The 57,671-nt window shown below is 36.4% G+C and carries 61 protein-coding genes, 1 pseudogene and 1 riboswitch (1 of these 63 running past the window's edge); of the genes and pseudogenes, 53 read left to right on the top strand and 9 right to left on the bottom strand.

Annotated features, from left to right (window positions below):
* Nucleotides 1-569 carry the 3' portion of an MBL fold metallo-hydrolase gene (locus ACE1TG_RS00310; protein WP_375050366.1) on the top strand. The gene continues 394 nt to the left of window position 1, outside the view, so the window shows 569 of its 963 coding nt (coding positions 395-963); the start codon falls outside the window, past its left edge; the stop codon is at nt 567-569.
* The gene (locus ACE1TG_RS00305; RefSeq protein ID WP_375050365.1) at nt 559-1,353 is read left to right on the top strand and encodes an SDR family NAD(P)-dependent oxidoreductase; all 795 of its coding nucleotides are present in this window, start codon (nt 559-561) and stop codon (nt 1,351-1,353) included. The genes ACE1TG_RS00310 and ACE1TG_RS00305 overlap by 11 nt, the downstream gene beginning before the upstream one ends.
* 310 nt (nt 1,354-1,663) lie before the next feature.
* Here ACE1TG_RS00305 and ACE1TG_RS00300 read toward each other — a convergent pair whose 3' ends face one another.
* Nucleotides 1,664-2,914 carry a DNA polymerase IV gene (locus ACE1TG_RS00300; RefSeq protein WP_375050728.1) on the bottom strand — a complete coding sequence of 417 codons (1,251 nt, stop codon included), beginning with the start codon at nt 2,912-2,914 and terminating at the stop codon, nt 1,664-1,666.
* A 525-nt stretch (nt 2,915-3,439) separates the two neighbouring features.
* Nucleotides 3,440-4,360, bottom strand: a complete 921-nt coding sequence (locus tag ACE1TG_RS00295) for an aldo/keto reductase (RefSeq protein WP_375050364.1) — start codon at nt 4,358-4,360, stop codon at nt 3,440-3,442.
* 211 nt (nt 4,361-4,571) lie between these two features.
* On the opposite strand from ACE1TG_RS00295, the gene ACE1TG_RS00290 reads away from it, so the two are divergent.
* The 20 genes from ACE1TG_RS00290 to ACE1TG_RS00195 all read left to right on the top strand — a co-directional run bounded on the left by ACE1TG_RS00290 (nt 4,572) and on the right by ACE1TG_RS00195 (nt 22,759).
* Nucleotides 4,572-5,117: an NUDIX hydrolase gene (locus ACE1TG_RS00290; RefSeq protein WP_375050363.1), complete on the top strand. Its 546-nt coding sequence runs from the start codon at nt 4,572-4,574 to the stop codon at nt 5,115-5,117.
* Between the two features lie 3 nt (nt 5,118-5,120).
* Nucleotides 5,121-6,296, top strand: coding sequence for an endonuclease Q family protein (locus tag ACE1TG_RS00285; RefSeq protein ID WP_375050362.1), 1,176 nt, complete (start codon nt 5,121-5,123; stop codon nt 6,294-6,296).
* Between the two features lie 92 nt (nt 6,297-6,388).
* A complete protein-coding gene (spoIIM, locus tag ACE1TG_RS00280; RefSeq protein WP_375050361.1) occupies nt 6,389-7,030 on the top strand; it encodes a stage II sporulation protein M in 642 nt (213 codons plus the stop codon).
* A 110-nt stretch (nt 7,031-7,140) separates the two neighbouring features.
* Nucleotides 7,141-7,602 carry a ferric iron uptake transcriptional regulator gene (fur, locus tag ACE1TG_RS00275; RefSeq protein WP_375050360.1) on the top strand — a complete coding sequence of 154 codons (462 nt, stop codon included), beginning with the start codon at nt 7,141-7,143 and terminating at the stop codon, nt 7,600-7,602.
* Nucleotides 7,603-7,990: 388 nt separating this feature from the next.
* Nucleotides 7,991-8,197, top strand: a complete 207-nt coding sequence (locus ACE1TG_RS00270) for a DUF4227 family protein (RefSeq protein WP_375050359.1) — start codon at nt 7,991-7,993, stop codon at nt 8,195-8,197.
* A gap of 5 nt (nt 8,198-8,202) precedes the next feature.
* Complete coding sequence (gene xerD / locus ACE1TG_RS00265; RefSeq protein ID WP_375050358.1) at nt 8,203-9,096, top strand: site-specific tyrosine recombinase XerD; 894 nt, start codon at nt 8,203-8,205, stop codon at nt 9,094-9,096.
* A gap of 93 nt (nt 9,097-9,189) precedes the next feature.
* Nucleotides 9,190-10,368 (top strand): phosphopentomutase, encoded by a 1,179-nt coding sequence (deoB, locus tag ACE1TG_RS00260; protein ID WP_375050357.1) that lies wholly within the window; start codon nt 9,190-9,192, stop codon nt 10,366-10,368.
* A gap of 15 nt (nt 10,369-10,383) precedes the next feature.
* Nucleotides 10,384-11,205, top strand: coding sequence for a purine-nucleoside phosphorylase (locus ACE1TG_RS00255; protein ID WP_375050356.1), 822 nt, complete (start codon nt 10,384-10,386; stop codon nt 11,203-11,205).
* A 17-nt stretch (nt 11,206-11,222) separates the two neighbouring features.
* Nucleotides 11,223-12,527 carry a pyrimidine-nucleoside phosphorylase gene (locus ACE1TG_RS00250; protein WP_375050727.1) on the top strand — a complete coding sequence of 435 codons (1,305 nt, stop codon included), beginning with the start codon at nt 11,223-11,225 and terminating at the stop codon, nt 12,525-12,527.
* Between the two features lie 849 nt (nt 12,528-13,376).
* The gene (locus ACE1TG_RS00245) at nt 13,377-14,546 is read left to right on the top strand and encodes a D-alanyl-D-alanine carboxypeptidase family protein (RefSeq protein WP_375050355.1); all 1,170 of its coding nucleotides are present in this window, start codon (nt 13,377-13,379) and stop codon (nt 14,544-14,546) included.
* Between the two features lie 112 nt (nt 14,547-14,658).
* Nucleotides 14,659-15,012, top strand: a complete 354-nt coding sequence (gene spoIIAA, locus ACE1TG_RS00240; protein ID WP_375050354.1) for an anti-sigma F factor antagonist — start codon at nt 14,659-14,661, stop codon at nt 15,010-15,012.
* Entirely contained in the window at nt 15,009-15,449 is a 441-nt protein-coding gene (gene spoIIAB / locus ACE1TG_RS00235; RefSeq protein ID WP_375050353.1) for an anti-sigma F factor, read from the top strand. The genes spoIIAA and spoIIAB overlap by 4 nt, the downstream gene beginning before the upstream one ends.
* Nucleotides 15,450-15,457: 8 nt before the next feature.
* Entirely contained in the window at nt 15,458-16,210 is a 753-nt protein-coding gene (gene sigF, locus ACE1TG_RS00230; RefSeq protein WP_375050352.1) for an RNA polymerase sporulation sigma factor SigF, read from the top strand.
* Nucleotides 16,211-17,165: 955 nt separating this feature from the next.
* The gene (locus ACE1TG_RS00225) at nt 17,166-17,783 is read left to right on the top strand and encodes a stage V sporulation protein AA (RefSeq protein WP_375050351.1); all 618 of its coding nucleotides are present in this window, start codon (nt 17,166-17,168) and stop codon (nt 17,781-17,783) included.
* Nucleotides 17,761-18,189: a stage V sporulation protein AB gene (locus tag ACE1TG_RS00220; RefSeq protein ID WP_375050350.1), complete on the top strand. Its 429-nt coding sequence runs from the start codon at nt 17,761-17,763 to the stop codon at nt 18,187-18,189. Before ACE1TG_RS00225 ends, ACE1TG_RS00220 begins: the two co-directional genes overlap by 23 nt.
* A gap of 25 nt (nt 18,190-18,214) precedes the next feature.
* On the top strand, nt 18,215-19,705 hold the full coding sequence (locus ACE1TG_RS00215; protein ID WP_375050349.1) for a spore germination protein: 1,491 nt from the start codon (nt 18,215-18,217) through the stop codon (nt 19,703-19,705).
* Between the two features lie 88 nt (nt 19,706-19,793).
* Nucleotides 19,794-21,101, top strand: a complete 1,308-nt coding sequence (lysA, locus tag ACE1TG_RS00210) for a diaminopimelate decarboxylase (protein WP_375050348.1) — start codon at nt 19,794-19,796, stop codon at nt 21,099-21,101.
* 90 nt (nt 21,102-21,191) lie between these two features.
* Nucleotides 21,192-21,632, top strand: coding sequence for a peptidylprolyl isomerase (locus tag ACE1TG_RS00205; RefSeq protein WP_375050347.1), 441 nt, complete (start codon nt 21,192-21,194; stop codon nt 21,630-21,632).
* Nucleotides 21,633-21,637: 5 nt separating this feature from the next.
* Complete coding sequence (locus ACE1TG_RS00200; protein WP_375050346.1) at nt 21,638-22,087, top strand: site-2 protease family protein; 450 nt, start codon at nt 21,638-21,640, stop codon at nt 22,085-22,087.
* Between the two features lie 303 nt (nt 22,088-22,390).
* Nucleotides 22,391-22,759, top strand: a complete 369-nt coding sequence (locus tag ACE1TG_RS00195; protein WP_375050345.1) for a GNAT family N-acetyltransferase — start codon at nt 22,391-22,393, stop codon at nt 22,757-22,759.
* Nucleotides 22,760-22,868: 109 nt separating this feature from the next.
* On the opposite strand, the gene ACE1TG_RS00190 is transcribed toward ACE1TG_RS00195, so the two are convergent.
* A complete protein-coding gene (locus ACE1TG_RS00190) occupies nt 22,869-22,952 on the bottom strand; it encodes a YjcZ family sporulation protein (RefSeq protein WP_099158412.1) in 84 nt (27 codons plus the stop codon).
* A 168-nt stretch (nt 22,953-23,120) separates the two neighbouring features.
* Here ACE1TG_RS00190 and ACE1TG_RS00185 point away from each other — a divergent pair, with 168 nt between their 5' ends.
* From ACE1TG_RS00185 to ACE1TG_RS00110, 16 genes and pseudogenes are all read left to right on the top strand, one after another.
* A complete protein-coding gene (locus ACE1TG_RS00185) occupies nt 23,121-23,852 on the top strand; it encodes a segregation/condensation protein A (RefSeq protein WP_375050344.1) in 732 nt (243 codons plus the stop codon).
* A 2-nt stretch (nt 23,853-23,854) separates the two neighbouring features.
* A complete protein-coding gene (gene scpB / locus ACE1TG_RS00180) occupies nt 23,855-24,418 on the top strand; it encodes an SMC-Scp complex subunit ScpB (protein ID WP_375050343.1) in 564 nt (187 codons plus the stop codon).
* 256 nt (nt 24,419-24,674) lie between these two features.
* Nucleotides 24,675-25,766: a D-alanyl-D-alanine carboxypeptidase family protein gene (locus tag ACE1TG_RS00175; protein WP_375050342.1), complete on the top strand. Its 1,092-nt coding sequence runs from the start codon at nt 24,675-24,677 to the stop codon at nt 25,764-25,766.
* Between the two features lie 2 nt (nt 25,767-25,768).
* The gene (locus tag ACE1TG_RS00170) at nt 25,769-26,353 is read left to right on the top strand and encodes a nucleoside recognition domain-containing protein (RefSeq protein ID WP_375050341.1); all 585 of its coding nucleotides are present in this window, start codon (nt 25,769-25,771) and stop codon (nt 26,351-26,353) included.
* Between the two features lie 2 nt (nt 26,354-26,355).
* On the top strand, nt 26,356-26,886 hold the full coding sequence (locus ACE1TG_RS00165) for a spore maturation protein (protein WP_375050340.1): 531 nt from the start codon (nt 26,356-26,358) through the stop codon (nt 26,884-26,886).
* Between the two features lie 286 nt (nt 26,887-27,172).
* Nucleotides 27,173-27,904: a pseudouridine synthase gene (locus tag ACE1TG_RS00160; protein ID WP_375050339.1), complete on the top strand. Its 732-nt coding sequence runs from the start codon at nt 27,173-27,175 to the stop codon at nt 27,902-27,904.
* Nucleotides 27,905-28,005: 101 nt separating this feature from the next.
* Nucleotides 28,006-28,578, top strand: coding sequence for a thiol-disulfide oxidoreductase ResA (resA, locus tag ACE1TG_RS00155; RefSeq protein ID WP_375050338.1), 573 nt, complete (start codon nt 28,006-28,008; stop codon nt 28,576-28,578).
* A 27-nt stretch (nt 28,579-28,605) separates the two neighbouring features.
* On the top strand, nt 28,606-30,243 hold the full coding sequence (gene resB, locus ACE1TG_RS00150; protein ID WP_375050337.1) for a cytochrome c biogenesis protein ResB: 1,638 nt from the start codon (nt 28,606-28,608) through the stop codon (nt 30,241-30,243).
* Nucleotides 30,244-30,273: 30 nt separating this feature from the next.
* On the top strand, nt 30,274-31,461 hold the full coding sequence (gene ccsB / locus ACE1TG_RS00145; RefSeq protein ID WP_375050336.1) for a c-type cytochrome biogenesis protein CcsB: 1,188 nt from the start codon (nt 30,274-30,276) through the stop codon (nt 31,459-31,461).
* A gap of 64 nt (nt 31,462-31,525) precedes the next feature.
* Entirely contained in the window at nt 31,526-32,242 is a 717-nt protein-coding gene (locus ACE1TG_RS00140) for a response regulator transcription factor (protein WP_375050335.1), read from the top strand.
* Nucleotides 32,242-34,005 (top strand): ATP-binding protein, encoded by a 1,764-nt coding sequence (locus ACE1TG_RS00135; protein ID WP_375050334.1) that lies wholly within the window; start codon nt 32,242-32,244, stop codon nt 34,003-34,005. The genes ACE1TG_RS00140 and ACE1TG_RS00135 overlap by 1 nt, the downstream gene beginning before the upstream one ends.
* Nucleotides 34,006-34,029: 24 nt before the next feature.
* Nucleotides 34,030-34,212: riboswitch (cobalamin riboswitch) on the top strand.
* 308 nt (nt 34,213-34,520) lie between these two features.
* A complete protein-coding gene (locus tag ACE1TG_RS00130; protein WP_375050333.1) occupies nt 34,521-34,952 on the top strand; it encodes a DUF4430 domain-containing protein in 432 nt (143 codons plus the stop codon).
* Nucleotides 34,953-34,957: 5 nt separating this feature from the next.
* Nucleotides 34,958-35,473 carry an ECF transporter S component gene (locus ACE1TG_RS00125; protein ID WP_375050332.1) on the top strand — a complete coding sequence of 172 codons (516 nt, stop codon included), beginning with the start codon at nt 34,958-34,960 and terminating at the stop codon, nt 35,471-35,473.
* Nucleotides 35,474-35,569: 96 nt separating this feature from the next.
* Nucleotides 35,570-36,094: an RNA polymerase sigma factor SigX gene (sigX, locus tag ACE1TG_RS00120; protein WP_375050331.1), complete on the top strand. Its 525-nt coding sequence runs from the start codon at nt 35,570-35,572 to the stop codon at nt 36,092-36,094.
* Nucleotides 36,091-37,278: a hypothetical protein gene (locus tag ACE1TG_RS00115; RefSeq protein ID WP_375050330.1), complete on the top strand. Its 1,188-nt coding sequence runs from the start codon at nt 36,091-36,093 to the stop codon at nt 37,276-37,278. Before sigX ends, ACE1TG_RS00115 begins: the two co-directional genes overlap by 4 nt.
* A 180-nt stretch (nt 37,279-37,458) precedes the next feature.
* Nucleotides 37,459-37,713: pseudogene (locus ACE1TG_RS00110) on the top strand (helix-turn-helix transcriptional regulator); the annotation flags it as partial.
* Nucleotides 37,714-37,752: 39 nt separating this feature from the next.
* Here the strand turns inward: ACE1TG_RS00110 and ACE1TG_RS00105 are convergent.
* A complete protein-coding gene (locus tag ACE1TG_RS00105; protein WP_375050329.1) occupies nt 37,753-38,007 on the bottom strand; it encodes a ferredoxin in 255 nt (84 codons plus the stop codon).
* 153 nt (nt 38,008-38,160) lie between these two features.
* Between ACE1TG_RS00105 and ACE1TG_RS00100 the strand changes: the two genes are divergently transcribed.
* Genes ACE1TG_RS00100 through ACE1TG_RS00085 form a run of 4 tightly spaced genes read left to right on the top strand, consistent with a single transcriptional unit; the run spans nt 38,161 to nt 41,661 of the window.
* The gene (locus tag ACE1TG_RS00100) at nt 38,161-39,204 is read left to right on the top strand and encodes a YpbB family protein (protein WP_375050328.1); all 1,044 of its coding nucleotides are present in this window, start codon (nt 38,161-38,163) and stop codon (nt 39,202-39,204) included.
* Nucleotides 39,188-40,762 carry a RecQ family ATP-dependent DNA helicase gene (locus ACE1TG_RS00095; RefSeq protein ID WP_375050327.1) on the top strand — a complete coding sequence of 525 codons (1,575 nt, stop codon included), beginning with the start codon at nt 39,188-39,190 and terminating at the stop codon, nt 40,760-40,762. Before ACE1TG_RS00100 ends, ACE1TG_RS00095 begins: the two co-directional genes overlap by 17 nt.
* The gene (locus ACE1TG_RS00090; RefSeq protein ID WP_375050326.1) at nt 40,746-41,333 is read left to right on the top strand and encodes a CPBP family intramembrane glutamic endopeptidase; all 588 of its coding nucleotides are present in this window, start codon (nt 40,746-40,748) and stop codon (nt 41,331-41,333) included. The genes ACE1TG_RS00095 and ACE1TG_RS00090 overlap by 17 nt, the downstream gene beginning before the upstream one ends.
* Nucleotides 41,326-41,661, top strand: a complete 336-nt coding sequence (locus ACE1TG_RS00085; protein WP_375050325.1) for a hypothetical protein — start codon at nt 41,326-41,328, stop codon at nt 41,659-41,661. The genes ACE1TG_RS00090 and ACE1TG_RS00085 overlap by 8 nt, the downstream gene beginning before the upstream one ends.
* A gap of 37 nt (nt 41,662-41,698) precedes the next feature.
* Here the strand turns inward: ACE1TG_RS00085 and ACE1TG_RS00080 are convergent, their stop codons facing one another.
* The 3 genes from ACE1TG_RS00080 to ACE1TG_RS00070 are packed head-to-tail and all read right to left on the bottom strand — an operon-like array spanning nt 41,699 to nt 42,785.
* Nucleotides 41,699-42,268: a manganese catalase family protein gene (locus tag ACE1TG_RS00080; protein ID WP_375050324.1), complete on the bottom strand. Its 570-nt coding sequence runs from the start codon at nt 42,266-42,268 to the stop codon at nt 41,699-41,701.
* 36 nt (nt 42,269-42,304) lie between these two features.
* Nucleotides 42,305-42,568, bottom strand: a complete 264-nt coding sequence (locus tag ACE1TG_RS00075) for a spore coat protein CotJB (protein WP_375050323.1) — start codon at nt 42,566-42,568, stop codon at nt 42,305-42,307.
* A complete protein-coding gene (locus ACE1TG_RS00070) occupies nt 42,561-42,785 on the bottom strand; it encodes a spore coat associated protein CotJA (RefSeq protein WP_375050322.1) in 225 nt (74 codons plus the stop codon). Before ACE1TG_RS00070 ends, ACE1TG_RS00075 begins: the two co-directional genes overlap by 8 nt.
* A gap of 157 nt (nt 42,786-42,942) precedes the next feature.
* Between ACE1TG_RS00070 and ACE1TG_RS00065 the strand changes: the two genes are divergently transcribed.
* The 4 genes from ACE1TG_RS00065 to ACE1TG_RS00050 all read left to right on the top strand — a co-directional run bounded on the left by ACE1TG_RS00065 (nt 42,943) and on the right by ACE1TG_RS00050 (nt 47,413).
* Nucleotides 42,943-43,701 (top strand): metallophosphoesterase, encoded by a 759-nt coding sequence (locus ACE1TG_RS00065; protein WP_375050321.1) that lies wholly within the window; start codon nt 42,943-42,945, stop codon nt 43,699-43,701.
* 250 nt (nt 43,702-43,951) lie between these two features.
* Entirely contained in the window at nt 43,952-44,536 is a 585-nt protein-coding gene (locus ACE1TG_RS00060; protein ID WP_375050320.1) for a genetic competence negative regulator, read from the top strand.
* 152 nt (nt 44,537-44,688) lie between these two features.
* The gene (locus ACE1TG_RS00055; protein ID WP_375050319.1) at nt 44,689-45,969 is read left to right on the top strand and encodes a Glu/Leu/Phe/Val family dehydrogenase; all 1,281 of its coding nucleotides are present in this window, start codon (nt 44,689-44,691) and stop codon (nt 45,967-45,969) included.
* A gap of 469 nt (nt 45,970-46,438) precedes the next feature.
* Complete coding sequence (locus tag ACE1TG_RS00050) at nt 46,439-47,413, top strand: YpdA family putative bacillithiol disulfide reductase (RefSeq protein WP_375050318.1); 975 nt, start codon at nt 46,439-46,441, stop codon at nt 47,411-47,413.
* A 285-nt stretch (nt 47,414-47,698) separates the two neighbouring features.
* Here ACE1TG_RS00050 and ACE1TG_RS00045 read toward each other — a convergent pair whose 3' ends face one another.
* Nucleotides 47,699-48,670 (bottom strand): asparaginase, encoded by a 972-nt coding sequence (locus ACE1TG_RS00045; protein WP_375050317.1) that lies wholly within the window; start codon nt 48,668-48,670, stop codon nt 47,699-47,701.
* An 84-nt stretch (nt 48,671-48,754) separates the two neighbouring features.
* On the opposite strand from ACE1TG_RS00045, the gene prsW reads away from it, so the two are divergent.
* From prsW to rpsA, 7 genes are all read left to right on the top strand, one after another.
* The gene (gene prsW, locus ACE1TG_RS00040) at nt 48,755-49,432 is read left to right on the top strand and encodes a glutamic-type intramembrane protease PrsW (protein ID WP_375050316.1); all 678 of its coding nucleotides are present in this window, start codon (nt 48,755-48,757) and stop codon (nt 49,430-49,432) included.
* A 120-nt stretch (nt 49,433-49,552) separates the two neighbouring features.
* Nucleotides 49,553-50,434, top strand: a complete 882-nt coding sequence (sleB, locus tag ACE1TG_RS00035) for a spore cortex-lytic enzyme (protein WP_375050315.1) — start codon at nt 49,553-49,555, stop codon at nt 50,432-50,434.
* A gap of 15 nt (nt 50,435-50,449) precedes the next feature.
* Nucleotides 50,450-51,811, top strand: a complete 1,362-nt coding sequence (ypeB, locus tag ACE1TG_RS00030) for a germination protein YpeB (protein WP_375050314.1) — start codon at nt 50,450-50,452, stop codon at nt 51,809-51,811.
* 285 nt (nt 51,812-52,096) lie between these two features.
* Complete coding sequence (locus tag ACE1TG_RS00025; RefSeq protein WP_375050313.1) at nt 52,097-52,747, top strand: flagellar brake protein; 651 nt, start codon at nt 52,097-52,099, stop codon at nt 52,745-52,747.
* 239 nt (nt 52,748-52,986) lie between these two features.
* The gene (gene cmk / locus ACE1TG_RS00020; RefSeq protein ID WP_375050312.1) at nt 52,987-53,667 is read left to right on the top strand and encodes a (d)CMP kinase; all 681 of its coding nucleotides are present in this window, start codon (nt 52,987-52,989) and stop codon (nt 53,665-53,667) included.
* A 12-nt stretch (nt 53,668-53,679) separates the two neighbouring features.
* Nucleotides 53,680-54,285, top strand: coding sequence for a lysophospholipid acyltransferase family protein (locus tag ACE1TG_RS00015; RefSeq protein ID WP_375050311.1), 606 nt, complete (start codon nt 53,680-53,682; stop codon nt 54,283-54,285).
* Between the two features lie 74 nt (nt 54,286-54,359).
* Nucleotides 54,360-55,490: a 30S ribosomal protein S1 gene (gene rpsA / locus ACE1TG_RS00010; RefSeq protein ID WP_375050310.1), complete on the top strand. Its 1,131-nt coding sequence runs from the start codon at nt 54,360-54,362 to the stop codon at nt 55,488-55,490.
* A 714-nt stretch (nt 55,491-56,204) separates the two neighbouring features.
* Here the strand turns inward: rpsA and ACE1TG_RS00005 are convergent.
* The gene (locus tag ACE1TG_RS00005; RefSeq protein ID WP_375050309.1) at nt 56,205-57,338 is read right to left on the bottom strand and encodes an IS110 family RNA-guided transposase; all 1,134 of its coding nucleotides are present in this window, start codon (nt 57,336-57,338) and stop codon (nt 56,205-56,207) included.
* Nucleotides 57,339-57,671: the final 333 nt, after the last annotated feature.

Genomic DNA, 57,671 nt, shown 5'->3' with positions numbered 1-57,671 from the left:
GTGCACCGTTGAACTATGCTGGCCGAGGACAAGTAACCAAGGTAATTGACGAAGGAGATGTCCTGCCTGGTCATGAGGATTGGCAGGTCATTGAAACAAAGGGCCATGCCCAAAGTCATTTATCATTTTTTAGGGAAAGTGATGGAGCGTTTATTGGTGGTGATCATCTTTTACATCATATTACACCAAACCCGCTTCTTGAACCATCACAACAGGTTACGCAAGATCGACCTCGGCCAATGCTTCAGTATCGAACAAACCTAAATAAATGTCTGTCACTGGGGATTAAAACGGTATTCCCTGGACATGGAGATGTTTTTTCAAATGTGGATTCGCATTTACCTGTTCAAATGGAAAAACAGGAAAAACGTGCAACTAAAGTATATGCGCTTGTAACAGAGAAAGCACAAACGCCATTTGAACTTTGCAAGCAGATTTTTCCAAAACAATATGAAAAACAATTGGATCTGACTATCTCGGAAACGATTGGTCAGCTAGATTACCTGGAAAATGAGGGTGTTGTGGGAAAAACGCTAAAAGATGGTGTCTATTATTATCATGCAGAATAAAGTATCAAATAAAAAAATTATCGTTACTGGTGCATCAAGCGGTATCGGAGAACGAATGTGCTGGCATATTGCGAAGCATGGTGGTACCCCCATCATGCTTGCTCGTTCAATTGATAAGTTGCAAAATCAGCAAAAGCTGATTAACCAGACTTTTGATAGTTCCAGTGATGTGTACCAAGTAGATTTGCTCCATGCAGATGAATTGGAAAGAGTAATCAAACAGGTTTTATCAGAACATACGCAAATACACGGACTAATCAATAACGCTGGAGCAGGTGTCTTTGATTATGTCAGGGATATGCAATGGCCGGATGTGGACCACATGTTCCAATTGAATGTGTTTGCGTTAATGCGCGGAACCAAGCTTCTTTTGCCACATTTTTCACAGAATCAGGAAGGGCATTTTGTAAATATAGCGTCACAGGCTGGAAAGATTGCTACACCAAAATCAGCTATATATGCATCAACCAAACATGCGGTACTTGGGTTTACTAATGCGCTTCGTCTGGAAATCATCAGTAAAAATATCCATGTTACTGCAGTCAACCTGGGTCCTGTTCGCACAAATTTCTTCACAACAGCAGACCCAAGCGGGAATTACCAAAAGAGTGTTGAGCGTTATATGCTTGACCCGGATAAGGTTGCCGACAATATTGTGAAGCATCTATTTACGAAAAAACGGGAAATAAATTTACCCTGGTGGATGGAGATGGGAAGTAAATTTTATCAGCTATTCCCGCGCGCACTGGAAAAGGTTTTGAAAAAACAATTTAATCAAAAATAGAAGTAACCAAGAAAGCAACATCGCTGCCGAATTCGTAATCGAGCTAGAGACTTATTCCATATAGTAAATTTGAGTTTTTGCGGTCACGAGGGACCTTATTTAGCAGAAATCCACGAAAATTGCGGTGTTGCGGACACGAGAGGCCTTATTAAGTACAAATGCGTCTATTAGGCCATGATATATGTTAAATAAGGGCTTCTGTGTCCGGATAACTTCGAAAAGGTCATTTTTATACAGAAATAGCGTCTCTGGTGTCTGCTAATCGCAATTAAAGAAACCCCGTGCTTCCGCAACATGCAACTGCCAACTATTATGCTTGGTGCCCGCCAATTTTCTTGCTTCTTCCAATGGTAATTCCAGCATCAGTATAGCTGGTTGCTCGCAGTATTGCGGTTGATCCGTATTTATCTCGGATTGAATCCATTACATAGCCAATATCCTTTTTCTTAGGCTTGTCATCAAATAAATCCAGCTGTGTTTCAGCATTGTCATAAAGCTTATCCAGGGTCACATATACATGCCTGATATCACTGTGTCCATCATAGAATTCGTTATATAACTGCATGCAGATATCATAAATGTCCATTGTGGTATTTGTCGGAAGCGTAACAGATCTTGAACGGCTAAAACCACCACCTGTTACCTTGGAATAGGAAACGCCAAGGTGAATGGTTCTCCCGGCTTTACCTGCAGTTCTTGCTCTACGGCACACTTCTTCGCAAAGGTCGAGAATACAAATTGCAACTTCTTCTCCGGAGTAATCACGTAATAAAGAGATGCCATGACCAAATCCTTTTTGTTCGGTTTTTGTGAAATTACCAAAAACGGGGCTCAGATCAACACCCCAGGCATGCCAATAAAGCTGTTCTCCCATAATTCCAAAACGCTTCTTCAGATACTTTAACTCGGCATTAGCAAGCTGCCCAAGGTTGACAATTCCCATCCTATTAAGGTTCCGCTTCATTCTGCTGCCAATGCCCCATATCTTTTCTATAGGAAAAGGCCATAGTTTTTCTGTTACATCCTCGTATTTACATTCAGCAATCCCAACTTGTTTAGCATGTAAATCCATAACTACTTTTGCCAGAAATTTATTATCACCTATCCCAATTGAACAAGTGATACCGAAATTTTCCAAGATATCCTGTTTTATTAACCGTGCTACTTGCCACCGATCTCCAAATAGCTTTTCAAGCCCATTGACAGTAACCCAGACTTCATCAACAGAGTATTGATGGATAGCTTCTTTAGGTACATATTGATTAATTAGTTTAGTGATTTCCATGGAAACTTGAAGATAATCAGCCATATGTGCGGGAACGATGACAATTTTCGGATCTTTAGGCAGTTCAAAAAATCGACTGACATTGCTAACACCATGCTTTTTCTTTAATGCTGGGGAGGCGGCTAAGACAATACTCCCCGGTCTATTTGGATCACCGACTACAGCAAGCTGAACCGTCATTGGATCCAGCCCTAACTTTATGGCTTCAACACTTGCATAAAATGAGCGCATATCGATGCACAGGACATCGTTTCGCGGGTAATTAGAATAATCCATCGCATTTTCACCTCCAACAATAAGAACGTTTGTTCTCATTATATGCCACATGATCTAATATTATCAATGGGAATTTATTCTTCCGTGCTTATTTCTAAGCTCTTTTCATAATGATTGTTGATAATTGACGGTTGCAATTGATATAAACTGAAAAGATACTCACCCGGGTCTCATAACCTCTATGAGTGACCGTTTCTGGCTATTTGGATAGAATTCGCGATCTCATCACACTGATGAAGACGCGTTTCACGGAATTTAAACAGCATTAGTGTTCTCATAATCTTGAAAAGTGAGCCCCATGGCTAGTATCTTGAGCAGATGTTGCATTGGTACTGGAGTGGTGCAAAAGACAATTTTCACTGCGTCGCATTTTATATCTTTTGTGTCAAAACAATAAACTTCTAGAAAACAGCCTATTACTATAACTATAATCGTTTAAGGATAATAAAAAGTGCCATCAAAAAATAATTTTTTCTGATGACACTTTTTCTACTTCAAAATCGATTGTTATAGTGAAAGAACTGCTTATCGATGCTTAGCATATTCAATTGGTTTTGTGATCTGCCTTAATCCTTCATATGTTTTATCGGTAAGTGTTTTAGATGGGTTAAAATTTGTGTTATCTGTTACTTGGCTTAGTGAACTTGCTCCAAATACGGCCGTTGCAACAGCCGGATGTTTTAATACGTATTTAAGAGCTAGCGCATTGAAGGAAGGCTCATTATTAAATTGTTCAGCAATAGTTTGCTGAATTAATTTCAGTTCATCAAACGAATAATCCAAAAAGCCGTTCTGTCCTTTTTTCTCAATCTGTTTTGCTGCGCTGTTACTAAGCATTCCTTTTGCCAATGGACCTCTGGCTAGTACGCTAATATTGTTTTCGTGCAACAAATCCAATACTTCTTCTTCCGGCCGGCGGTCCAGCATATTGTACTGCATCATAACACCATCGATAGTAGAACGGCTTACGTACTCACGAATAACATTGGGCCGGATGGATGATATCCCATAAGCACGAATTACGCCTTCTGTTTTAAGCGATTCAAATGCTTCAATTGATTCATCAATAGGATCATCAATTGTGCCTCCATGGAGCATATAAAAATCGATATAGTCTGTTTTTAAACGACGCAAGCTTTCTTTTACACCCTCTTTGATATGTTCTTTGGAAGGGTCCCAAAACCAATCTTTCTTAGCCTTATTAAAGTTATTTCCAACTTTTGTCGTTAAAATGACTTGGTCACGTTTACCTTTTAAGGCATCACCAACTATTTCTTCATTCATACCAAAATCGTATAAGTCAGCAGTATCCAGATGGTTAATGCCAGCGTCTAATGCCTGGTTAATAATTTCGCTTGCTTTTTGAGTGTCTGTCCCTAGTGACATACAGCCAAGTGTTAATTCAGATACATGCAAATCCGATTGTCCTAATTGATTCTTTTTCATATTTTTGACCTCCTGTTAATCAGAATATGTCTATATTTATTGTAAGGACATCCATCTGTTAAATACAACTATTTCGCGTATGATAAAATAGATAGTAGTATTTTAAGAAAGGTTATTTTCCAAAAGTTTGTTATTATGGCTTTGAAAATTAGAGTCACCAAGACTATGTTGAAACTTACGAAAAGAGCTTTAAGAAAAAGGATGATAATAAGTGAAGAAATTTGAAGAGAAAACAATTCATACTGAAAAAATATATGATGGTTCAGTAGTTAAGCTGCAAGTTGACGATGTCATGTTGCCAAACGGGAAAAACTCAAAAAGAGAACTGATAAAACATCCCGGTGCTGTTGGGATTATCCCTATTACAAAGGATAACAAAATAGTGTTTGTGGAGCAGTATCGTAAACCTTTGGAAAAATCCTTAGTTGAGATCCCTGCCGGAAAACTGGAAGATGGTGAGAATCCGGAAATAACTGCAATTCGGGAGTTAGAAGAAGAGACAGGGTATACGACAAATTCGTTACAGTTTGTGACATCGTTTTATACATCGCCAGGATTTGCAGATGAGATTATGCATTTGTACATAACGGATGATATTATCCCATTGGAGCATGAAGTAGCAGGTGATGACGATGAATTTGTTGAGCTAATTGAATTAACGCTGGAAGAAGCAATCCACTATGTAAAAGAACAACGAATACACGACGCTAAAACGAATTATGCAGTACTGTATTTACAGGCTTTAGAAAGGATGTAGAAAATGTTAAATTCTTTTTTCGCTGATATGCATATTCACATTGGGCGGGATATGTATAATAAGCCGGTAAAAATAACCGGATCGAAAACACTAACCCTGACAAACATTTTGAAAGAAGCAAGCCGGAACAAAGGAATTCATATGGTAGGGGTAATTGATAGTCATGCTCCAGCAGTCCAGCAGGAAATAAAACAGCTTATCGAGGCAAACAAAGCATATGAACTATCTGATGGTGGAATACGGTTTGAGAACGTTACCTTGCTGCTCGGTTCTGAAATTGAAGTCTATGACGAAAATTGCCGTGGACAGATTCATGTACTCTGTTACTTCCCGACACTTGCAAAGATTGAGGAATTTTCAGAGTGGCTGACAACAAAAATGAAAAATATAACATTAAGTTCTCAGCGTTATTATGGAACAGCCAAAGAACTGCAATATAAAGTCAAAGAACTTTCAGGATTATTTATTCCTGCACATGTGTTTACACCATTTAAGAGTATGTACGGAAAAGGTGTTCAAAAATCGCTGAAAGAAGTGTTTGATCCGGATTTAATTGACGGAATTGAATTAGGACTAAGTTCTGACACTGCAATGGCCGATCAGATACAGGAACTGCATGATTACACGTTTCTAACTAATTCCGACGCGCACTCATTAGCAAAAATTGCTAGGGAATATCAGGAAATTTATATGGAAGAACCATCATTTCAAGAATTCAATTGGGCGCTGCACAATGTTCAGGATCGTAGGATAAAACAAAACTTTGGAATGAATCCACACTTGGGGAAATACTATACAACGGTTTGCAGTCAGTGTTTAGAACCATTGACACCTGAGGCTGAACATTGCCATAGGTGTGAATCTACAAAGATTGTGAAAGGTGTATTTGATCGTATTCAGGAGTTGACGGATGCAAAAGAGGTGAAAGAACGTCCGCCTTATTTGTATCAAGTGCCACTGGAATATTTACCTGCGCTTGGACCAAAAACGTTTAAAAAACTACTAACGCACTTTCAAACTGAAATGAACGTAATCCATCATGTAAACCAGGATGAGTTGAAAGAGGTTGTACCTCAGAAACTAGCAACTGCGATAGTAAATATGAGAGAGGGTAACTTAGCAATCAAAGCTGGTGGTGGCGGGAAATACGGCAATATTATTACGTCTCCTGAAAAATAATGAATAAGAAAACATCTTAAATTTGGTATTTTTATCTGGAATTCTTCATAGTTTTTAACTAGAGAGAAAATTACGAGCAATGGAGGATTCCAATGTATAATAAACGAACTCTAGCAGTAAATCATGTAAAAGAACATGCGACAATCTATATTTTTATGATTATACTATTTTTAACAGGAGTTATTTTTGGTGCGATCATTGTAAATAGCATGAATTGGGCTCAAAAAGAGGATTTATTCTTTTATCTAGAGCGCTTTTTTGGTGAAATTGCTGATAACCAACAAATAGAAAACATTGAAATACTTAAAAGTAGTTTCTTTTATCATGCTAAATACCTGTTTTTATTGTTTATTTTGGGATTATCCGTTATCGGTTTGCCAATCGTGTGGGTGTTGTTATTTTTAAAAGGTCTTGTAGTCGGGTTTTCAGTTGGTTTTATTGTAAATCAAATTGGAATGAAGGGCCTGCTATTAGCTTCTCTATCAATTGCTCCGCAAAATATTATAATTATACCAATATATATAATAGCTGGCAGTCTTTCGATGATTTTTTCAATAACGCTCTTAGGTAAGCTTTTTTCACGAAAAATATCCCAGCCTGTTCTGCAGCCATTTGGAAAGTATGTAATGTTTTTCACTTTATTATTGGCCGCATCAGTAGTTGCGTCGGCATTAGAGGCATTTGTTGCAAATGAAGCAATGGAGGTAATAATTAAATCCTTTTATAACCAATAGTTAATGTTATATAATAATTATTATTGATTACAGTTTATAATAATTATACTTTGACACGCTTTACAAGTGTGCCTATAATAAAGATGGGGATATTAGGGAGGGGACTTGCCATGGAACATCGTATAGAGCGAATTAAAAAACAGCTCCATGCACAAAGTTATAAGCTAACTCCACAACGAGAGGCAACTGTTAGGGTTTTATTAGAGCGCGAAGAAGATCATTTGAGTGCTGAAGATGTTTATTTACTAGTAAAAGAGAAAGCACCTGAAATTGGTTTGGCTACTGTTTATCGTACATTGGAATTATTATCAGAATTAAAAGTTGTTGATAAAATAAACTTTGGTGACGGTGTTTCACGTTATGACCTGCGTAAAGAAGGTGCAGAACATTTCCATCATCATTTGGTTTGTATAGAATGCGGTTCGGTTGAGGAAATAGTGAATGACTTACTTGGAGATGTCGAGAAGATAGTTGAAAATGATTGGGGCTTTCAGGTGAAAGACCATCGTTTAACTTTTCATGGGGTATGTAAGCAATGTCAGAATACCGCAGTTCAATCTAAAACATCATAATAGTAACGGGAAGCCTTTTTCTTATGCGAAAAGGCTTTTATTTTTGTATAAGAAATAAGTGCTGAGGATAATTGGACATCAGAATCAGCGACGTCCAGCTCCGACGTACAGGACATACTAGTGCCGGTGACGCCACAGGACGTGACGTTCTCAACGGGCAGCGCCTAGTGGACTTCCTTCCCTGTGTCTACGATAAGTCAACATCGAATCGCTTACGCTTTTGTTCTTTTGAAATAATATTCAATATTAATTTACAAATATACGGAAATAGGTTACTTTTATGTGGGAATGTATTATAATAGCCCTAGTTTCATAGATGTATGTATAATGTGATCCATTTTTGGCATATCTTCTAATAGTAGATACTTTATTAGAGGGGACATGCCAGATGAAACATGTGATATGGGATACAATAAAAGTTTTTGTGATCTTCATAGCTTGTACGTTTCTATTTTACGTTGGATTAAGAGTAATGCATGACGAGTATGAACAAAATCACCGGTACGATCCGCCTGAGGGGGATTCTGTTAAAGTTTTTAATCTTAATGAAGATTTCATTGATCGGTTAAACTTATTTTTTCGATTAGGGGAGTAATGACTATGCTCAAGTCTGGTTTTGAAGATTTCGTTCACTATTTGCAGGTGGAAAGAGGGTTATCTGACAATACGTTAAAATCGTATAAAAGAGACTTGAAGCAATATATTCTATATATTGAAAAAGTACTTCAAAAAACACAATGGGACGACATTGGACGTACAGATATTATAGGTTTTTTATATAAGCTAAAAGATGATGGTAAGTCGGCTGCAACTATTGCACGTACAATTGCATCTATTCGTTCACTTCACCAATTTTTAATTCGGGAACAGCTGGTGATTCAAGATCCAAGCATACATATTGAAACACCGAAAAAAGAGAGAAAGCTTCCTGATGTATTATCAACACAGGATGTAGAAGCATTATTAAGGATACAAGGAAGCTCATCATTAAAGATTAGGAATAAAGCAATGCTGGAATTGTTATATGCGACAGGGTTGCGGGTAACAGAACTGATATCATTAAAAGTTAGTGATCTTCATTTAACAATGGGGTTTGTCCGGTGTCTTGGAAAAGGGTCAAAAGAAAGAATAGTTCCTCTTGGTGAAATTGCAAAAGACGCTGTGAATGACTATTTACAGCACGCAAGAGGGAGTCTGACTAAACGCAAAAATGATGATAATACTCTTTTTGTTAATCAACATGGTAGACCGCTATCACGCCAGGGCTTTTGGAAAATTTTAAAAGGTGTCGCGCTAGAAGCTGGTATAAAGAAGAAAATTACACCACATACACTGCGTCACTCATTTGCCACGCATTTACTGGAAAACGGAGCAGATTTACGAGCTGTACAGGAGATGCTGGGGCATGAGGATATATCAACAACTCAAGTCTATACTCATGTTACAAAAGCTAGATTAAAAGATATTTATCAGTCATATCATCCACGTGCATAATTTTTTGTCTATAGTTGTCAGACATCCTACAACAAGTTGAAGGCAACATATTATACGAGAAAGTAGGAAACATAGTTACAGGAGGTAATTATCATGCAAAATTTTAAACGAGTATTTTTAATTGTCATGGATTCTGTGGGTATTGGCGAAGCCCCTGATGCAAAAGAATTTAATGATATAGGTGCAGATACACTAGGGCATATTGCTGAACATATGGATGGCCTCAAGATGCCTAACATGGCGAATTTAGGTCTCAGTAATATTCGGGAAATTAAAGGGATCGAAAAAAATGCATCTTCTCGCGCGTATTACACCAAAATGCAAGAGGCTTCTAATGGAAAGGACACAATGACTGGACATTGGGAGATTATGGGGTTAAACATCCAGCAGCCATTCCGGACATTTCCAGATGGTTTTCCACCAGAATTGATTGCTGACCTAGAGGAAAAAACCGGACGAAAGGTAATAGGGAATAAGCCCGCCTCTGGTACTGCCATCCTGGATGAGTTAGGATCTGAGCACATGAGTACAGGGGCATTGATTGTATATACATCAGCAGATTCAGTTCTGCAAATCGCAGCTCATGAGGAAATCATTCCTATTGAAGAACAATATGAAATTTGTGAAATTGCCCGAGAATTGACATTAGATGAAAAGTATATGGTCGGTCGTGTTATTGCACGTCCTTTTGTCGGCGAACCTGGTGCTTTCCAGCGAACGTCAAATCGCCATGATTATGCATTAAAGCCGTTTGGGCGTACCGTAATGAACGAATTAAAAGATGCAAATTATGATGTAATTGCCTTAGGGAAAATCTCTGATATATATGATGGAGAAGGGGTTACAGAAGCAATTCGAACAGCTGATAATGAAGATGGAATGACTAAACTGGTTGATTCAATGGCAAAAGATTTTAATGGTATTAGTTTCTTGAATTTAGTTGATTTTGATGCCAAATATGGTCATCGTCGTGATCCAGAAGGGTATGGAAAAGCGTTGGAGGTATATGACGCAAGATTACCTGAGGTATTAAATCAGCTTAAGGAAGACGATCTGTTAATTATTACTGCAGATCATGGAAATGATCCTATACACCATGGAACTGACCATACAAGGGAATTTGTACCTTTACTCATCCATCATAAAAATATTGATGAAGGAGAACGTTTACCTATCAGAGAAACGTTTGCTGATATTGGTGCAACAATTGCTGATAACTTTAATATAAAAATGCCTAAGCATGGAAAAAGCTTTTTAAATTATATTAAATAGAAGGGGAGATATTCTATGAACCAAACTGTAATTAATGAAGCTGCAGCATTCATTAAAGAAAAACTAACCGAAACACCTCAAATCGGGCTAATTCTAGGGTCTGGCCTGGGGGTTCTAGCAGACAAAATTGAAAGTCCTATAACATTTTCATACAAGGAGATACCACATTTTCCTGAATCAACAGTATCTGGACATAAAGGTCAACTAGTAGTTGGAATGCTAGAAGGTAAGCAAGTAATCGCAATGCAAGGGCGCTTTCATTATTATGAAGGTTATTCTATGCAACAAGTTACCTTTCCTGTTCGAGTAATGAAGGAACTAGGGATAGATTCGATTATTGTAACGAACGCAGCAGGAGGTATTAATACAGCATATAACCCAGGTGACCTAATGATAATAAACGACCATATTAATAACATGGGAGATAACCCGTTAATTGGTCCAAATAATGACGAATTAGGTGAACGTTTTCCGGATATGTCGCAAGTATATGATAAAACGTATATGCAGCATGCTAAGGATTGTGCAGAAAAACTGAATTTATCTGTTCAGAACGGTGTATATGTGGGTAATACCGGCCCGACCTATGAAACGCCTGCAGAGATTAACATGTTACGGACACTTGGTGGAGATGCTGTTGGAATGTCGACTGTACCGGAAGTTATCGTTGCCGGACATGCGGGATTACGCGTATTAGGTATTTCGTGTATTTCCAATATGGCTGCTGGAATTCTAGATCAGCCATTAACGCATAATGAAGTAATAGAAACAACAGAAAAAGTGCGTGAAGACTTTTTGCAGTTTATTAAGGAGATTGTTCGCACACTACCAAACTAATTATAAAGGTGATTAATATGAGAATGTATGACATCATTGAAAAGAAGCGTGATGGAGAAATACTTACAAATGATGAAATTCAATTTTTTATCGATGGCTATACAAATGGAGAAATTCCGGACTATCAGGTTAGTGCGTTGTTAATGGCAGTATATTTCCAAGATATGACTGCAGAAGAACGGGCTCAATTAACGACAGCAATGGTAAATTCAGGTGATCAAATTGATCTTTCCGCTATTTCGGGTATAAAAGTAGATAAACATTCGACTGGTGGTGTTGGAGATACGACAACGTTAATTTTAGCTCCTTTGGTGGCATCGCTCGGAGTACCAGTAGCTAAAATGAGTGGTCGAGGTTTGGGACATACAGGTGGAACTATTGATAAGCTTGAAGCTGTCCCTGGATTTCATGTAGAAATTACAAGTGAGGAATTTGTTAACCTTGTCAATAAAAATAAGGTCTCAGTCATTGGACAAACAGGCAACCTGACACCAGCTGATAAAAAGCTATATAGTCTGCGTGATGTAACAGCAACGGTTAATTCAATTCCTTTAATTGCAAGCTCCATCATGAGCAAAAAGATTGCTTCTGGCGCAGATGCAATTGTGCTGGACGTAAAAACTGGTGCCGGGGCATTTATGAAAGAATTAGACGAAGCTAAGAACCTTGCCAGTGCTATGGTGTCAATTGGAAACCGTGTTGGCCGAAATACAATGGCAGTAATCTCTGATATGAGTCAACCGTTGGGAAATGCAATTGGAAATGCTTTAGAAGTAAAAGAAGCAATTGATACGCTTCAAGGCAATGGACCGAAAGATTTAACTGAGTTATGCTTAACTCTTGGCAGCCAGATGGTTTTACTAGCTGGTAAAGCTGAATCTCTCGATGATGCGAGAGATCGTTTGATCGAAAATCTTAATAATGGGAAAGCGCTTGAACAATTTAAAACATTTCTTGAGTCTCAGGGCGGCGATTCCAGTGTAGCTGTTCATCCTGAATCTCTGCCACAGGCTACTAATCAGGTTGAACTTCCAGCGAAAACATCTGGTTATGTTTCTGAGATGATTGCCGATGACATTGGAACTGCGGCAATGATGCTTGGTGCAGGAAGAGCAACAAAGGATTCTGAGATTGATCTTGCGGTAGGAATCGTACTTCATAAAAAAATTGGAGATCCTGTAAAAGAGGGTGAATCGTTACTGACGATTCATGCGAATCAAGCGGATGTCAATGATGTACAAGAAAAACTTTATGAAAGTATTACAATCAGAGAGGCGGTAGTCGAACCACAGCCTCTCATATACGATACAATAACAAAGTAATAGGAACTTTTTTTCTAAAAAATTATTGCTTTAATGAAATCACAGCGTAGTTGATATAAAATGCGAATTAGTGAAAATTTTCTTTTGTTCTAATGATGGTTGAGTGCTTACATTCGTTTCGGCAGAATACTTCGCTTTCCATGGGCACGACCTCAGCCTCCTCAGAAGCAAAAAACGCTTCTTATGGGGTCTTCGGAACGTGCTGTTCCCATAGGAGTCTACGTATTCTGCCTACACTGATAGAGATTTCCTAATTATTGAGTAGTTATAGTCCCTTAGAATTAACGTTTCGTTGAGTTATTCTAAGCTGCGAAAAAATGCGAGACTCCTATGGAAACGGAACAGTCTGAAGACCCCGCAACGAGCGCTTTTTGCTCGTGAGGAGGCTGAAGCGTTCCCCATGGAAAGCGAGTATTTTTCCGCAGCGTTGATTAGCACTTATCTTATAAAGAATGCAAGGAAATTACGAAAAAGTTAGTTCGCATTATATATCTATTGCGACAAACTTTTAGCAAACAATTATAGCAAGAGAATAGATAACGTTTGTGTTTAGATGAGGAATATAAATAGTAAAACTAAGAAGAGCATTAAATTTGCAGGAGCAATTTAATGCTTTTTTTTAACCAGTTAAATAAAAAACGAACTGTTATATTCACCATAATGGCTTACACTTTAAAGGATAATGTACTCGTTAGAACTCCTTTAACGGATACCAGGTTTTCTAATATTATTCAAAATGATGTTCCAGCTTTTACTATAATATTCATACCGGAAGTATCAAATTTTTGAAGTATAAATTAGGCAGATATTGGCAAGCCTATAATTATATTGAATGTTGGAGGTAAAGCGATGAAAAAGTTTGTTTTGATGACTAGTATTATATTTTCAATTTTACTAGTAACAACTGGTACCATTTATGGTGAAGAGAACGGTTCGGATAGTGAATTAAACCTTGCTCCTGATGCCAAATCAGCAATTTTAATCGAACGTGATACAGGGAAAATGTTATATGATAAAAATGCTCACGAAAAATTACCACCGGCTAGTATGACAAAAGTTATGACTTTGTTATTAATAATGGAAGCACTCGATACCGGTAAGATTGAAAAAGATGAAATAATTCGTGTCAGTGAACGTGCAGCATCAATGGGAGGCTCCCAGATATTTTTGGAAGCCGGTGAGGAAATGAGTGTAAATGACTTATTAAAAGGTGTTGCAATAGCATCTGGAAACGATGCGAGTGTCGCACTAGCGGAAAGAATATCAGGCAGTGAGGAAGCATTTGTTAAGAAAATGAATGAAAAAGCAAAAAAATTAGGTTTGAAAAATACGCTCTTTCAAAATACAACAGGTTTACCTGCTAAGAATCATTACAGTACCGTGTATGATATGGCAATCATGGCAAAAGAATTATTAAAATACGAAACTATAACAGAGTATACTTCCAAATATGAAGATTACTTAAGAAAAGGCCAAGATAATGAATTCTGGCTAGTAAATACAAATAAATTGGTGAAATTTTATCCTGGAGTTGACGGACTAAAAACAGGCTATACGAATGAAGCAAAATATTGTCTTACAGCTACAGCGGAGAAAAATGATATGCGAGTCATTGCGGTCGTAATGGGAGCTGATACAACAAAAGAAAGAAATGCGACAGTTTCACAAATGTTAGATTATGCGTTTAACCATTTTGAGACAACTAATTTATATCAAAAAGGTCAAACCATCACAACACTGCAGTTATTGAAGGCAGAAGAGAAGGATATTAATGTGGTTGCTTCTGAGTCGATAAGTACCATCCATAAGAAAGGTGAATCTGATGGAAAAATTAAAGCATCAGTGAAATTAAAGACTAATCTTGATTTGCCGATTAAAAAAGGGAGCCAAGTTGGTCAATTGGTAGTGAAAAACAATAATAAAGTAGTATCAAAATCACCATTAATCGTGGATCATGATGTTAATACTGCATCATATTTAACATTATTTAAACGGACAATGCAAAATATGGTGAAATAATAAAAGATTTTTCTGATTTAGTCGAAATGCTTCTTCTTTTGTCATATAGCAGGAATTGACCCTCTTTATAGCGAAAAAATAACTTACAAAGAGAATGTAAGGAGGAAACGTAATGGGTCTATCTACTATGTTTGAAGTTAAACAAGATGTACTGATTGTACGAATGTCGGGCGAATTGGATCATCACGAAGCAGAAGCATTAAGAAATAACTGGAAGGAAATGATGTATACAAACTCCATACAACATGTTGTGTTAAATCTGGAGTCTGTTTCGTTCATGGATAGTTCGGGATTAGGCGTGGTGTTAGGCAGGTATAAAGAAGTATTGCAGGTAGGTGGAGAGATGGTAGTCTGTTCAGTTTCTGCACCGGTAAAACGCCTGTTTGAAATGTCCGGTTTATTTAAAATTGTCCGGTTAGAGGAGAACGAAGAACATGCGTTATTTACGTTGGGGGTGGCTTCATGAATAATGAAATGTATGTGGAATTTTCAAGTGTCAGTGAAAACGAATCGTTCGCGAGAGTAGCCGTTGGATCATTTGTTGCGCAGTTAGATCCAACGATGGATGAATTAACGGAAATCAAAACAGTTGTTTCTGAAGCAGTGACAAATGCCATTATCCATGGGTATAACAATGAACCAGACCATCTTGTGTCGATATCCTGCATTCTTCAGGATGGTGAAGTGAATTTAACAATTAAAGATGATGGTATTGGGATTGGGGACGTGGATGAGGCAAGACTGCCACTATATACATCAAAACCCGAGTTAGAAAGATCTGGAATGGGTTTTACGATCATCGAAAACTTTATGGATTCTGTAGAAGTTAAATCAACCCCTGAACAGGGGACAACCGTCCATATGACAAAACAATTAACTTTCAGTAATACGGTTTGTAAATAGGGATGCCTATGGATGTTAATGTTAAACATCAAAAACGTAAAGAGTCACTCACGGATGAACAGGTGAAAGAACTAATTCATAAAAGTCAACAGGGTGACAAAGATGCACGAGACACCCTTGTTGAGAAAAATATGAGACTAGTATGGTCGGTTGTTCAGCGCTTTATTAATCGAGGGTATGACCCAGATGATTTGTTCCAGATAGGCAGTATTGGATTAATAAAGTCGATAGACAAGTTTGACTTAACTTACGATGTTCGGTTTTCCACGTATGCCGTTCCAATGATAATTGGGGAAATACAGCGATTTATTAGGGACGATGGAAGTGTAAAAGTTAGTCGTTCACTCAAAGAAATTGGAAACAAGATACGAAAGAAACGAGATGAATTAACAAAAGATTTTGGGAGATCACCATCTGTATTGGAAATTGCGGAAGCATTAGATATAACATCGGAAGAAGTTGTTCATGCAGAGGAAGCGGCAAAGTCACCACACTCAATACATGAAACTGTTTTTGAGAATGACGGTGACCCAATAACATTATTAGATCAAATAGCCGATCAGGATACAAAATGGTTTGATAAACTTACATTACAAGAAGCAATACGAGGGTTAAATGAACGTGAACGATTAATTGTGTATTTACGGTATTATAAAGACAAAACACAGTCTGAAGTGGCTGAAAGGCTTGGTATCTCACAGGTGCAGGTCTCAAGGCTCGAGAAGAAAATCCTGCGTGAAATGAAAGTAAATATGAATTAGCAAACTTAGCTGATTGTTGCTTAAAACGTATTTATGCTCAAGGTAAGAATCATCACAAACTTTGTGATGATTCTTTTTTTGGCGGTCTATTTATTGATAATATACTGCGCGCACCTTAGGTAATACTTTAGCATTCTGCGGGCCCCTCGGATGTTGCTATTTCCTGCAGGAATCTCGCGGACTCCAGATTCTGGTTTAAAGGGTCTAAAATATAGTGAGCAAAATTCAGCGAAAGAAATACACGGAGTGGAGGGACAGTGAAAAGGCAACTGAAAAAGTGGAAATTACCAAAAAGGAAGATGCTCATCTACCAAATGGGTGTTTTTATTTTTACCTTCTGATTTAGGAGGTTATGGTTTGTTTGTATTAAACAGGTAAGATTATACAATAATGAAGTATAGCCACTCGAAATGAAGAGCGATAAACAGCAGAAGTGAATCCTCATTCCGCTAAATAGCAGAAAAGGTGCTCTCGGAAGGGTGAGACGGATCCTCGTTCCGCTAATAGCAAAATATCAGCAGAATTTGAGGCAAAAATGACAAATAGCGGAATGAGGATCGGAACCATGCTCCAAATGCGGGTTTTATAACAAATAACGGAACGAGGATCCGCCGAACAATTGAAGAGGATTCGGACCCAAGCTAAAAACAAGTGTTTTTTAGAAAACTTGGCTTATCACCAAGCCTTAGTTGCACTTATGCTGTAAGAAAGTATTTATACTTTCTTACTGCCAAGGAAATAACGGAACGAGGATCGCCAAACATCGAAGCGAATCCTCATCCCGTTGAAAATGGGTTCCTCACCAATTAGGGCGAATTGTATGTTAATTATTATGTGATTTCTAATTTATGCCCCAAAACTAAGGTCGCTAGCTAAACCAATTATTTCTTATGATAATTCAATAACTTTTAGCAAATACTATTTTATATACCACGACGAAGAGGATGAAATCCACATGTCAGAAATAGTATATTTGCGTATGAAAAAAAATGTGGAATTAACATATTTAAAAGAGTTAACACTTAAGGACATTGCATATATTTCAGCTCCCTCTCAGTTAAAAAGGAATTTGGAAAAGACAACTATATATCGAATTACTAAGAAGGATCGGAACATCGTCATAATCGACAGCTTCTTAGTAATTGATCACCTAGGGGATCTCTATGGAAATTTGGAATTTCAACTTGTCGGACCACCTCAAAGCATTATCAGGATTAAGAAACATAAAAAAAATCCAAATATAGTAATCGTGGCTATTGTTTGGTTACTGCTGTTTATTGGTACTGGAATGACTATTATGAACTTTCACTATGATGTCAGCATGCAGGAAGTTCAACAGAAGCTACATTTTTTATTAACCGGCGAGGAGAAAAAATACCCATTGTGGATTCAAATCCCATATTCATTGGGGTTGGGAATAGGAATGCTGTTATTTTTTAATCACTGGTTTACCAAGCGCTTCAATGAAGAGCCAAGTCCACTTGAAGTAGAGATATTTAACTACCAGCAAAATCTTGATCAATATGTCAGTTATTATGAAAATAAGTTAAATGATACAAAACCTTATCATTAATATTCTCGAAGTAGCAATTGGTTTAGCAAGTGGTCTGGCAGTTGGTGGTGGTTTTGTTGCCTTTTTAACAGTACTTGGTATTATTCCTAGATTAATCCAATTGAGTCGAACAGAAAGTATGATTCAAGTGTATATTGCTAGCGTAATAATTGGATCATTGTTTGGAACATATATGTCGTTTGCTGATGTGACTTGGGATCAGCCAGTCGTTATTCTGATACTGTGGGGTTGTTTTCACGGCATCTTCAACGGAATGCTTGCGGCAGCATTAACAGAAGTATTAAACGTCTTTCCTATAATATCTAAACGATTGCGGATAGATGACAAATTATTATGGTTATTAATGGCCATCGTATTTGGCAAAATTGCAGGATCTATTTTCCAATGGACAATATTTGTTCGATAGTTTTTTAAGAGTGGAGTGTATTGGTATGGAACAAGAAAAAACAAAAAGTCCTGTCTCCCCAAAGATTGACAAAACTGAAGCATACATGAAGGACAGAATCGGTATAGGAACATCATTTGACCTGGGTTTTCGTGAAATAATTATTTTAAAAAAGAAGATTCAAATTTATTATTTAACTGGATTGTGTGACACTTCTATAGTTTTGGAAATTATAAAAAAGCTTGTTGATATCAATGATAAGGAAAGTAATCTGAAAAAAGTTCCAGAAATTATAGAAAACCGATTAGTCCATCAGCAGGTTGATAAAAGTAAGACAATGGATGAAGCTGTTGATCAGCTGTTGTCAGGTCTTATCATCATTTTTGTAGATGGTGAAAGGTACGCCTTTATAATTGATGTTCGTAACTACCCTGGGCGTTCACCCAAGGAACCTGATACAGAACAGGTAGTAAGAGGTTCCAGAGATGGTTACACAGAAAATATTATCGAAAATACTGCACTGACCCGTCGAAGAATACGTGATGCAAGATTGCGCTACGAGATGATGAAAGTTGGTGAACGATCCAAAACAGATCTTTGTGTTTGCTACCTGAATGATGTAGCGGATAAAGGACTTATTAAATTGGTGAAAGAAAAAATCAAATCAATCGAAGTAGACGGTATAGCGATGGCTGATAAAACAATTGAGGAGTTTATCGTGTCACGAAAATGGAACCCATATCCATTAGTCAGATATACGGAAAGACCAGATGTTGCCGCAAGTCATTTATTGGAGGGACACGTTTTACTGATTGTTGATACATCTCCAAGTGTGATAATTTTGCCGACAACATTTTTTCATCATGTCCAGCATGCTGAAGAATATCGCCAGGCACCATCTATAGGAACCTTCATTAGATGGATACGACTTTTGGCTATTTTTATTTCTATATTTCTACTTCCCTTTTGGCTATTACTTGTAATGGAACCAACTCTTCTGCCAAAAGAGCTTGCATTTATTGGGCCGGAGCAGGATGGAACAATACCTGTAGTTATACAACTTATTCTTGCTGATCTAGGTTTAGAGTTCCTGCGTATGGCCGCAATCCATACTCCAGCACCTTTATCAACAGCCATGGGGCTGATTGCGGCGGTTTTAATTGGTCAGATTGCTATTGATGTAGGAATGTTTGGTCCTGAAGTGATCCTGTATGTTGCAGTAAGTGCAATCGGCACGTATGTTACTCCGAGTTACGAATTAGGAGTTGCAAATAAACTTTTTCGATTTTTGTTGGTTATTATTACAGGGATATTTGGTGCACTTGGTTTTACAATTGGATTTACGGTTTATATATTATATTTAATTCAATTAAAATCGCTTCGCACACCTTATTTTTGGCCACTGTTTCCGTTTAATCCAAATGCCATGACTCAAATAATTTTGCGTGTTCCTGTTCCTTTAGCGAATGAGCGTCCAAGCATTGTTCATCCACGAAATAATTATCGCCAGCCTATTAATAAGAAAGGTCGCCATTAGGAAATCTCAGGCGTCCTTTCCTCTTTAGTTTTTGGCTTTCATGTGATAAAGTGTTTTTATTATTTAAGGTTGGACGGAGGATATGAATATGATATTAGATAATCATCCATTTGAAGTAAATGGCATTGGTCACTTGGAAATAGGTGGAGTGGATTCAATTGACTTAGCAAATAAATATGGCACTCCACTATATGTTTATGACGTTTCGATTATCCGTGAAAATTGCCGATCTTTTGTAGATACTTTTAAAGACCTAGGAGTAAATGCACAAGTTGCATATGCAAGTAAAGCTTTTTCATCCACAGCGATGCTGCAGGTTATAAAACAAGAGGGGCTTAGCTTGGATGTTGTTTCCCAGGGAGAGTTGTATACAGCACTGCAAGCAGATTTTCCTTCCGATAAAATTCATATGCACGGAAACAATAAAAGTGTTGAAGAACTTTCGATGGCAATTGAACATGATATCGGCTGTATTGTTATTGATAACTTTTTTGAAATAGAGTTACTAAGTAAACTTCTCAAAAAATATAACAAAACTATTGATGTTTTAATACGAGTTACACCAGGTATCGAATCGAAAACACATCAATATATAATGACAGGGAACGAAGATTCGAAGTTTGGTTTCAATTTGCATGATGGACAGGCTGATAAGGCGTTTTATCAGCTTTATAGTCATGAAAATATTCATTTTAAGGGACTTCATTGTCATATTGGGTCTCAAATATTTGAAGCAGATGGATTTAAATTGGCCACTACAATGTTGTTTGAAAAATTAGGTGAATGGAATAAATTGCATGGCTATACTCCAGATGTATTAAATCTTGGTGGAGGATTTGGCATCCGGTATACAGAGGATGATACACCTTTACCCTATTCATTGGTTGTTAAAGAACTAGTGGCTAAAGTTAAAGAACATGCTGTTATGTTTGACATGAAAATACCGGAAATTTGGGTTGAACCAGGGCGTGCTATCGCTGGAAATGCAGGCTTGACATTGTACACGATAGGTTCAAAAAAAGAGATTCCGGGAGTACGCAATTATGTTTCAGTTGATGGTGGAATGACCGATAATCTGCGTCCAGCGCTTTATCAGGCGAAGTACGAGGCTGTATTGGCTAATAAGGCCACACTACCAGTTTCTGATTTAGTATCGGTTGCAGGAAAATGTTGTGAGTCAGGTGATATGCTCATATGGGACCTACCAGTACCAAATGTCGGCAGTAATGATATTTTAGCAGTATTTTCAACGGGGGCCTATGGGTACTCTATGGCAAGTCATTATAATCGATTTCCTAATGCGGCAGTTGTTTTTGTGGAAAATGGTCATGATAAATTAGTAGTTAAAAGAGAAACCTTTGAAGATGTTGTAAAAAACGATTTATCTTACGAATAACAATGGATTTACTTACTTTTAATAGATTGGATAACATGGTATGATAGATAAGAATTTTAGAAATGGGACAATTTAAAAGGGGATGAAGATATGAGTAAAACAGGTTATATAATAATGGAAAATGGTAATAAAATTGAATTTGAATTATATCCGAATGAAGCGCCAAATACAGTAGCGAATTTTGAAAAACTAGCTAATAGTAATTTCTATGATGGTTTAACATTCCACCGTGTAATTGATGGTTTTGTCAGTCAGGGTGGTTGTCCTAAAGGAAATGGAACAGGATCTGCAGGTTATACAATTAAATGCGAAACAGAAGGTAATCCTCACAAACATGTTGAAGGATCATTGTCAATGGCACATGCCGGAAAAGATACAGGAAGCTCACAATTTTTCATCGTACATGCGCCACAGCCGCACCTAAATGGTGTTCACACTGTTTTTGGTCAAGTTACATCTGGTATTGAACATGCTAAAGCAATGCAAAACGGTGATGTTATGAAAGAAATGAAAGTCTCTGCAGAAGAATAAGTACTATGAGTATTTCTTTACTGCTCCATCTATTATTTGTAGTAGCCCCGATCAGTACTGTGCTGCATGAAGCAGGTCATATTATAGGGGCTAAATCACTGAATGCTGATCGGATGAGGTTGACAATAGGGAGCGGAACAATAGTAAGAACTTTTTTTATTAGTAAAGTACAAATTACGATACGTGCGATTTTCTTTTTGGGTGGATTGGCTTCAAGCGAAAGAAAGAATATGTACAAACCATATGAACTAATATGGATAGCTCTTTGTGGACCATTAACTAATGGATTCGTTGCATTTTTGTTGTACATTATTTATACAGCATATCCTTCTAATTATCTATTATTACTTTTATTATTTAATTTATGGATAGGTATTATAAACCTTGTTCCTTTTCGGTTCAAAGAGAAACAATCAGATGGATACACGATTGTTAAGGCACTCACACAGAAATAATTTCAGCCATTAGCAGGTTATTCAGTAGCAGTATGTTTTTCTGTAAATATGGTAATGCTGATAGAGGATGAATCAAATTGAGCCAACGCAAAAAAAATTGGATATTGTTAATGATTCTATTAACACTTAGTATAGTATGGGGCTTCATTTACTGGATTGTCTTTGTATTTTGAAAAAGTAATTTGACAATTACTCGAATATGAGGCATAAATAAGTATACAATCTCCGATAAGTAATACTATTGCAAGATTTGTACTTTTACTCTCCAAAGTTGGTAAGTTATATTCATAGTGAGGGGTATCTATGTTAATTCGATATAAAAAAAATCTGGAAAAGATTGCAATGGGCTTATTATCTTTCATGCCAGAAGAAAAAGATGTAAAAAAATTGCAGCAAACAATAAAAGAATATGAATCAAACCCTGATTGGCATCTTTTCCTTTGGAAAGAAGAAGATATATTAGGTGCAATCGGTATAAGGGTGGAAGATGATATTAACGCAGTAGTGCAGCATATTTCTGTTAATCCATCACATCGAAATTCAGGGATTGGCAAAAAAATGGTTGATGAAATAAACAATATGTATAAAAATAAATACGCGGTTTGTCCGGATGATATGACTCAGCAATTCTATAATAAATGTAGTGATTCTGAACAAGAGAATGATAACTAACCAAGTCAAAAACCAGCTCTGTCGATCCAGAGCTGGTTTTTGGTTAAAGTGATAAATGTTAAATAGCTTGCAACAAATAAAGATACTGCAGAACTAAATCACATTACTTCTACATCCAAGCAGCACCAACGATAATTAGAAGAATGAACAGTACTACGATTAGCGCGAATCCTCCGCCATAATTACCACCCATAATTATATTCCTCCTTTTCCACTTAACGAATAAATGTTTTTTTGGTAACATTTATCTTACGTTAATAACTTATGTTAACCATAGCTATAGTGTATAGGCGAATACGATAAAAAGGCTAAATTTTTAATTTCCTGCTAATAAAGTTGCCTAATTGGAAGGGGGAGGGGTATGAATCAGTCATATCAAGTTAAATTGGATACTTTTGAGGGTCCGCTTGATTTATTGCTGCACTTAATCAATCAATACGAAATTGATATATATGATATTCCGGTTGCTCAGATTACGGAGCAGTATATGCAATATATACATACCATGCAAAGTCTTGAACTGAATGTGGCGAGTGAATACCTTGTTATGGCGGCGACATTATTGGCATTAAAAAGTCAAATGCTGTTACCTAAACAAGAGGTTGAAGAAGAAGACGATTATATGGAAGACCCGCGCGAGGAGCTGATGCATCGTTTAATTGAATACCGAAAATATAAAGATGCTGCTGAAAAGCTTAAGGAAAAAGAAATAGATGCAAACCAGATTTTCACAAGACCTCCGGCAGTATTCGACCATATCGATTCCAGTCAACAGGTAGTAAAAGGTGATACATCAATATATGATATGCTAAATGCTTTAGGGAAAATGTTTGAACGAAAGAATTGGAATAAGCCACTTGAAACAAAAGTAACTCGTGGGGAAATTCCTATTGAACAGAAAATGACCGAAGTATTAGAGCTTGTCAAACGGTCAAAAGAGGGGATAGCTTTTGATCAATTATTTGATTATCCATCACGTGCACATATTGTAGCAACATTTATTGCTGTACTGGAGTTGATGAAAGGAAATGAAATACAATGTAGACAGGAAAAGCATTTTGAGTCATTATATGTTTTTTATATGGAGGATTGAAATTGGAAATCAATGATTTAAAAGCTGTTGCAGAAGGGCTCTTGTTCGCAAGTGGGGATGAAGGAATTACAGTCAAACAGCTATCGCGAATACTGGATATTACAGATAAAACTGTTGAACATCTGCTTGATGAACTGAGATATGACTATGAAAATACAGACCGCGGAATTATGATTATGCAGTCAAATCAAGTATTTCACCTAACTACGAAACCAGAGCATAGTGTTTATTTTAAAAAACTTCTCGAAACACCACAGACCACCAGGATGTCACAAGCTGCGTTGGAAACACTTGCTATAATAGCATACCAGCAACCAATAACTAGAACTGAGATTGAAGAAGTAAGAGGGGTGAAAAGCGACAGACCTGTGCAAACGTTAATTGCAAGGTCTCTTATCGAGGAAGTTGGAAGAAGAGAAGGAGCCGGTCGACCAATCCTCTTTGCTACGAGTAAGGATTTTTTAACTTACTTTGGCCTGACTTCACTGGAAGAGTTACCACCATTACCGGAAAATATGGATGAAGAAGATATGGATCAAGAAGCAGATTTATTTTTTGGCAGCTAACAAAGTATAAATACCTACTCATAAGTGTAACTAAGGCTTGGAGATACCAAGTAAATAATTCCTAAGATCAATTGGATCAAAGCAATAATAATTCTTAAATTATATTATTTTAGTCCTTGCGTATATTGCGCAGGGACTTTTACATGTAAAAAAATATAAATAAATTACAAGCTCCCAAGTTTCTAATTTTAAATCATATCTATACATGCCAAGCATAAACTATATAGATAAATTATCAGCGGGAGGAAAACCTACTATGCGCTATATAGTCATATCACTTTGTTTACTATCTGTTGTTTTATTTAGCCCAACAGTCGGACGAGCAGAACCCAGTGTTTCGGCAAATAATGCTGTTTTGATGGAACAATCATCCGGCCGGGTGTTACTTGAAAAAAAGGCTCACGATAAACAACCGATAGCAAGTATAACGAAGATAATGACGGCTATCATTGCAATTGAATCCGGTAAATTAAATGAAACAGTAACCGTTAGTAAACGGGCTGTATATACAATTGGGTCCTCCATCTATTTAGAGCAAGGTGAAAAAATTAAATTGAAGGATCTTGTTTATGGACTTATGCTTCGCTCTGGTAACGATGCAGCGGTGGCAATTAGTGAACATGTAGGTGGCAGCATGGAAGGTTTTACTCATTTAATGAATCAGAAAGCACGGTGGCTTGGAATGACGAATACTTCTTTTGATAATCCGCATGGACTTGACTCTGAAAACCACTATTCTACTGCATATGATATGGCATTGCTTATGCGCTACGCTATGGAAAATGAACAGTTTCGCCAAGTAACAAAATCCAAAACATATAAACCTGATAGTGCGTATACATGGCAGAATAAAAATAAGCTGCTAACCCAATTTTATGAATATTGTATTGGAGGGAAGACTGGTTATACAAAGTTAGCTGGAAGGACACTAGCAACAGCTGCAGAAAAAAATGAAATGCGTTTAATAGCTGTCACGTTGGATGCCCCAGATGATTGGCGTGATCATATCGGAATGTATGAATGGGGTTATAAGAATTATAATATGACGACGATTGGTACTCAAGGAAAGGTAAACTATAATATTGCTAAACCTGATACCACTGTACGCGGATATTTACACGACGATATTAAATTACCCCTTAACCAAAGTGAACAAAAAAAAATAAAGAGTAAGACATTTATTTTAAATAATGCGTCAACTAGTGCAAAAGAGATTATCGGTAAAACGATCTATTATATAAAATCAGTACCAGTTTTGGAAGCACCAATCTATTCAGAAAAGAGACAAAAGGAGAATTTTCTTGCAGAAATTGTCTCAGTATATCAGCGAATAATTGGGATTAATTAACTATGGTCAATTTTATATGGGCATTTATGGCGATAATCGGAATTGTCTATGCTATGTTCAATGGCACCATGGAGGAAGTAAATAAGGCATTATTCGAAAGTGCGGATGAAGCAGTAACCTTATCGATAGGATTAATTAGTATATTAGTATTTTGGCTGGGTATTATGAAAGTTGCTGAAAAAGCAGGTATATTACGAGTCCTTACTAAAATGTTTAGACCATTAGTCGTTAAATTATTCCCGGACATACCCAAGGATCATCCCGCAATGGGTTATATTTTATCTAATTTTACAGCTAATATATTTGGGTTGGGTAATGCAGCAACTCCAATGGGAATTAAAGCAATGGAACAAATGAAGGAATTAAGCGGGACAGACACGGCATCCAGATCAATGATTACTTTTCTGGCAATAAACACCTCAAGCTTAACAATCATTCCAACAACAGTAATCGCTATAAGGATGCAATATGAATCTATCTCGCCAACTGAGATTGTTGGTACAACAATTATAGCAACATTAATTTCTTCATTAAGCGCGTTAATAATTGATCGGTTATTTTACTATAGTAGTCTCAGGAGGAAGTAAGTATGGGGGTTATTACTTCAATCAGCACTTGGCTAATTCCATGTTTCATTCTAATTGTACTTTCTGCAGCAACGTGGAAACGTGTCCCAACATATGAAATGTTTGTAGAAGGGGGAAAAGATGGTGTCAAAATGGCATTTTCTTTACTTCCTTTTTTAGTAGGAATGATCGTGGCAATATCTATTTTGCGTAGTTCTGGAGCATTGGAAGCCTTTATTAATTTAATATCACCATTGCTAGTAATGATCGGAGTACCTCCAGAAATAGTTCCGCTAGCATTAGTCAGACCAATTTCCGGAACAGCAGCTTTAGGAATGACTACAGAATTGATAAGTACACACGGCCCTGATTCATTTATTGGCAGATTGGCTTCTACGATGCAGGGCAGTACAGATACAACCCTTTATGTATTAACTATATATTTTGGTGCAGTCGGAATCAGGAAAATGGGCTATGCACTCAAGGTTGGACTATTAGCTGATTTAATTGGTATAATAGCATCTGTAATAGTCGTAACATTAATATTTGGCTAAATCTCGAAAGTAGCGTTAACATATAGTTAACGCTATTATTATGGCATAAAGAAGGTTAAACCTTCCTAAGAGCCCCCTAGTGAGCGTCCTTTGGGAACGAGGCAGACTAAGTACGACAAATCCTGTGCATCGGAACATCGTGATGACCCTAGGTGCGCGAGTGTATTCCAACTGCGTCGTTAGGAACTTCCATAGTTAATCCGCATTTTATAACTACTGCGAAGATTAAAAGTAACAAAAGCTACGAAAAGAGTCTTTAATTAAAATTAATGAAAATGGTGATTCAATGACAAATTCGTTCGAACGATTACAGAAAGTTATTGCACAAAGTGGCGTAACTTCAAGAAGAAAAGCTGAGAAATTAATTGTTGAAGGTAAAGTAAAGGTTAATAACAAACTAGTTATAGAGCTAGGAACCAAGGTAACCCCGAGTGATGATATCGAAGTAAACGGTGTGCTTTTGGAAAAAGAAGAACCAGTATATTATATGTTCTATAAACCAAGAGGGGTTATTTCCAGTATAAATGATGACAAGGGAAGAAAAGTCGTTACGGATTTTCTAGGAGAAGTTTCTGAGCGTATTTATCCAATAGGAAGACTCGATTATGATTCGTCTGGAATATTATTATTAACAAATGATGGTGACTTCGCTAACTTGCTCATGCATCCGAAACATGGTGTAGATAAAGTATATGTTGCTAAGATTAAAGGCATTCCTAGTAAAAGTGAACTTAACAGGTTAAAAAAAGGTGTTAAGGTTGATAATGATATACTAAAAGCTGTTGGGTACAACATACTCGAAGCAGACAGGAAAAAAGGAACAATGATATTGGAACTGACACTGCATGAAGGTAAAAACAGGCATATTAGACGTATGATGGATGGCTTAGGTTATCCTGTATCCAAGTTAAAGCGAGAGAAGTATGGTCTGCTAACGTTGGATGGTATGCAACCGGGAAATTATCGCCCGTTAACTCCTCATGAGGTTAAAAAAATGCGACAATTAGCGGAAAACTAATGATGTCAGTCTGCAGCTGATTGATATATGAAAAATTGTTGAATAATAGTCAAATTTACTACTATGTATACATGATATAATGGCGTGGGGAGTGAACTGATATGAGCACCGAACAGATAAAGGCTAATAAAAAACGGAAAAAACAAAGAAGGATGGTTTTTCGAACTATTGTATTAGCAATCTTACTTGTCGCCGTTATATATGCATTGGTTTCTAATTTAAGCAAAGATAAATCAAATGTTGATGCAGGTAATGAAGCACCGGATTTTAAGCTTCAGCAAATAAATGAAAACAACGAGCTGGAAACAATTCAATTAAGTGATTTAGAAGGTAAAGGTGTCATGCTTAACTTCTGGGGAACCTGGTGTGAACCTTGTGAAGCAGAAATGCCATATATGGAAAAGTTATACCCTAAATATAAAGACAAAGGAATTGAAATAGTTGCAGTAAGTTTGGATGCTACTGAATTTGTCGTAGACCGCTTTATTGATAAGTATAACTTAACATTTCCTATTCCGCATGATACTAATAATGAGGTAATGAATCTATATAACGTTGGTCCAATACCGAGTACTTTCTTCATAAATCCTCAAGGGGAAATTGTTGAAGTGGTTGAAGGTGCGTTAACTTTAGAAAAACTTGAAGATCACTTAAAAGAAATTCAACCTAAATAAAGAATGCAGCTATTGTGAGGGATATGAATGACAAATATTAAATGTGAGTGCGGGCATGTTAACCCAGAGGGTACCGTTCTGTGTGAGGCTTGTGGCAAGCCGATAGAAGGAAACCAGCATATTGATGGAAATGATAAAAAGAAACTGTTAAATATGCGGTATGATGGTAGTGCGCGCAGGTCGCAAACATATAACAAGTCAATTGTTGATAAAATATGGAATTTCTTTTCTTCTGTAAAGATTGGTGTATGGCTAATTGTTCTAGCTCTTATTGCTTCAGCAATGGGAACTATATATCCGCAAGAAATGTATATACCTGCAGATGCCGCTTCAAGAGATCCAGCTGTGTTTTATGAAGACCGATATGGAATACTTGGACAAATTTATTATCAGTTGGGATTTCATAACTTGTATGGCTCATGGTGGTATATGTTGCTTATTGCCTTAATTGGAATATCTCTGGTAATTTGCAGTATTGACAGGTTCGTGCCGCTATATAAAGCATTAAAGATACAAAAGGCAAAACGTCATGCTTCATTCCTGAGCAGACAGCGATTATATAGTAAAACAGAACAAGTTACTTCAGATGAAAAAAATACTGTCGTGTCCCATTTGAAAAAAAATCGTTATAAGGTTACGGAAGAAAATGGACATATCTTAGCAGAAAAAGGTCGATTCTCACGTTGGGGTCCTTATGTAAACCATATTGGACTGATTATTATTCTGATCGCAGCATTACTGCGTTTTACTCCATTTATGTATCTTGACGAGTATGTTTGGGTAAGAGAAGGAGAACAAACTGTAATCCCAGGAACCAAAGGTGAATATTACATAAAAAATAAAGACTTTATCCTTGAGACTTATGGTGAAAATGATGAGCGTTTTCAGAAGGCTATCAAAAAAGAAGGAATGGTTCCTAAAAACTTTCAAACCAATGCAGTTATTTATAAGGAATCAGGAGAAACCTTACCAGGAGAAGACCCTAAACTTGAGAAAGTTGCTGAGGATGAAATACGTATGAACCACCCACTTAAATTTGGTGGTTATACACTATATCAAGCTGGCTATCAAATGAATGAGTTTTCCAGTATGTCTTTTAAAATTCATAAGACAAATGATCCAGATGAGAGTTCTCTTGGTAGTTTCAAAATAGACTTAACATCACCAAAATCGGAGTATGAATTAGATAGTGGATTTAAAGTTGTTGTTAATCAATATTATCCAGATTATTATTTGGATGATGGAGAGCCAAAATCGAAAACAGATTACCCAAGAAATCCAGCGTACGTATTTTCTGTACATCCCCCTGATGGAAGCGAACCGGAAATGAGCTTTGTAGGTATAGGGAAAAATGTGGATGCAACTGGAGAGAATGACTACAAACTGGGGATAAAGGATTTCAAAATGCGTGATGTAAGTGGAATAACAGTAAGACGTGACTATACACTGCCATTATTTGTAGTAGGTGCATTTATATTTATGTTTGGGGTAATACAAGGAATGTATTGGCAACATCGCAGAATCTGGATACACCCTAAAGGGGAAGGAATTCTATTGGCTGCCCACACTAACAAAAATTGGTTTGGTGTGAAGAAGGATATCGAGAAAATAATTGAGGATACAGATATAAAAATGGTTGACGATCAACAGGAACTGGATGATTAATAAACATTATAAGATTCAAGGAGGATATACATGGACTTTTTAAGTATTAGTAGTACGATGCTATATACAGCTTTCATCCTGTATTTGATCGCTACGTTTTTCTTTGGTGCAACAATTAAAGAAAAAAGATCGGATAAGAATAAAGGAATAGCCGGAAAGATAGCAATTTCCATAACCATTATCGGCTTTTTAGCACAAGTTGTTTATTTTATAACCAGATGGATAGCAAGTGCTCATGCCCCCGTAAGTAATCTGTTTGAATTCATGACGTTCTTCGGTATGGGGTTAGTGTTTGCTTTCATTATTATCTATTTTATATACAAGCTTAATATCTTAGGGTTGTTTGCATTACCGATAGCAATGATAATAATTGCCTATGCGAGTATGTTTCCAACTGAGATTGCCCCTCTGGTACCGTCGCTTCAGAGTCACTGGCTGTATATTCATGTTACAACTGTGTCTCTTGGAGAGGCAATTCTATCGATAAGTTTTGTAGCAGGGCTGATTTACTTAATCAGGCAGGTTGATCAATCAGTGAGAAGTAAGCGTACTACGTGGTTAGAAATCGTATTATTTTCTCTGGTTGTTTTTATTGGCTTTAGTGTAATTACAGTTATATTTAATGTTTCTGGATACAGTGCTCAATTTGAATATACAGTAAATAATAGTACAGTTAGTACAGATTATCATTTACCACCAATTGCTGGACCCAATGAAGGTACTTTAATAACCGGAAATAGGATGGAAGCATTATTTGACGCACCGGAGTGGATGCATGGTGTTGATGCAGCCAGAAAATTTAATACAATTATATGGTCGGTAATGACTGGGTTGATTTTATATGGAATAATCAGGTTAGTCTTACGTAAACGAATTGGAGCAGCAATCCAACCATTACTCAAGAAAGCAAAACCCGATCTATTGGACGAAGTTTCTTATCGCGCAGTAGCAATTGGTTTTCCTGTGTTCACCCTTGGGGGAATAATCTTTGCATCTATATGGGCTCAAATCGCTTGGGATCGCTTTTGGGGATGGGACCCAAAAGAAGTATGGGCGTTAGTAACCTGGTTCTTTTATGCAGCATTTCTGCACTTGCGATTATCCCGAGGCTGGCATGGTGAAAAGTCAGCTTGGCTAGCGGTTGGTGGATTCGCTATTATTATGTTTAATCTGCTTGCTGTTAATCTGATTTTAGCTGGTCTTCATTCATATGCATAATGGACTAGCAGCTGGTAAGTTTTTCAATTATACTATAACGAAATACTAATTAGGGGGAGTCTGAATGGAATCAAACGCTAAAGTGTTAGTTGTAGACGATGAGGAAAGAATTCGCCGGTTAATTAAAATGTACTTGGAGAAAGAAGAATTTGTTGTCGAAGAAGCAGAAAATGGTACTGAGGCATTGGAGCTTGCACTTCAAAATGATTATGATGTTATTCTGTTAGATATTATGATGCCAGAAATGGATGGAATTGATGTTACACAAAAACTGCGAAAAAAGAAAATGACTCCTATTATAATGCTTACAGCAAAAGGAGAGGAAGCAAATCGTGTACAAGGATTTGAAGTAGGTACTGATGATTACATTGTAAAACCATTCAGTCCAAGGGAAGTAGTTTTACGTGTTAAAGCATTGCTGCGAAGAGTTTCAACCACTAATTTTAACGAAGTGGAGACATCGACCAAAAATTTGATCGTATTTCCTCATATGACCATAGATCATGATGCTCATCGGGTTACGGCAGATGGAACTGAAGTTAGTTTAACTCCAAAAGAGTACGAGCTGTTGTGTTTCTTAGCTGAGTCTCCAGATAAAGTATTTTCACGTGAACTTCTGCTAAAGGAAGTATGGCAATATGAATTTTTTGGAGATTTACGTACTGTTGATACACATGTTAAACGGCTACGTGAAAAATTAAATAATGTATCTAAAGAAGCTGCCAAGATGATTGTTACTGTCTGGGGCGTCGGGTATAAATTTGAGGTAGATGATGTATAATGTTTTGGCGTAGTGTAGTAGGAAAACTAGCAATAACGATATTATTGCTAGTTTCTTTTGTATTATTTATATTGACCGTTTTACTTTTGGAATTCTTTGAGAATTTTCATATTGATCAAGCTGAAAATGATATGATGCAAACCGCAACAAAGGTTTCGCATATGGTAGTGCAATATGACAATCAACAATTGGCCTTAGAGACAGCAGAACGTGTGAAGGATCCAGCAAGCACCTTAGCTGTTATTTATGAAAATGGTGATTCATGGTCATCTGAAAGTATTAATAGCGACCTTGGTAAACTGAATAGTAAATGGTTGAAAGAGGAAAGTAATTTAATGGAGGCTATTTCCAGTGGTGAAAATGTAAAAAAGCAAATTTTCTTACCTGATGGTAATACTAAAGTTATGATTGTAGGTACTCCAGTTAACCAGAATGGTGCTGTTTTTGTATATCAATCACTTGATATCGTAAATAAGACGAAAGCTGAAACTACTAAAATTATATTTCTTGCAGCAGGAATAGCTATTATTTTAACAACTATTTTTGCCTTTTTTCTTTCCACAAGGATAACGTCTCCTTTAATAAAAATGCGGGAAGCAGCATTTGATCTTACAAGAGGAGAATTCAACACAAAAGTACCAATTTTAACACACGATGAAATTGGTGAACTTGCAATGGCATTTAATCGAATGGGCAGACAATTGAAGTTCCATATTAATGCGTTAAGACAGGAGAAAGAGCAACTTTCAAGTATCGTAAGTTCTATGGCAGATGGTGTTATTACTTTTAACCGAAACAGTGATATGTTAATAACTAATCCTCCTGCAGAGCGATTTCTTGAGAATTTGTATTACGAAAATGACGTGGAAATGTCTGAAATTAATAATAAAGCACCGGTACCCTTAGATGAAATCTTGACGAATGTCATCCATGATGAAAAAGAAGCAATACATGAAATTAATATACAAGGACGTACATGGGTAATGATTATGACGCCGTTATATGATCAGACATATGTACGTGGGGCGGTGGCTGTTATTCGTGATATGACAGAGGAACGTCGATTAGATAAGCTCAGAAAAGACTTTATCGCAAATGTTTCACATGAACTGAGAACACCTATTTCCATGTTACAAGGATATAGTGAAGCAATTGTTGACGATGTGGCAGAAAGCAGAGAAGATAAAAATGAGCTTGCACAAATAATCCATGAGGAATCTTTAAGAATGGGTCGGTTGGTGAACGAACTATTGGATTTAGCACGGATGGAGGCAGGTCATATACAGTTAAATAAAGAAAGTGTTGACGTTGAATCATTTGTTGAACGTATTTTGAAAAAGTTTAAAGGTTTAGCAGAAGAAAATAATGTTGAGTTAGATTTAACTAAACACATTTCCAATCACCAAATAAATATAGACCAGGATCGTGTGGAACAGGTTTTAACAAATCTAATAGATAATGCAATTAGACATTCCAATGAAGATGGAAAAGTTCATGTCGTTATTGAAAGTAATACTGCTGATTTTAATGTATCCGTAAATGATAATGGAAGTGGGATTCCAGAAGATGATTTACCATTTGTTTTTGAACGTTTTTATAAGGCAGATAAATCGCGCATGAAGAATAGTAAGAAAAGAGGTACAGGACTTGGACTTTCAATTGCAAAAAATATTATTGAAGCTCACAATGGATCGATCACCGTTAACAGCAAGGTTAATGAAGGTACAACATTTACGTTTAAACTACCTTTACAAGAGAAGTAAATATGGTATGATAAAATAGAATTGAATAAAGTTATAGAGCTTGGTGTAATTACTTAATAGGGAATCCTGTGCAAATCAGGAACTGTCCTCGCAACTGTATGTGAGATACGAAATAAGTACAAGCCACTGTGTGATTCGTCACATGGGAAGGACTTATAGTAGGCGTGAATCACAAGTCAGTAGACCTGCCAATCTCTAACGTTTCAATGCTTCGAGGATGTGAGCGATTGGGACAACCGAGCACATTGTAAATGATTAATTTTATGTATCGATTGTCTGCTAAGCTAACTCTGTAGAAGGGTTAGCTTTTTTACGCAGTTAGGAAAATATATGCATAATCCAACTAAAACTTTCCGCATAAAGGATTATACTCCATAGTTTAAGGGTTCCAGAAAGCAGTATAAGCTTGAATAGAATCCTTTAACGGATACGGTTGATACTAAGAATTTTTTCAATGTATTGGTTTCCAACGTCCAATTCTCCTCAATATAAATTAGAACTGGAGGAATGGGAAGATGAACAAATGGTTTTTACGTATTGCATCATTAATGGTCGCTATTGGCTTATTGGTCGGATGTGGTGCTGAAGAACAAGGGCAGACAAATAGTCAAGAAAAGGAAAATACAGCAGGTGAGAACTCAGAGGAACAGAGTGAAGAAACGGTTCGGATTACAATATCAAAAGGTAAAGGTTCCGAATATATTAATGAAAAAGAGGTTGAAGTTGAAGAAGGGGCAACCCTTATGGAAGTAATGGAAAAAAACTTTGAAGTGAAGACGGATTTTGATGGTGGATTTATAACCTCAATTGACGGAGTTGCGCCTAAGGATGGCGAGCAAAAATCATGGATGTTTACTGTAAATGGTGAAATGCCTACAGTTGGCGCTAAAGAATTTAAGTTATCACCAGGTGACAAAGTGACATTTGATCTGCAAGCCTGGGAATGATTTAATTGAACACTTATAAACTCACGTTATTAGCACTGCTTGCTGCATTGGCGGTTGTTGGGCGATTCGCTTTTGCGTTTCTTCCAAATGTTCAGCCTGTCACATCGTTAATTATTGTTTGTGGCCTGTTATTAGGTCCGATAGCAGCTATATTGCTGGCTATTTTAACTACATTCTTGTCTAATATGATATTGGGAATGGGAATATGGACAATCTGGCAAGTAGTTGCTTGGGCATTAATCGGACTTTTAAGTGGATTCTTAGGAAAATATCCTGCTAAGATCCCAGGATTTATACTAGTATTTTTTGCGGTAATTAGTGGTTATTTATACGGATTTATTATTTCACTCACAACATATTCAGTTACCGGAAAATTTCTTCCGTACTACCTGGCTGGGTTGCCATTTGATACTTATCACGCAATCGGCAATGGAGTATTTATGATTCTATTATATCCAGTAATCGCTCATTTTTTTAGAAATTATGCTGAAAAACATTTCTATTTGCAAAATACCAACTAAATTAGGTTGGTATTTTTGCGTTTTTCTAATATAGTATTAATATGCTGTAACTTTATTATGCCATTAATCGACTATTTAAATGAACGGAGGATCTTTATGAAGGCCGTTTTTGAGAAATTTTATAATAATTACCATCATGATTTATACCAATTTATATTTTACATGGTAAAGGATAAAGAAACCTGTGAAGACCTCGTTCAGGAAGTATATATAAAAGTTTTAAAATCCTACGATTCATTTAAGGGTGACAGCTCAGAGAAAACGTGGTTGTTTTCGATAGCACGGCACATAACAATCGATTATTTTCGCTCTCAAAAAAGAAAACGAAATCGCATTCTGGAATTTTTTGACTGGAATGAAAAAGGGGAATTAATTCAAGATTATAATCCTCTCCCAGATGAAATTGCTGTGCAAAATGAACAAATGAAAAATGTTTATCGTTATTTGGACAAATGCACACCTGATCAAAAAAGTGTTTTAATCTTACGGTACATACAATCATTTTCTATTCAAGAGACAGCAGAAATTTTAAATTTCAGTGTCAGCAAAGTGAAGACAACACAGCATCGTGGACTGAAGACATTGAAGAAATACATAAGTGAAGGAGGAGATGTACTGTGAAAACATTCGACAACAATGAAGAGCAGATTAAGGAATCATTAGAACAAATGCCAGAAGTAAAAGACAACATGAATAAAGATGTACTTTATCAGCGTATCTCCTCCGAATTTAATAAAGAAAGACAACCTAAAAAGAATAAAAAGCTGGTACTAATTCCTATTTTCAGTACAGTCATGGTGTTATTATTATTAGTCATTATTATACCTTCGATGATGAATAATACGATGTTTCAAAGCAGCAGCGAAAATAGTAACGCTGATAAAGCGATGGATAACGCTGGCTCTAATGAAAGTATGAAAGCCAGGGAGGAATCAAGTGAGCTTAAACAGGAAGATAGTGCATCATCATCTGCGGATAGTGACTCAGGTGTATTGATGATGGACACTAATATTCAGTCTTATGTTATACACTCAACAAGCAACAAAACGATAATTTATAGTGCTCTTGCTGATCGTCAGTCACAATATGTTGTCCCATTATCACTTGTTGTTCCTAAAACTGATAATGCCGGGAAGTATTATAAACAGTTAAATACCTATCTGAATGAGCAGAAATGGGGGCTCAGCGACTATATGTTTCCTGGCACAGAATTCCAATTAAATAAGCAAAGTAATCAGGTTAATATCAAACTGCCAGAAGACTTCTCTATTACTTCAGGTGCTCAGGCAAATATGTTTCAAGGGCTACTGACAACAATGTTTACCCCTTACCAAATTAATAAGGCTGTCTTTAGCCAGCAGGTCAATCTAGGTCCAACCGGTAAAGTGAAGGAACTGTCGTTAAAATCTTCGAAGGTCATATATAAACGTTACCAACTATCTGAGAATAGACGTAATTTTCTTGTACAAATACCAGTCGATGAAAAAAGTGATATTAAAACAGCATTAACAAAAATGAGAAATACAGAAGAATCATATAATGTTTATCAATCTATACCAGATTATATTGATTTTTCTGTAGAAACGGATGATGAGCTGCTAAGATTAAATTTTGACGATGAAAAAATGGTTCTCAATAACCAGGAAACCATAACGATGATAGAAGCAATTCTTATGACTGTAAAGAGCTATGGTTACCAGGATGTTTTATTTACAAATTATGCTAATGAAATTATTGGTCCATATAATTTATCAGAGCCAATAAAAGTTCCAGACGGAGTAAATCCGATAAGAGTTGATAGTTGATTGAGTTAAAGCGTTCCAGCGGGAAATTTCCGATGAGAACGCTTTGACTTTTTTAACAATGGGAATTATCATAAAATTACAAGGTTTTGTTATCCGACAAAAGTGAATATATTTCCAATGTTAAAGAAAAACAGTCTTACTTAAGAGCCATTATTAAGCTTTATTTTAGGGATGATTTCAATGGAACAAGAAAAAATTATCGACAAGATATCTGCAAAAATAAAACTGATACGGGTTGAGAATAATTATACGCAAAATCAAATGGCAACTGTATTGGGAATATCGAAGAAGTCGCTGGTTCAAATTGAGAAACGGCGAAACAACGCCAATTGGACTGTGACAGTAGCTTTGTGTGCGCTTTTTCGTGATAGTGAAGTAATTCAGCATGCTATAGGATATGATGTACTGACAACTCTCAAAATAGCAGCAAATAATGAAATTTGATTCCATAGATCCCGTAAAACAGCTCTAGTTCTACTCCTCTTCAAATTTTAATGGATCACCATCAAACGGTTTATCTGCTATCTTAATAGAATCAGTCGGACAGCCCTCATATGCATCAGTCATATCTTCTTTTAATACTTCTTTGACATCAGCAGTTCCTTCATTCTCGTCCAAAACTACAAATGCAATCCCCTCATCATCATAATCATATATATCAGGAGCAGCAGCACCACATGCTCCACAAGCAATACACGTTTCTTGGTCAACAATTGTATATTTAGGCATGAGTTAACCTCCAGTTTGTTTTCAGAAAAAGTCTTGTATAACCTATTGTAAGACTGATATTTATACAATTCAACTGCTATAATACATGTTATCATTAATGAGGAAGGAAACTCTGATAACTGTCACAATTCTTTCAAAAAGGAGTTCAGAGCATTGTTATTTGATCGTATTGTCATAAAATGTTGCTCTCAATTTAAAACAGGACGCAGTGTCTCAGCAATATATCATCTTCTAAAAGGAAAAAGATCAATCCAGACCGTTCAGGATGCTCATATATATAAATTAGATAATTTTTATGGGATTTATAAATCCTTAAGAAAGCAGAATTTTGATGAAAGAATATATAAGCTTATTTCTGAAGGATTAATTCAGCTTCATGATAATTCTTCAGCATTCCCAACTGTATTAGGTTATAAGCTAAACGAAAAAGAAAGTGACATTTCGTTAGATTATTTCAATGGAATGAAGTACTCTGGTTTGTCCTCTATTTTTTTTGAAAGATTAGTTCTTTTAGTTCAAACTATAACAAATAGCAGGAACAATAACCTTAATTTTATACCGGTCGTTGACAAACCAGTGGTTACAAGCTGGGTGAAAAAGGAATATTACATTATCAAACAAAACCAGTTTTCTTTCCTGCATCAACTTTATGATGAGCTGTATAGAATTTTAAGTTATTTTCATGAGCAAGAAGCGGGTATGTTTGTAGACAGTTTAACAGGTTTCAAACACTATGGGATGAGCAGTTATCAGTTAGCAGCTAATTATAACCTTAAATTAATAGACGTACCTTTGGCACTAACAGGTATCATTCATTATATGTTATATGCGATTGAACAGGATTCAAACACATATCCATTGTTAACCCGTATTAAGGATGATTTGCCAGCATCTTCACAGACATCCAAATCAGCTACAAAAACAAAAGAACTATTAAATAGTCAATATACTGCAGAAGAAATTGCTGTTATACGCAACTTAAAGTTGAATACAATCTATGACCATCTAGTTGAATTAGCGCTTTATGATAAACAATTTCCGCTTGATAAGTATATTGATAAACAAGGACAACAAGATATATTAAATGCAGTAAGCAGATTGAAATCCTTTAAATTAAAGGATATAAGACAAGAAATTAGCAAGGAAATCAGTTATTTTCAAATAAGACTTGTGTTGGCTGTTGAAAATATTACGTAATCAGGTGATAGGTATGAGTGAAAAAATGTTACGAAATCATTTATTAAAAAGGTTTAATATAACATCATTTCGAGAAGGTCAAGAAGAAATAATTAATGACATAATGCACGGAAAAGATGTATTGGGAATTTTACCAACAGGATCAGGAAAATCATTGTGTTACCAGCTGCCTGCAACAGTGATGAAAGGTGTAACAATCGTAGTTTCACCACTAATTTCATTAATGCAGGACCAGGTGAAACAATTAAAGTCTACAGGATTTAAATCTGTTATTGCGTTAAATAGCTTTTTGGAACCAAACGAAAAAAAGCGTGTATTTCAGCATCTGAATGATTATAAGTTAATATACATATCACCGGAACTCTTGCAGCAGGACCAGACTATCCACTACTTTAAAACTATTAATATTAGTTTATTTGTAATTGATGAGGCACACTGTATATCGCAGTGGGGTCATGAATTCAGGCCTGATTATTTACGATTAGGCTCTGTTTTAGAGAAAATGAACAATCCAACGGTATTAGCATTAAGTGCAACAGCTACTAAAGAGGTGCAGGAAGATATTATTAATTCATTAAACAGACCTAATATTATGAAACATGTATACCCAATGGATCGTGAAAATATTGCTTTTACTATTCAAAAAGTAAAAAAGGATATTGAGAAACAGGAGTTTATCGTTAATCTGCTAAAAAAGAATCGTGTACCCACATTAATATACTTTTCAAGCAAACGAAAAACAGAGGAAATTGCAGCATCTCTGTCTGAAAATGTTCCTTCCCATCGTATTGCTTTCTATCATGGTGGTATGGACCAATTAGACCGGATTACAATTCAACAGCAATTTATGAATGATCAGATAGATGTAATCTGTTGTACAAGCGCATTTGGAATGGGAATAAATAAGCCCAATATTCGACTTGTACTCCATTATCATTTGCCACTTCAGATTGAATCCTTTATACAAGAGGTTGGACGGGCAGGTCGGGATGGTGAATCGAGTATAAGCCTTTTATTTTACACACCGGGTGATGAACTCATTCCGAATACAATAATTGAAAATGAGTTACCAGATGTTGAAAAATTGGATACAATCTTTATGAACCTATTTCAGTCATATAAAAATTCACCAACATTTCTATCCAATAAACACCTGCAGGAAGATTTACAGTTAAATGAATCTGAATGGCGATTTCTGCACTACCAGATGGAATTACATGGTATAATTAAAGAGAATAAAATTGTCTACCAAAAGGATATATGGAATAATGCTATTCATGATATACGCGCTCTTATTGAAACAAGAAAATCCTTGAAACAACGAAAGTTGAAGGAAATTATCGATTGGATTCATGAAGAGGAGTGTTTACGGAGGCATCTTTATAAAAGCTTTCAGGATAATTATAAAAATCCAGTGTATGGTTGCTGTACAAATTGCGGTTTTACAATTAATAACTGGAATGCAAAACAAACGGAAGTTAATCACACAACAAATACATGGATAAGTAAGTTGCAAAATTTACTGTTAATTGGAGATCAGAATGACGAGACAAAGTGAAATCATAAAGAGTTTGACTGATCAGGAGTTAAGAAAACAGTTATTTTTTTCACAGCTTTTATTACTTGGAGTTAGTTTTCTTTTAAGTCTGTTATTATTTGATAACATGACAGATTGGTTTGACCTCATTCAATTTAACTTATATGAAGTAGCATATTATGGAGTATTGCCGGGGCTTATCATCGTCGTTATCGATATCATCTTAATTTATCTTTTTCCGAAAAAGTACTATGATGATGGTGGTATAAATGATAGAATTTTTAAAAACCGTTCCATAATAGAAATTTTTGCAATTGCCCTAATGGTAGCCGTTTCAGAAGAATTATTATTTAGAGGAGTTGTTCAAACTACATTCGGTTATATAATTGCTAGTACTTTTTTTGCACTTGTACATATTCGTTATTTAAGAAAGCCTGTATTATTACTGTCTGTTTTAATTGTAAGTTTTTATATTGGCTATATTTTTGTACTTACGGAAAATCTATTTGTTACGATTACTGCCCATTTTTTTGTAGACTTTTTATTAGGGGTAGTTATTCGCTTCAAAAGTGAGGTGCTGTTTAATGAGTGAAGAGACCAAAGAACGAAGTGATCAGGCAGATGAATTACGAAAACTATTTAATGAAGTTCAAGAAGAAAGTGTACAACCTGCACAATTAGATAAAGGTGAGACTGGAAGTTCTGAAATAGAACAGCATGTAGAGCATGTGCGTGAAGTTGATATATTAAATTTGCCACCGCGCAGCGAAGTACACAGTGCAAGTAATAAGCGAACCAGAGTTAAACTGAGCGGAGCATCTCTACGCTTAATTATTGTAGTGTTTATCTTTTTAGCACTTTTAGGTGGAGCATATTATCTGTGGGGGCAGGAACTGATGGAGGTTATTAAGAATATATAGTAAAAGGTGCCGTTTGAAAGGCACCTTTTGAAAAAAGTTAGAATATCGTTTTCTTATCCCTTTCCTCTTTAAGGATTTCGACGGCTTCCCTGAAACGTAATGAATGTACAACCTCACGTTCGCGGAGGTATTTTAAGCCATCATTAAGATCTGGGTCATCGGATAAATTAATAATCCATTGGTAGGTTGCTCTTGCCTTTTCCTCTGCAGCGATATCTTCATACAAGTCTGCAATGGGATCTCCTTTTGCTTGAATATAGGTAGCAGTCCATGGAGCGCCTGCAGCATTATGGTAAAACAAAGCTTTGTCATGATTGGCGTAATGGGCACCAAGGCCAGCTGCCTCCATTTGTTCTGGGGTTGCATCTTTTGTGAGTTTATAGATCATAGTCGCTATCATTTCGAGGTGGGCAAATTCTTCTGTACCAATATCTGTAAGTAACCCAATTACCTTGTCAGGAATGGTGTATCGCTGATTTAAGTAACGTAATGCTGCAGCTAGTTCACCGTCTGCTCCACCGTACTGCTCAATTAGAAATTTAGCGAGATGGGGGTTACATTCGGTAACTTTAACAGGGTATTCCAGTTTTTTCTCATAATACCACAAAATATCTCCTCCTAAATATCAGATGTTCCAGTAAAATCAAACTTGCCATGGCCATGGAGTGTTATCCCAATCCCATGGGTAATTAGAGTAGCTTCTTCCGTATTGCATTAATGGCCCGAATTTTTTTTCGAATTTAATTTTGAGTTCTTTACTTTGTTTTGCGAATAAATTAAATTGTTCAATTGCATCATAGTCTTGAGGGTGTGTATCTAAATATAAAGTCAATTCGACCAATACGAAATCGACTGCTTGAATTTCCTCGAGCAGTTGGTAATATTCAGATGGGAGCACTTTATTCATCACCATCACCTCTCTTTGAAGGGCCAGGATAAGGACTGTATAATACTTTCCACAGTGTTCCTCGAAAAAGAGCTTCTCTTGGTTCAAATTGCTCAAGTCCCGGGGGTTGAAAGTTAATGTACAATTGAGGTGGGGTTGAAAAGCTTTTTACCTTTATAGGTGGGCATGGGTCATATGGGCTTGCGTAAGGTTCCCAAAATTTATATTGTGTGAACATAAAATCCTCCTTTCAGAATAATAATTATCCACTTCTATTCATGATATGTATGGATGTGGATGTCCTATTCAATTATTATCCCGGGAGTTACATATCTTTTTAACAAATTTATTCGAATTTGAAAGTATGAATGTTTTCGACTGATAGGAGGATAAGAATGACTTATATTGTATCTGCCTGTATACTATTACCTTTTGTCCTGATATTGTATATGTTATATAAAGCACATCATGATACAATTGAGCATCGAACAATAACAGTTAATGAGTTATTATTTGAGTTTAATTTGTTTTTTATATCTGATATACATCGGAGAAAAATTAATACCAATACATTACGATCAATACAGAAAGAAGTTAATTTAGTTGTAATTGGTGGGGACTTAACAGAAAAAGGTGTACCAATTGATAGAACAAGGGAAAATATCCGCAAATTAAAGCAATGGGATGCTCCGGTGTATTTTGTCTGGGGTAATAACGATTATGAGGCATTTCCAAGTGATATTTACCGGTTGTTAAAATCAGAAGGGGTAACAATACTGACAAATAACAATCATGATATATTATTTGACACGCATACAATAAGCTTGATTGGACTTGACTGCTGTCAGTTCAGTGAAGCTCGGATAGACCTTGCTATGCAAAATGCAAACGGAACTTATAATATTCTCTTGACACATGATCCAAGTGCTTATTATGAAATGGAGGAATCATTTCAAAATAAAATTGACATGGTGTTAGCTGGACATACACATGGAGGTCAGATTCGGATTTTCGGATTTGGATACTTTGAAAAGGGCGGATTAACTAAATTACGCAACACTAAAATACTTGTTAGTGAGGGCTACGGATATACCAGACTGCCATTTCGGCTTGGTACAAGGTCAGAGTGTCATGTATTAACTTTTAAGCAATAATAATTGTAATGTTCAACAAACACATCAATAGCATATACTATAGTGATGAAGAAAGAGAATGTCATTTATTATAAAAGGATTTGATTTATTTTAGTTTAGCAGTTTAGAAAGTTTATACACTTTCCTGCTGTATAATTGCAAATTAGGCTTAAAGTCAGGAGAGTAAGGTTCTAAGTGAGTAAATACGCTTTCATAATGACCTGTTGATAAGTCAAGTTTTCTAAAATGTATTTATAAAGGAGGATGCTTTATGCGTATTGAAAGAGTGTCCGATAGCCAATTTACAATTTTTTTAACATTTGATGATCTAATAGATCGCGGTTTTACGAAAGAGGATCTATGGCATGACGCCACAAATGTGCGTAATTTGTTTAGTGATATGATGTACGAAGCAAGTACAGAATTGGGATTTGAATTGGAAGGGGTTCTCCTCGTTCAAGTTCATTTAATGCAGGCACAGGGAATGCATGTAATCGTGACTCAAAAAATTGAAAATCAAGGTTGGGAAGAGGATTTCATTGAGATGAAAGTAACGTTAGATGAAAGTAAGGAAATGATATTTTCTTTTAAAGAATTTGAGGACATTATTCAAGTATCATCCTACTTATCTGTTATAAATATGGATGGCGGACAGATTTATTATATGAATAATCGTTACTATATGCTACTTCATGAAAATGAACTGACTCCAAAAAATAAAGAGAATATCATTGCAGTCATGTCTGAATTTTCTTCTCCTAGCATAATTACTTCTCACAGATTGAAGGAATACGGAAAAGTAATTATGCAAGGAAATGCTGTCAGTCAAATTATGGAGTTTTTTTATAATAAATAAATCATGTTAAAACGCTAGTCTGAAACCGCTTTTATAACAGAATTAATTTAGTTACAAAATAGCCGTATTTTATTGCATATTTATCATGAACGTGTATACTAATCTCTGAGTACAGATATAATAATTTTTTTGATAATCTAGGAGGTAAATTCATGGTAGCCGATAAACCAGCAGATTCTACCAAAGAAGTGAATGATAAATTGGATGTGTTAAATTCAACAAGAACTGTTGTAAAAAGTGCATTGGAGAAATTGGGTTACCCTGATGAGGTATTTGAATTGCTAAAAGAACCCATTCGTATGATGACAGTAAGAATGCCTGTTCGAATGGATGATGGTTCAATCAAAATCTTCACTGGGTACCGTGCACAGCACAACGATGCAGTTGGCCCAACAAAAGGCGGAGTTCGTTTTCATCCTGATGTTACAGAAAAAGAAGTAAAGGCCCTGTCAATTTGGATGAGTTTAAAAGCGGGAATAGTTGACTTACCATATGGTGGTGGCAAAGGTGGAATTATTTGTGACCCGCGCGAGATGTCGTTTCGCGAATTAGAAGGAATCAGTCGTGGATATGTACGTGCAATAAGCCAAATTGTTGGTCCAAATAAAGACATTCCCGCCCCTGATGTATTTACAAACTCTCAAATTATGGCATGGATGATGGATGAATATAGCCGAATTGATGAATTTAACAATCCTGGATTTATTACAGGTAAACCTATTGTTCTTGGTGGTTCACATGGTAGAGAAACTGCTACTGCCAAAGGTGTAACAATTTGTATTGATGAAGCTGCTAGAAAAAAAGGTATAGATGTAAAAGGCGCTAGGGTAGTAGTTCAGGGTTTCGGTAATGCCGGAAGTTTTCTGGCGAAGTTTCTATATGATGCCGGAGCAAAAATAGTAGGAATCTCTGATGCTTATGGCGGGTTACATGACCCTGATGGTCTAGATATTGATTATTTGCTTGATCGCAGGGATAGCTTTGGCACGGTTACAAAATTGTTTAACAACACAATTTCAAACCAGGATTTGCTTGAATTGGATTGTGATATTTTAGTACCTGCTGCGGTAGAGAATCAGATAAGGGAAGAAAATGCACATAAAATTAAAGCCAGTATTGTAGTGGAAGCGGCCAATGGGCCAACAACACTGGACGGTACAAGGATATTGTCGGAACGCGGTATATTGCTTGTTCCGGATGTCCTAGCATCAGCAGGCGGTGTAACTGTATCCTATTTTGAATGGGTACAAAATAATCAGGGTTATTACTGGGAAGAAGAAGAAATTCAGGAAAAACTTAAGAAAATAATGGTTAAAGCATTTAATAACATTTACAATACTGCCCAAACAAGACGTGTGGATATGCGCCTTGCAGCCTATATGGTTGGTGTTCGAAAAATGGCTGAAGCAGCAAGATTCCGTGGATGGGTATAATAATTTAGAATTTTACTTGACATAAAACAAATAAAATGACGAAAAAACTCTTATCATGTATAGTAAGGTAGGAGTTTTTTTGCAGTTAAGAAACCACCATGGTTGCTGAATGGTAGCCGCCATTTATCATGAAAATTATTTTTCATATTACAAATATGAGGTTTTGCGGATACCAGAGCTTATTTGCACAAATTACTTCCACTAACTATGATATAGGTGAAATAACTTCAATAAGGTTACTTTTATGTAGAAATAGCTTCTCCTGTGTCCGCTAAAATCAAGTTAGAATGGTACTTTCAGACAAAAGTATAATCCCTTCTAACTGCATGACTGCAACTAAGACAATCGCCATTAAAACTTGCACTTCAGAGTATAAGGAGTTCTACTGTAAACAATAAGCTATCATAAGAATACCTTTAACGAATGCCAAGTTTCCTAATGTTACATGTAAGAAAAGGAAGTGCTTTATATGCAAAAAGAAAAAACAATAATTATTGGGGGAGGACCTTGTGGAATGTCTTGTGCCATAGAGCTTCAGAATCATGGCATAAAACCATTAATTATAGAAAAAGAAAATGTGGTAAACACCATCTATAATTTTCCAACCCATCAGACGTTCTTCAGTTCAAGTGAGAAGCTTGAAATAGGAAATGTTCCATTTATTACTGAGAAACAGAAGCCAGTACGAAATCAGGCTTTAGCATACTACCGTGCAGTAGCTGAACGTAAACAGTTAAGAATTAACACATTTGAAAAAGTTGTAGAAATTAACCCTGGTAAAGATAAAATTCAGCTACAAACTGAAAAGAACACAGGTGAAAGGTTAGAATATCAGGCAGATAATTTAATAATTGCTACCGGCTATTATGATCAGCCAAATAAAATAGGTATTCCAGGTGAAGAGTTACCAAAAGTAATGCATTATTTTAAAGAATCACACCCTTATTTCAATAAAGATGTAGTTGTAATAGGAGGTAAAAATTCAGCGGTTGATGCTACTCTGGAATTGCATAAAGCAGGTGCAAAGGTTACAGTTCTATACCGAGGCGATACGTATTCGAAAAGTATAAAACCCTGGATTTTACCTGAATTTGATGCTCTGGTCAGAAAAGATATTGTAAATATGGAATTTAACGCTAATATTACCAAAATAACAAATGATCAAGTAAAGTATAGTGTTAATGGTGAATCGAAAACAATTGATAATGATTTTGTCTTTGCTATGACGGGATACAAGCCCGATCTTAAGTTTCTGAAGAAGGCAGGCGTTACGATCGATGAAGAGAATGGCTGTCCTATTTTTAATGAAAGTACAATGGAAACAAACGTGGAAGGAGTTTATGTAGCTGGTGTAGTTGCAGCTGGTTATAACAATAATAAAATTTTTATTGAAAATGGCCGACACCATGGCGGACTTATTGCGGAATCTATTACAAATGAGTAGAAAAGCAAGGGACAGGAACGCTTCGGATATACACTACGCACCTTAGGGCAACGCTTCAGCTTCCTCGGCGTTTTCTGCGGGATTTTCAGCTGCTGCTATTCCCGCTGGAGTCCGTGAATTTCCTACGCTGGAATTTGCTCATTAGAACTTGAAAAAAAACAAGATTTTATACCACAACAATACTAAATCCGAACTTATTCGAATTCTTTTTCAAGAATATTGAATTATAGTTCGGATTTTACTTTGACTAAAACACTTTTACCCCGGCTTCTATTATTTGTTTAGCTATAATTCTTTTTCAAATATATCGGTTAATAATTTTACGTCCTTTGTTTTTTCTAACGCTATCATTAATTTAATTCTTGCTTTAGGTCCAGTTAGCCCATTGGACAATATTACACCAATTTCCTGAAGTTGTTTGCCGCCACCATCATATCCATAGGTCGGCTGTACAATTCCTCGAAAACATCTGGACACTAATATTACAGGAATTCCTTTTTTAATAAAGGCTTGTATTGGCTTAACGGTACTATTAGGTAGATTACCTTGTCCCAATCCTTCTATTACCAGGCCATCCGGATTAGCCTGGAGAAGCGCGTTAAGAATTTGTTCATCCATTCCAGCGTATGCTTTAAGTAAAAATACTTTTTTAGTAATTTGACTTATCGGATGTGAATGTCTGGACAGGATAGTGTGATGAAAAATTATGGATTCTTTTGTTATGATTCCAATTGGACCATACTGCGGGCTTTGAAAAGTTGCTACATTACTTGTGGATGTCTTGGTTACATTTGTTGCTGTATGTATCTCATCATTCATTACGACGAGTACACCTTTGTTTGCAGCTTCATGATCTGTTGCTACTCGCAGTGAACTTATTAAATTATAAAGGGCATCAGAGCCGATCTCATTAGTTGATCGCATTGCTCCAGTGATGACAACAGGTTTCTCTGTTTTAACAACCAAATCCAGAAAATATGCTGTTTCCTCTAGCGTATCAGTGCCATGAGTTATTACAATTCCATCATAGTTATATGCCAACTGGTCAACCTTGATAGCTAGCTCCAGCATATGCTGGGGAGTCATTTGTGGTGATGGGAGAGAAAAAAAGTTAATTTCATCAATATTAGCGTATCTTTGAAAGTAAGCGGACAAATCCGTTAATGGATGATGTTTGGTTGTATTAACTTCACCTGTATTTTTATTTTCCACCATTGAGATTGTTCCACCTGTATGGATAATCACAATATTTTTCATATAAATCACCAGCCTTAATTCTATTTTAATTTCTTAAACATAATGATACGATTAGATCAAGATAATTGGAGAGAGGTCTTTGACATGTTAGCTATTGTATCCGCCGGAATAGCACCTGCACTCGCATTAATGTCATTTATTTATTTAAAAGACAAATTTACAGAACCATTTTCATTAATTCTAAAGACGTTTATATTAGGAGCATTGCTCGTATTTCCGATTATGTTTATCCAATATGCTCTCACAATAGAAAACATCAGCGGTAATAATTTCATTCAATCATTCCTGGAAGTAGGTTTTATTGAAGAATTTTTTAAATGGTTCATTTTTATGTATGTAATTTATCATCATACAGAATTTGATGCGCATTATGATGGAATTGTCTATGCTGTTTCTATAAGTTTAGGATTTGCAACAGTAGAAAACTTCCTGTACTTGCTAACGAATGGTATCGAATATGCTTTTTCAAGAGCACTATTCCCAGTTTCTTCACATGCTTTGTTCGGTGTAATTATGGGATATCACTTTGGAAAAGCTAAAGTTAACAGTTATTATAAGAAATGGAATATTGCATTAGCATTATTTTTACCATTCATTCTACATGGCAGTTATAACTATATTCTAAAAACGATAACGAGTAATTGGTTAACATTACTGATTCCATTTATGATTGTACTTTGGATAATTGGATTGCGTCGACTTAAGACTGCAAATCAGACAAACTTGGAAGAGATCGTTCAAAAAAGAAAATTACAAGCCTGAAATCCTTTGTATCCCAAAAATACAGAGGATTTTTATTTTGTTGAAAATCTTAATGAATAAAAAGGACGTTTAGTTAAAAAATAGGTATCATATGACAATGCATTAGCAGGAGGAAACTAAATGACCTATAAAAAAATGTTCCTATTCATTATCATTATATGTTTTTTCGTGGTAGGACTTCAAACATCACATACCACAAAACCAGTAAATGCATTTACCTCGCAAGTCATTCAACACGGTGCTGTCGGGGATGATGTTATCGAGTTACAGGCAAGACTACAATATCTTGGTTTTTATAATGGGAATATTGATGGTGTTTTTGGATGGGGGACTTATTGGGCATTACGTAATTTTCAATATGAATTTGGTCTTAAAGTTGATGGCTTAGCAGGACTTACCACAAGGCAAAAGTTAGTAGATGCCAGTGAGTATGATAGAGATTATGTAAAAGAACAGATTAGAAAAGGAAAAGATTTTACACACTATGGTGGGGTTGAGAATTCTAAACAGACGACTCCAGATAAGAAAGATAAGCAACAGACAAATAACACGAACAACCAGCAGGACAAGAAGAACAATCAACAAGGTGCAAATAACAATAAACAAAAACCAGCTGAACCTACTGCTGCAAATGTGCCTCAAGGTTATTCAAAAAATGATATTCAATTAATGGCAAATGCAGTTCATGGTGAATCTCGTGGTGAATCATACGTAGGACAAGTTGCAGTTGCTGCTGTAATTTTAAATCGGGTAGAAAGTTCTACATTTCCGAATACTGTTTCAGGTGTTATTTTTGAACCAAGGGCATTCACTGCTGTTGCTGATGGACAAATTTGGTTAACTCCAAATGAGCAAGCAAAAGAGGCTGTCCTTGATGCAATAAACGGATGGGATCCTTCAGGAAACGCATTATACTACTTTAACCCGAATACGGCAACTTCAGATTGGATTTGGTCACGACCACAAATTAAAAAAATAGGGAAACACATATTTGCTAAATAGCAAGGAGTGATATGAATGGTACGTTGGATTTTAATTGGTGTGCTTACTATTGGAATAGCAGGTACAGCATTTTGGGGTTATCAGGAACATCAGGAAAAAAACGCAATACTAATACAGGCAGAAAATACGTATCAGCGAGCTTTTCATGAACTTTCTTATAACATGGATTTGTTAAATGACAAAATCGGTACAGCATTGGCGATGAACTCAAAAGAGCGTTTATCACCACAAATGGTAGAAATTTGGCGATTAACCTCTGAGGCAATATCTGATGTAGGACAATTGCCTCTTACATTGCTTCCTTTTAATAAGACAGAAGAGTTTCTTTCTAATATAGGTGATTTTACTTATCGTACAGCAGTAAGAGATTTAAAGAAGGATCCATTAACTGATAAGGAGACTGCAACACTTGAAGAACTATATAAACAGTCAGGTGAATTAAAAAATGAATTAAGGCAAGTACAGCATGTAGTTCTAGAAGAGAATTTGCGCTGGATGGATGTACAGCTGGCTTTAGCAACTCAAGACGAGCAATCAGATAATACGATTGTAGATGGGTTTAAAACTGTTGAAAAGAAAGTGGAGGGTTACACGGAAAGTAATACTAATGCATCGCTCACCGGGACTTCCTCTAAAGAACATGAGTATCAATTTTTAAAGGGAGATAAAATTGATAAAAATGAAGCATTAGAAAAAGGTAAAAAATTGTTCAATGTTAAAAATGATAATAATATTACAGTTACAAAGAGTGGTAAAGGATCAGATATACCAACTTATAGCTTATCTTATAAGAACGGTAATAAGAATGCTTATATGGATATGTCCCAACAAGGGGGACATCCAATCACCCTTTTGGTAAACAGAACTACCAAAGAACAAAAGATTAGTCTAAATAAGGGGTTGGAGAAAGCAAAAGGTTATTTAAAAGCAAATGGTTTTAAAGATATGACAATATTTTCAAGTAATCAATTTAGTAATGTTGGGGTATACTCATTTCTCTACAAACAGGATGACGTTCGAGTGTTCTCGGATGCAATTGAGGTGAAAGTAGCTTTGGATAATGGTGACTTACTTGGATTCACTGCCAGGAATTACTTTATGAACCATAAGGAAAGAGATATTCCAGATCCAAAGCTAACTGTAAAAGAGGCAAAGAATAAAGTTAATCCTGATGTTAAAATAAATGAGGAACATATGGCTGTTATTGACAATGATATTGGTGAAGAAGTATTAGTTTATGAATTCTTAGGTGTTCTTGATAATGAGACATACAGAATATTTATTAACGCAATGGATGGTACAGAAGAAAAAGTTGAAAAGTTGGATGGAACTGAAATTAACTTTGCAATGAAAACAGAAGCACAAGCATCTGTTTAGACGTATGGGTTTGCTGAACCATTTGTTAGGAAACTCAGTTAATACTAATAGGCTGACAGGCTATTTCCGCAGGTGAGGAAACCTTTCTTACTGCTTAGGTGTATATAACGCTTACCTATACTATGACCTGGCGTTAAGCAAGGTTTTCTAAGAAGCTCATTTTCTGCAGCACTCCCGTTATATAATTTTTAGTCAGTACTAAAGGGATGGACTTAGGTCTTTCCCTTTTTTGATTTTTCTGTAATAATATAGGTATAAAGTATTGCTTGAATAGGGGGGTTGTAATTGAAGATCGGGACATTACTTAATCTGGAGCTGATGCAGAACCAGAAGAATGAGACTAAAAAGTATCGTTGCAAGATAGTTGAGAAAAATGATGATTATCTGCTTATTGACTATCCTATTGATATACAAACGAATAAAACTGCCTTTCTTCACAAAGGCACACACCTTTGGGCAGAATACGTGGGATACGACCAATCCGTTTATAAATTCCAAACGGAGATTATTGCCAAGGTTAAATTGAATGTACCAACACTTGCAATAAATTTTCCAGATAAAGATAACATTAAAAGGATTCAGCGAAGGGAGTATGTACGAATCGAAACCGCAATTGATATAGCGGTACATAGTTCGAATGAATCATTTACTACTGTCACTTCTGATGTAAGTGGTGGAGGTATGTCTATCATCATACCGAATGGTAATAAAATGTATGAAAGAGAAGAGGTAAACGTCTGGCTTGTTCTTCAGATGCAGTCAGGTGAATTTCAATATATAGGAGCGTTGGCTGAGGTTATTCGAATTAAAGAGTCTGACAATGCAGCTAATACAGCATCCTTAAAAATTATTCAAGTTACAAAAGCTGATCGTCAAAACATTGTTCGTTACTGTTTTGAAAAACAACGGGAGTCCCGAAAAAAAGATTTACTTTAGTATATACTGATTTACTTATACATTCGGAAAGTTGTATCAAAGTGTAATAAATTTTTTCGGTGGCAATTTTTACATTGATTAAGTTTAATGATTTTGTATTATATTAAAACCAATAGACCATGGTTTTATAGTTATGTTATTATCTTACATAAGGGTTTATTTTAACTTGGCTTAATGCCAAGTTTTTCTATACTTGTATAGTAATTGACTTGATATATTGAGGGGAATGAATTACGACAATGAAAGAAATCGCAATCGCAATTGACGGTCCAGCAGCCGCGGGGAAAAGTACGGTGGCTAAAATAGTGGCGCAAAGGCTTACATATGTTTATATTGATACAGGCGCAATGTACAGAGGATTAACATTAAAAGCTCTTAGTAAACAAATTTCCCTGGAAGATGAACAACAGCTTGCTGCATTATTAGCAGATACAGATATAGATTTGGGTCTGGACCAAGAGGGGAATGGACAGCGTGTTATGGTTGATAATGAGGATGTAACACGCAACATACGTACCGAGGAAGTAACAAATAATGTATCTTATGTGGCCAAACACCCCAGTATTCGGAAAGATATGGTGAAAAGACAACAAACACTTGCAGAAAAACGTGGAGTTGTTATGGATGGAAGGGATATTGGTACACATGTGTTACCGAATGCGGAGGTAAAGATATTTCTGATCGCATCTGTAGAGGAACGCGCTAAACGAAGATATGAAGAAAATGTACGAAAAGGATTTTCTGCTGACCTAAAGAGGTTAAAACAAGAAATCCAGCAAAGGGACTTGATTGATTCTAAAAGGGAGGCAGCTCCACTTACAAAAGCAAATGATGCAATAGAGATTGATACAACTGCTTTAACAATTGATGAAGTAGCTGAGTCAATACTATACGAGGCAGCTAAAGTAATTGCTGAATAAAGGGGATCAAATATGAGTCTTTATAAATTTGCCAGAACAGTTGTAGCAATAATATTTTTCCCATTGTTTCGGATTAAAATAATTGGAAAGAAAAATGTTCCAAAAGAAGGACCGGTTATAATATGTTCAAATCATATCTCAAATCTTGATCCACCTGTAGTTGGAATTACATCACCTCGTGATATCTTCTTTATGGCGAAAGGTGAACTATTTGAAAAACCATTTTTGGGGAAACTATTGTTGGGAATACGTGCATTTCCTGTAAAAAGGGGATTGAAAGACCGAAATGCTTTACGTAAAGGATTGGAAATCTTGGAGAATGGCGAGACTTTAGGCCTGTTTCCTGAAGGTACCCGAAGCAAAACCGGTGAACTTGGCAGGCCATTAGCAGGAGCAGGGTTCTTCGCGTTAAGATCTAATGCGACAATTGTCCCATGTGCAATAATAGGTCCCTATAAGCCAGGAAGAAAACTTACTGTTATCTATGGAAAACCGATGAATATGCAAAAGCATAGGGAGACTAAGTCTTCTGCAAAGGATGCTGCAGACGCAATTATGTCTGAAATAAAAAATTTAATCGAAAAACATAATTCCCAACCTGCATCACTTGACAAATAATTGTAAATATTAGAAGTTATAAAAAAGAGAGTTTTAATGTATTGTTGTTTTGTACTTTAAGGAGGGCTAATTGTATGAGTGAATCTAGTAATGAAATTACACAGTTTGAGATAGGGGATATTCTAACAGGAACAGTGGTTAAAGTTGAGGATAAACAAGTTCTCGTTGATATTGGTTATAAGTCGGAGGGAATTGTTCCGATTAGCGAACTATCAAGTCTGCATATCGAACAAGCGAGTGATCTCGTAAAAGAAGGCGATGAACTCACATTACAAGTGAAGAAAATGGAAGATGATGAAGTTATTCTATCTAAAAAAGCAGTTGATGCTGAAAAAGCATGGGAATCATTAGAAGAAAGCTATCAAAATAATGAAGTATTTGAAACAGAAATTAAAGAAGTAGTAAAAGGTGGTCTGGTTGTAGATGTTGGATTACGCGGATTCATTCCTGCATCTTTAGTAGAAACTTACTTTGTGGAAGATTTTGCAAATTATAAAGATACAACATTAACAGTTAAGATTGTTGACTTGGATAAAGAACAAAATCGGGTGATATTGTCTCATAAAGATGTTGTGCAGGACGAATCGAAACAACAAAAACAACAAGTACTTCAATCGCTGGAACAGGGTCAAGTATTAGAAGGTGTTGTACAACGATTAACCAGCTTTGGTGTTTTTGTTGACCTTGGAGGCATTGATGGACTTGTTCATATCTCTCAGCTAGCCCACGAGCATGTTGAAAAGGCTTCAGATGTTGTGTCTGAAGGTGATAAAATTAAAGTTGAAATTTTATCTGTTGATCGGGATAATGAACGCATCTCTCTCTCCCGTAAGAAAACACTGCCAGGACCATGGTCAGATATTCAGGAACGTGTATCAAAAGGAGATGTTCTGGAAGGTACGGTTAAACGTCTTGTGAACTTTGGTGCATTTGTAGAGGTATTATCAGGTGTTGAAGGACTAGTTCATATCTCCCAAATTGCTAACCGTCACATTGGTACACCACAAGAAGTACTTGAAGTTGGTCAACAGGTACAAGTCAAAGTACTTGATGTTAGTGAACAAGAAGAACGGATGTCGCTTAGCATAAAAGAACTTGAGCAGGAACAGGAAGCTGCAGAGTTTAAGCAATATGAAAAAGATGAAGACCAGTCAGGTTTCCAGCTAGGAGATTTCATTGGTGATAAATTAAATAAATACAAATAATATTTTAAACAGCTCTTCCGATAGTAGGGAGAGCTGTCGCTTTTTAGGGTTCAGTTTTGGAAGAGAAAATGCTAATAATATTTGAAATCACATAATAATTAGCATTCAACTTTCGCCCTTGTTGTTGATGTAGCGGAATGAGGATCCACTTCAACTGTTTGGCGGATCCTCATTCCGCTATTTGCTTTAAAACCCTCGTTTTATGCTTGGGTTCGGATCCTCATTCCGCTGATATGAACAAAACTGTCAAGTCCCAACCTGTTTTTCCCATTTTTGGGTATACTTAATACAAGAAGCCATTTTAACTTCTTTTTATGGGTTAACCGTTTTGGTTAGACTATTTCCTTCTTCATCTTGGTGACTTTCCCTCCAGTTCCTGATTGGTTGTCAAGTGGTTTCCTTTACGACCAATCAGGAACTGGAGATACTTTTTTTAGATGAAGAAGAAAGGCTAAGAACACGGCTCGAAGGCAAAATATACTTCGCACCGATGGCACGCTGATATTCGTGGATTCACACATTCTACCTTTCCGTCCAAGGAACTTTCACCAGCTATTTACGTGCATTCACTATACAAAGCTAGCACAAGCGGAACTCGTGAATTTTCCTCTACGGTTTTTACTTTGCCTCCGGGCCCTATTCTCACCCCGCTTTATTATGACTGGAAAATAACGCATTCATCATGCATCCATTTGTAAATAGAAATATATGTTCTTAATTTAGTACTACTTCCTTTTCAGGCCTGTTTTCTTCTACTTCCTTTGCGATTGCCCAAATGAATCCGGCCAACTCTCTGGCAACAGCTGTCACTGCTTTATTACTTGCCTTCCCACGTGACATTAATCGATGAAACCTTTTGTGTAACCTTGTTTGCGCCTTCCATGAGATGTCCAGTATGGCGCCTGGTTGGCCATTTTGTCTTTTCTTTAACTTATCTCGAACAGCGGGCTGAAGACGATAACTCCAAGCTGCTTCAATTAGTAATTTACGGGCATGTACATTTCCGGTTTTCGTAATATCCCCCTGCTTTCGTGAAGCACCACTAGAACTTTCGCTAGGTACAAGTCCTAAAAAAGCCATGAATTTCTTAGGTGTCGGAAATCGTCCAAACGATCCAATTTCGGCAGCCAGACCGGTTGCAGTGATCGTAGCTACACCACGTAAACATTGGAGTGCTTGAATAATTGGAGCATGTACGCCGTTTTCCGCCTCAGCCTGTATTTCCCCTTCTAAACGTTTTAGTCGCTGTTCTGTTTCGTGAAGAATCTGTAAATATTCTCGAAAGGCAATACGTACCGGTCTATACTCGAATTTCACCGTATAAATCCATTCGCGATATTTCGCTGACCAATTCCTTCCCACTTTTTGCGGGGCACGAATTCCATACCGTAAAAGAAGTTTGGTAATCCGATGTTTAATTCGTAATATATCATCTTTCACATCTTCTCTGGCACGAACGAGATCACGTAAAGCCTCATCTTCTTTCGAAGGTACGTATATGGAAGTTAACTCTCCTGCACGAAATAAACCGGCAAGACTCATGGCATCTCTTTTATCTGTTTTAACTCGTTCTCCTGGCTTTTGTGGAATTAAACTCGGTGCAATCACGTCGCATTCAATGCCCATACTCATAAACATCCGATATAATGGATATCCAGTTGGACCTGCCTCATAGCACATCTTAAGATTTTCAGGTTTTCCTAATTTCTTTACTAGTTTTCGGATGGCCTCTGGTGTATGGCTAATCATCCCAAAATACCTAGGTTTTCCTCGACCTTCTTCTGCGATAGCTACTGCAATTTCTTCTTTTGATACGTCTAAACCAACGTATTTTGTGTTATTATTCATAGTAAGGCTCCTTTCGTAATGTGGCTCTGATTTGGGTTTTTCTTTCTTAGTAAACAGTCTACCAAATTAACCCACGACTTTACGATTAAGGAGCCAGTTTTGTTCATAGTAGCTATTTGTAATTTTTATCTCAAATTTGGCTGATTCTCTGCTATTAGCGGAACGAGGATCCGTCTCACCCTTCCAAGAGCACCTTTTCTGCTATTTAGTCGAGTAGGCGGGGCCTCTCCTTTGGGATTGTGCCCCTTACCCCTCACAGATCCGTACGTGCCCAATTAAGGCATACGGCTCTTCATGACACCCTTAACGTCCATGTCAAAGACGTTTACTAGC

Origin of the sequence: Virgibacillus sp. JSM 102003, from assembly GCF_041949995.1 — a bacterium.
Classification (GTDB): Bacteria; Bacillota; Bacilli; order Bacillales; family Amphibacillaceae; genus Lentibacillus.
This window is presented reverse-complemented; position numbering and strand designations above follow the sequence as displayed.

Coding starts and splice junctions, on each gene's coding strand:
- xerD (WP_375050358.1), top strand. CDS start 8,203: ATGCTCAAGTCTGGTTTTGAAGATTTCGTTCACTATTTGCAGGTGGAA.
- ACE1TG_RS00165 (WP_375050340.1), top strand. CDS start 26,356: ATGGGGGTTATTACTTCAATCAGCACTTGGCTAATTCCATGTTTCATT.
- ypeB (WP_375050314.1), top strand. CDS start 50,450: ATGGTACGTTGGATTTTAATTGGTGTGCTTACTATTGGAATAGCAGGT.
- ACE1TG_RS00045 (WP_375050317.1), bottom strand. CDS start 48,670: ATGAAAAATATTGTGATTATCCATACAGGTGGAACAATCTCAATGGTG.
- cmk (WP_375050312.1), top strand. CDS start 52,987: ATGAAAGAAATCGCAATCGCAATTGACGGTCCAGCAGCCGCGGGGAAA.
- sleB (WP_375050315.1), top strand. CDS start 49,553: ATGACCTATAAAAAAATGTTCCTATTCATTATCATTATATGTTTTTTC.
- fur (WP_375050360.1), top strand. CDS start 7,141: ATGGAACATCGTATAGAGCGAATTAAAAAACAGCTCCATGCACAAAGT.
- ACE1TG_RS00190 (WP_099158412.1), bottom strand. CDS start 22,952: ATGGGTGGTAATTATGGCGGAGGATTCGCGCTAATCGTAGTACTGTTC.
- ACE1TG_RS00250 (WP_375050727.1), top strand. CDS start 11,223: ATGAGAATGTATGACATCATTGAAAAGAAGCGTGATGGAGAAATACTT.
- ACE1TG_RS00205 (WP_375050347.1), top strand. CDS start 21,192: ATGAGTAAAACAGGTTATATAATAATGGAAAATGGTAATAAAATTGAA.
- ACE1TG_RS00255 (WP_375050356.1), top strand. CDS start 10,384: ATGAACCAAACTGTAATTAATGAAGCTGCAGCATTCATTAAAGAAAAA.
- ACE1TG_RS00270 (WP_375050359.1), top strand. CDS start 7,991: ATGAAACATGTGATATGGGATACAATAAAAGTTTTTGTGATCTTCATA.
- ccsB (WP_375050336.1), top strand. CDS start 30,274: ATGGACTTTTTAAGTATTAGTAGTACGATGCTATATACAGCTTTCATC.
- spoIIAB (WP_375050353.1), top strand. CDS start 15,009: ATGAATAATGAAATGTATGTGGAATTTTCAAGTGTCAGTGAAAACGAA.
- ACE1TG_RS00300 (WP_375050728.1), bottom strand. CDS start 2,914: ATGGATTATTCTAATTACCCGCGAAACGATGTCCTGTGCATCGATATG.
- ACE1TG_RS00195 (WP_375050345.1), top strand. CDS start 22,391: ATGTTAATTCGATATAAAAAAAATCTGGAAAAGATTGCAATGGGCTTA.
- ACE1TG_RS00295 (WP_375050364.1), bottom strand. CDS start 4,360: ATGAAAAAGAATCAATTAGGACAATCGGATTTGCATGTATCTGAATTA.
- prsW (WP_375050316.1), top strand. CDS start 48,755: ATGTTAGCTATTGTATCCGCCGGAATAGCACCTGCACTCGCATTAATG.
- ACE1TG_RS00160 (WP_375050339.1), top strand. CDS start 27,173: ATGACAAATTCGTTCGAACGATTACAGAAAGTTATTGCACAAAGTGGC.
- spoIIM (WP_375050361.1), top strand. CDS start 6,389: ATGTATAATAAACGAACTCTAGCAGTAAATCATGTAAAAGAACATGCG.
- ACE1TG_RS00215 (WP_375050349.1), top strand. CDS start 18,215: ATGGAACAAGAAAAAACAAAAAGTCCTGTCTCCCCAAAGATTGACAAA.
- sigF (WP_375050352.1), top strand. CDS start 15,458: ATGGATGTTAATGTTAAACATCAAAAACGTAAAGAGTCACTCACGGAT.
- spoIIAA (WP_375050354.1), top strand. CDS start 14,659: ATGGGTCTATCTACTATGTTTGAAGTTAAACAAGATGTACTGATTGTA.
- ACE1TG_RS00015 (WP_375050311.1), top strand. CDS start 53,680: ATGAGTCTTTATAAATTTGCCAGAACAGTTGTAGCAATAATATTTTTC.
- ACE1TG_RS00220 (WP_375050350.1), top strand. CDS start 17,761: ATGATACAAAACCTTATCATTAATATTCTCGAAGTAGCAATTGGTTTA.
- ACE1TG_RS00005 (WP_375050309.1), bottom strand. CDS start 57,338: ATGAATAATAACACAAAATACGTTGGTTTAGACGTATCAAAAGAAGAA.
- ACE1TG_RS00245 (WP_375050355.1), top strand. CDS start 13,377: ATGAAAAAGTTTGTTTTGATGACTAGTATTATATTTTCAATTTTACTA.
- rpsA (WP_375050310.1), top strand. CDS start 54,360: ATGAGTGAATCTAGTAATGAAATTACACAGTTTGAGATAGGGGATATT.
- ACE1TG_RS00170 (WP_375050341.1), top strand. CDS start 25,769: ATGGTCAATTTTATATGGGCATTTATGGCGATAATCGGAATTGTCTAT.
- deoB (WP_375050357.1), top strand. CDS start 9,190: ATGCAAAATTTTAAACGAGTATTTTTAATTGTCATGGATTCTGTGGGT.
- ACE1TG_RS00130 (WP_375050333.1), top strand. CDS start 34,521: ATGAACAAATGGTTTTTACGTATTGCATCATTAATGGTCGCTATTGGC.
- ACE1TG_RS00175 (WP_375050342.1), top strand. CDS start 24,675: ATGCGCTATATAGTCATATCACTTTGTTTACTATCTGTTGTTTTATTT.
- ACE1TG_RS00140 (WP_375050335.1), top strand. CDS start 31,526: ATGGAATCAAACGCTAAAGTGTTAGTTGTAGACGATGAGGAAAGAATT.
- ACE1TG_RS00135 (WP_375050334.1), top strand. CDS start 32,242: ATGTTTTGGCGTAGTGTAGTAGGAAAACTAGCAATAACGATATTATTG.
- ACE1TG_RS00105 (WP_375050329.1), bottom strand. CDS start 38,007: ATGCCTAAATATACAATTGTTGACCAAGAAACGTGTATTGCTTGTGGA.
- ACE1TG_RS00185 (WP_375050344.1), top strand. CDS start 23,121: ATGAATCAGTCATATCAAGTTAAATTGGATACTTTTGAGGGTCCGCTT.
- ACE1TG_RS00085 (WP_375050325.1), top strand. CDS start 41,326: ATGAGTGAAGAGACCAAAGAACGAAGTGATCAGGCAGATGAATTACGA.
- resA (WP_375050338.1), top strand. CDS start 28,006: ATGAGCACCGAACAGATAAAGGCTAATAAAAAACGGAAAAAACAAAGA.
- ACE1TG_RS00065 (WP_375050321.1), top strand. CDS start 42,943: ATGACTTATATTGTATCTGCCTGTATACTATTACCTTTTGTCCTGATA.
- ACE1TG_RS00070 (WP_375050322.1), bottom strand. CDS start 42,785: ATGTTCACACAATATAAATTTTGGGAACCTTACGCAAGCCCATATGAC.
- ACE1TG_RS00285 (WP_375050362.1), top strand. CDS start 5,121: ATGTTAAATTCTTTTTTCGCTGATATGCATATTCACATTGGGCGGGAT.
- ACE1TG_RS00225 (WP_375050351.1), top strand. CDS start 17,166: ATGTCAGAAATAGTATATTTGCGTATGAAAAAAAATGTGGAATTAACA.
- resB (WP_375050337.1), top strand. CDS start 28,606: ATGACAAATATTAAATGTGAGTGCGGGCATGTTAACCCAGAGGGTACC.
- ACE1TG_RS00090 (WP_375050326.1), top strand. CDS start 40,746: ATGACGAGACAAAGTGAAATCATAAAGAGTTTGACTGATCAGGAGTTA.
- ACE1TG_RS00075 (WP_375050323.1), bottom strand. CDS start 42,568: ATGAATAAAGTGCTCCCATCTGAATATTACCAACTGCTCGAGGAAATT.
- lysA (WP_375050348.1), top strand. CDS start 19,794: ATGATATTAGATAATCATCCATTTGAAGTAAATGGCATTGGTCACTTG.
- ACE1TG_RS00050 (WP_375050318.1), top strand. CDS start 46,439: ATGCAAAAAGAAAAAACAATAATTATTGGGGGAGGACCTTGTGGAATG.
- ACE1TG_RS00305 (WP_375050365.1), top strand. CDS start 559: ATGCAGAATAAAGTATCAAATAAAAAAATTATCGTTACTGGTGCATCA.
- sigX (WP_375050331.1), top strand. CDS start 35,570: ATGAAGGCCGTTTTTGAGAAATTTTATAATAATTACCATCATGATTTA.
- ACE1TG_RS00055 (WP_375050319.1), top strand. CDS start 44,689: ATGGTAGCCGATAAACCAGCAGATTCTACCAAAGAAGTGAATGATAAA.
- ACE1TG_RS00060 (WP_375050320.1), top strand. CDS start 43,952: ATGCGTATTGAAAGAGTGTCCGATAGCCAATTTACAATTTTTTTAACA.
- ACE1TG_RS00200 (WP_375050346.1), top strand. CDS start 21,638: ATGAGTATTTCTTTACTGCTCCATCTATTATTTGTAGTAGCCCCGATC.